This window comes from Acinetobacter sp. YH12072 (assembly GCF_013419565.1).
Taxonomy (GTDB): Bacteria; Pseudomonadota; Gammaproteobacteria; order Pseudomonadales; family Moraxellaceae; genus Acinetobacter.
This window is the reverse complement of record NZ_VOZV01000029.1, coordinates 1-43,094: the sequence shown is the minus strand read 5'-3', so window position 1 is coordinate 43,094 and position 43,094 is coordinate 1. Positions and strand designations below refer to the sequence as shown.

The following is a 43,094-nucleotide window of genomic DNA, read 5'->3' as shown; positions in this document are numbered from 1 at the left end:
TAGAGGAATAGCTACTCGATATGACAAGCTCAAAAGAAATTATCAAAGTTCTGTTGCCTTAGCCTGTATATTTTTATGGCTACCGTTATAGGGTTAATTATGAACAGTAAGTGTCAACAGACCCTAAATAAAAATTAATAAAAAACCCCGGCATCCTGCCGGGGTTTTTCGTATTGGTTAGCTCGGTATAACTCCTGTCGTACCTTACAATCCTTGTGCTTATCTATTGTCATTGTTATATGGAACTTCCTGTTCCTGATGTAAGTATCATAGGAAAATTCCACTATTTGGGATAGCCGTAAAGAACCGGAATCGATGTAAGTCAATGCGTACAAGTCTGACTGAAAATTATCCGTATTTTTCTGTAGAAGTGAGAATTTATTCTGAATCATGCGCTTCGATAAATTAGCCGATTATGGCTATTTTGCTTGTTTTTAAGACAATTTTTTTATTTTAATGCAGTTAGAATATGTTGATCGATGAGGGGATAAAAAATGAAATCTATTGCAGTCTTTTGTGGTTCAGCTATGGGGAATAGCGAAAATTTTAAAGAGCAGGCCCAAGCTTTGGGTGAGTCTATTGCGAAACGGGGAATCACGCTGGTTTATGGTGGCGGCCGAGCTGGACTGATGGGTGTTGTGGCTGATAGTGCATTACATGCTGGTGGAACAGTCATTGGAGTAATTCCACAAAATCTGGTCGATGCAGAATTGGCCCATCCGCTGTTAACAGAGCTGCATGTGGTGAAAAATATGCATGAACGTAAGACAAAAATGTCTGATCTGGCGGATGCATTTATTGCTTTGCCGGGCGGGGTGGGGACTTTAGAAGAAATTTTTGAGCAGTTGACCTGGGGGCAATTGGGTCTTCATCAGAAACCTTGTGCATTTTTAAATATCCATGGATTTTATGATGAATTGCTGAATTTCTTGATGAAAACGACTGAGGCTGGATTTACCCAGTCACGTTTTACCGATGCCTTGATCTCCTCAAGTTCAATTGAGGAAGTATTGGATGCTGTGGAGCATTATCATGCACCAGAACCGAAATGGAATAAAAGTGTAAAGGCAGTAGAATCGGTATGAGTAATAAAGTGATTACGATTGCTGCGGCTATCATTCTGAATGAACAGAATCAGATTTTGTTGGTTCGTAAAAAAGATACCGATTTCTTTATGCATGTGGGCGGAAAGCTGGAACCCAATGAATTGCCTGAAGCTGCACTTTCTAGGGAAGTTCTGGAAGAGACAGGCTGTGAGATGGAAATACTGTCTTATATTGGCAAATATGAAACCGTGGCTGCGAACGAATTGAATCATTCGCTGGTCAGTTATTTGTATCAGGTTAAATTAAAAAGTCAGCCTCAGGTTCAGGCTGAACTTGCGGAAATGCAATGGGTTGATCTTAATCATCCAGACCTGCCTTTAGCCCCTTTAACTCGGGATATTTCAATTCCGTGGTGTAAGCAGCTATTAGGAATCTAATGAGATCTCAAAAAATTTTAATCTATAGATATGAAATTTAACCAGATTGTCATATTAGAGCGTTAATATTGATGTTTACAAAAGCCCATTTCCCCTCAAATGGGCTTTTTTTATGGTTTTTTATCATTAATTGCTTGGATGAATTAGATGCTTAAACCTGTATGAAGTGCAATCCTTTTAGCAGGAGTTCCCTAAAAAGATAAATCGAACCAGAGTTCTAGAGATTCAAGATTTAAAGAAAATTTTCTTAATTTGAGAAAAAAGCAGGGTTAGGCAGAATATTTAGTCATTGAGAACGACAATAAAAAAAGCCCCAATCTTTCGATCAGGGCTTTTTGAATCTGGAGCGGGAAACGAGACTCGAACTCGCGACCCCAACCTTGGCAAGAGTCACCGACATAAAATACACTAAATTACATAATTGGTATGTTAATAAACTCTATATATAACAGTTATATAGAGTTTTAATTTTGTGTGACGTAATTTAAGGTGGGGTAGGGTACTTTGATTTTTGGTCACTAATTTATTGTGATAATCAACAATAATAACCAACATTCATATGCTTAATCTAAGAGTGTTTTACTGACTGGTATAATTTTATGATGAGAGGGGTGTTGCCTGAGGCTACGGTTTCTGTTTGGCCTTTTGGCGTAAGACGTACAAATATAAGCTTTCTACTTTTTCACGTGTCCATGGTGTGGTACGCAAGAATCGTAATGATGATTTAACACTTGGGTCTATGCAAAAACTGAACCGTACCGGGTTTGTCGGAGACTTTTTTATTTAAGTTAGGCCACCTGACCTAACGGGTTAATCTTATAATCGTACATTGCTTCAAGCTCAAAAGACGATACATAACTCAGCGCATCAAGCACCATATCTGTATTCTTACGTGTTGATACTTTCCAGCCAACAATTGCACATGAAAAAACATCAATAATAAATGTGGTTTAGACCCAATCTGAATGAGTTTTAATATATGTGAAGTCAGCGACCTGAGATACCGTCTTGGTAGTCAATCAGGTTTTGAGATTATTCGGCTAATAAATAATCTCTTTGATAGGCAGTCTGATGTTTTAAAACGCTATAACACAGATCTCTGTACACGACAAATTTCATAGGATCCTTGTCCTATCAGGCTTTTTCTTTCTTAAAATTGCTAGCACTTTCTTAAATTCTTCTTTTTTTCCAAAACCAATCAAACGTAGAATAGCCATTTGAACATAGTCCAAACCGTAGCGAAATAAACTTACTGAAAGTCGTCCATGCTTCTTTATTTTTATCGCTTTTTTCCGATCATGTTGCCATTCACCTGTTAAATAGCACCAACAGAAACCGATAGCTAGCACTGCTATCAATTTCTTGACTCGTCTAGGGTCTGTTAAACGAGTATTTTCAAGATTGAATCCACGTCCTTTGAGACAACTAAATAACGTTTCGATTTCCCAGCGTAATGCATAATCACGAATAGCAGAAGCATTAAACATAGGAGAAACAACAAGTAAAAGTTCTCCATCTTCTAATCGTAGCGCACTAATATACAGTTTCACTCGACCAACCCAAATACGTCGTTTACGACATTCAGTTTGACCAACTTGAAGATGACGAAATAAATCACTAATTTTATGATTCTTGGCTAAGTGATTGGTCACAATAAAGTTTTTTTAACACGTATACAGAAGTTAATGTCATTTTCAATTAACCATGTAAACCATTTCTCACCGATAAATTCTCTGTCTGCAAACACATTCACAATACGATCTTTACCAAAAATGGAGATAAAGCGTTGAATCAAAGCAATACGCTCTTTTGTATCTGAATTTCCACGTTTATTGAGCAATGTCCAAACAATAGGTATCGCTATTCCACGATAGACGATGGCTAACATCAAGATATTAATATCTCGTTTTCCCCATTTCCAATTAGTTCTATCCAAAGTTAATTGGACTTTATCGAATGAAAATATATTGAAAATTAACTGAGAAATTTGACGATAATCGAAATACTGATCTGCAAAGAAGCGTTGTTGTATACGTCGATAAAATGATTGTGGTAAGCACTTGATGGGTAAGGCTTTAGATGCAGAAGAAAGATTACATGTCTGTTTTACAATTAATGCAAGCATAATCAGTGTAAAACATTTTGCATGTGACTTGTTCCACTTTAGATATTTGTTTAAGATGAGATGTAACTCATTGAAATGTGTCATCATATTCGTCGTCAGAAAACAAGTATTATGCCATTATTTCAATGAGTTATCTTTTTTTGTCGTGTACAAAGATATTTTTTAATGATAAATAAAAAGCCTATTTTTAAAGAAATTTAGCATACGGCATAGTGAAAACAACAATAGAGCAATTACTCAACAATAAACATTAACATCAATTATTTAGATCATATTCAATTTTAATAAAAAGACAAATGTGTATTAAAAATAGCCATCATACGTCTATTTTTGATTACAAAATATAATGAGGGGATTGCTTCCCATTTCATACATTTTTCATATATAAAAAGACATACTATTTTTAAGGTTTTTCTAAACCAATTTTTTTACTTCATAATTTTTAACATCATAATTAAAGGTGAACCATGCAAAATAAGAAGCGCACCCCATTAGACGCGCAACAGTCCCATCTTTGGATTATTGGTGGTGGTATCGCAGGTATGGCTGCTGCTGCATTTGCAATCCGTGATGCCAAAGTCCCTGCCAAAAATATCCATATTTTAGAAGAACTCGATATTTCAGGTGGTTCGATGGATGGTGGACATACACCGCATGCCGCGCAAGCTTGGGTAACACGTGGTGGGCGAATGCTGACCGATGAAACTTATTTGTGCCTATGGGACTTATTTTCCAGTATTCCATCTTTGGAAAATCCAGACATTTCGGTGCGTGAAGAATGTCGTGAGTTTAATGAAAAAGTGAAAACCCACGCCAATGCACGGTTGATTGATGCCGAACATGTCATTGCGGATGCAGCAAAGCTTGGTCTGAATACGCTACATCGTGCACAGATGCTGCGCCTATTAGCTTCAAAAGAAGAAAAAATTGGCAGTCGCCGCATTGATGAGTTTTTTGATGAAACCTTTTTTGAAACCAATTTCTGGCGCATGTGGCGCACGACTTTCGCTTTTCAAAAATGGCACAGTGCAGCAGAGTTAAGACGCTATTTCTTGCGTTTTATTCAAGAATTGCCACGCATTCATACCTTAGCGGGTGTGAAACGTACCAAGTACAACCAATATGACTCGATGATTCTGCCCCTACAGCGTTGGTTAGTCGCACAAGGCGTCGATGTGCGTTTTGGACACTATGTCACAGATGCAGACTTCATTACCAATGCTGAAACTCAAGAACGCTACGCTTCACGCCTATATGTACAATTGCCTGAAGGCTCAGAGCAAATTAATCTGAAAGCCAATGATTTAGCTATTTTCACTTTAGGCTCTATTACAGCAGACTCACGTTATGGCGGTAATCATGACGTGCCTGCCCTTATTCGTCATCGAGAAGATCATGGCTGGACGCTTTGGGAAACGCTGGCACAAAAAGCCCCAGACTTTGGCCGTCCAATGACTTTTTATGGCAATGTCGATGAACATAAGTGGGAGTCTTTCACTCTGACCATGAAAGATGACGTGCTACTTAAACGTATTATTGACTATACAGGCAATGAACCAGGCACAGGCGCACTCATGACTTGGTATGAGTCGGGTTGGCATTTATCCATCGTGGTTCCTGCACAGCCACACTTTGCCGACTTACCTGAAGGTTTATATACCTTATGGGGCTACGGTTTCCAAATTGACCATATAGGCGATTACATCAAAAAACCAATGTCCGAAGCCACGGGGCAAGAAATCCTAACAGAACTGATTAAACAGCTCGGTTTTGACGACATTTTAGATCATGTTTTGGCAACGACTGATGTTACTACCGCCATGATGCCATACGCCTCTGCCCTATTCGCCTGCCGTAAACCGGGGGATCGTCCACAGGTAATTCCACAAGGCTCACAAAACTTTGCTTTCCTTGGACAGTTTGTGGAAATTGAAGATGACGTGGTCTTTACTGTGGAATATTCAGTTCGTGGGGCGATGCTTGCCATTTATGAATTTTTTGGGGTGGAACGTGAAATCCCTGAAATTTACAACGGTCTACTTGATCCCAAAGTGGGTTTAAAAGCTTTAGAAACAGTGTTCCACTAAGTTTTTAATATATAGCGATAAGAGCACCTTTATGTCGCCACTATTACATAGTTTAATTTAAGCAACGTTTGGATACACGAGTGTGGCAGGGATGCCACACGTTATCCATCATAATAGGGATGTTATGTATGGGTAACAAAGGCTTTTGCTTTCTTTTGGCTTATCAAAAGTAAGGGTATTGTCTACACAAACACCTTTTATACTTTATTGAAAGTTGAGGCCGTGTACGCACCTAATTTTAAATTGGATAAAAAGAAAAATTAGATAAAACTTTATACCTCATTCGTAAATAAATTGACTAATCAACATAGGAAAAACATCTCCACGTTTTAAATACTCCGAAACTGACTAAGTGCTTTTCTATCTTTTTCTCATGATTTTAGATTTCATAAAAATTACCTCTGTACACGACAAATTTCATAGGATCCTTGTCCTATCAGGCTTTTTCTTTCTTAAAATTGCTAGCACTTTCTTAAATTCTTCTTTTTTTCCAAAACCAATCAAACGTAGAATAGCCATTTGAACATAGTCCAAACCGTAGCGAAGGCTCTAGACTAGCAAAATGATTATGTTAGTCTAGAATCATGATAGAAAACAGTAAATTAAGTCACTACAAGATTAAAAAAATTATTCAATGCTTTTGTGTTGATATTCCTGCTTCCAAAACAGCCTTATTACTCAATTTAAATCGTAATACGATTAACTATTGGTACATGCTTTTTAGAGAAACTATCTATGATCATCAAACAGATTTAAGAGCTAAGTTTGTTGGTTCAATAGAAGTAGATGAAAGCTATTTTGGAGCGAAAAGGCAACGTGGGTTTCATGGAAAGTTAAAGCGTGGTCGTGGGACTCTAAAACAGCCAGTATTTGGAATATTCGAACGTAATGGGCGCGTCTATACTGAAATCGTACCTGACTGTAAAATGAAGACTTTACAAGAGGTTATCATTGGTAAAGTTTCACTTGAGAGTGTGATTTGTGATGGATGGCGTGGCTATAATGGTCTTGTTGATGTGGGTTATTCAAAGCATTTTAGGGTAAATCACGGAGCAAATGAGTTTGCTAGAGGAGAATGTCATATAAATGGAATAGAATCATTTTGGAGCTTTTGTAAAAGAAGGCTAGCAAAGTTTAACGGCATATCAAAAGAGTACTTTGATTATCATCTTAAAGAAACTGAATGGCGTTGGATGAGGGAACCTAATGAGTTAGCAACTGAGCTGTGGAACCTCATTAGGTAAAATTAAGTGTAAATCTGCTAGTCTAGAGCCATGAATATTATGCTCAATCCTATTTTGGATCAGTTGGAGAGTCTCTGCTTGAATTTGTCCAGGTAATAGGTCATGAGCGATATTGCTGAATCAGATTGTAACCTTACAAATCGAGCCAATAATTTCATCAACTTCTTGGACACAAAGTTCCGCTTCCTGAGTACCAAGTTTCACAAGAGCTTGTCGAGGAATATTCAGTGCCTCACCCATGATATCCATTTGATGTGGAGGAAAGTTCTAAACCTTTACTGATCGCTTCTGCACTGTATTCAAAGGCGATTAATGGCCGACCTGTGATTGCGGTTGAGGAGACCAATGTACCCCAAAGCCAATATTCACCCCATCCATTGTAGTAAACATTAAGTTTTTGAGCATGGATTTATTTCCTTTTGATACGTTGGCGAGCAGTACTGTTCTGAAATGACAGCTTTGTCCGTTATAATTGTATAAACATTTTTGGTTTCTGGTAATTATGTCCTCATTGATCAATTTTCTATCTCGCTTTAGTACTGCAACTCTTCAGCGCAGTCTGAGCTATGCTAAACACATTGATAGGGAAACGATTGAGTTCTTTGAGGAAAAAGACGGGGTTACGATGTATGCCCAAATTGAAGGAACAGATTATTACGATACCGCAATTACCTATAATCCCCAAAAAGACCGTTTAATCGATGACGACTGCACTTGTCCGGTTGGATATAACTGTAAACATGCTGCTGCTTTAGCGCGGTTATTCTTTCAGGAATATCGCCAGGAATTTCAGCAGCGTTATGCTGACTCTCAATCCCCGCAGGGAATCACAAAACGCCAACGGGGGGATGATCAGGCGCAGCGCTGGTTGAATGATTTTAAACGGTATTTACAACAGACTGAACCAGAGCAATCTGTCAAAACAAACAATTATTTAATTTACCTGCTAGATCAGTCTGTCAGCTTAAAGAAATTGACAGTTGATGTTCAGAAAGCCAGACGCAATAAAAACGGCTCAATTGCGGGGGAAAGTTATTATACCCAATATGAAAATATCACCAGAAAGCATCTGACTTTACCTGAACAAAAACGACAATTATTTAACCAGATTTATTATTATGCCAAAATAAACAGTGACGAACGCTTTTATCAAAGCAATCTTGATATCTCTAGAATTTTATTGGAGCATTTCAAATCTTTTATTCAAAGTGGCGATGTTTATTGGAAAAAAAAGAGCCATGCTGCACTTCAATGGTCAGAACAAGGCTACAACATCGAATTTAGATGGGAACAAGGGGCTAAACAACAGACTGAGCATTTAAATATTGAATTGGTCAATGGTGATATTCGACTCGATTTGAAATCAAATCCACATATTCAGATTCTCGCGAGCCATCCACCATGTTATGTGAATATTCAACAGAACACGGTGGGCCAGTTATATGGTGAATATACGGCAAATCTTCTGTACCATTTTTTACAGATGCCTGATCTTCCATCTATGCTCTTGCCAGAGTTTGAGCAACTGACTCATCAATATTCAGACGTGAAAAATCTGCCTCGGCCCGAGTCTATTCAGCATATTGATGTCCTTGAGGGTAGTCCCCAGCCAATTTTACGCTTCGGTGTTTTAGATAAATTTGATTGGAAATGGGAAGAGTCTGTTTGTGCTGAAATTGAATTTTCCTATGCTGGTGGGCGAATAAAAGCAGGTACATCAGGTGACAGTTTTATTGGTGAGCAGCATGGGAAAATGGTGCGACAGCTTCGGGATTTAGTTCAGGAACAACAGTCAATCCAGCGTTTACAGCTGTTGGTCGAATCACTGAAGTGGGTGAAAGATCTTAATTATTACCAGCAATTAAAACTGGATAAACAACGTCTTGATTCTATGGTTTTTGCGTTCTATGGAGACTGGATCAAACAGCTGATGCCCATCAATCAAATTGAATTGATTGGATGGCAGATAGAGCATCTGGAACACAGCCCATTTAAGCTGCAATATGTTGAAAATTTAAATATTTCCATCACTGAATCTGAAAGCCAACAAGACTGGTTCAATATCGGGGCGACCGTTCAGGACAGTGCAGGCAATAGCTATGATTTACTCGATGCACTTGTGGCTTTGGTGAAAGAACAGCCTGATTTACTTGATCCACGGATTTTTGGTCATCTGAATGACAGTCACATTTTCACCCTGAAAACTGCAGTTGATCAACCTGATTTGGCGCTATCCGCTAGGGATATTAAGCCGGTATTGTTGCATCTGCAGAGCATTTTACAGCAAGAAGAGCGCAGTATTGATCGCTATGATGCGAGTCAATTATTAGAATTGCAGCATAATCTTGGGATGACATGGCAGGTCAGTGATCGCCTGCAGCAATTTGTACAGAAATTCAAACAAGGCTATCAGCAACAACTGCCGACACCACAAGGTTTTCAGGGAGAGTTGCGTCCATACCAGCAGCAGGGCTTAGGCTGGTTGCAGTTTTTAAGGGAAACCCAGCATGGCGGGATTCTGGCAGATGATATGGGCTTGGGGAAAACAGCACAAACTTTAGCCCATTTACTCATGGAAAAGCAGGCTGGATATTTGCAGGACAGTCCCGCCTTAATTGTTGCACCCACATCGCTGATGCATAACTGGTTCAAAGAAGCGGAGAAATTTACCCCTGAGCTCAAGGTATTGCTGCTACAGGGGCCCGATCGCCATCAGTATTTTGAGCAGATTCCGCACTATGATATTGTGTTAACCACCTATCCGCTTCTGGCGAGAGATGAAGAGCAACTAAAGCAATATGAATATCATCAACTCATTTTGGATGAGGCGCAGAATATCAAAAATCCGCGTGCCAAAGCTGCACAGGTAGTAAGGCAATTAAAAGCACGACATCGTTTGTGTCTAACAGGTACCCCGATGGAAAATCATTTGGGTGAGCTGTGGGCACTATTTTATTTCCTGATGCCAGGATTCTTATATTCACAAGAAATTTTTAATAAAAAATACCGTCATCCGATTGAAAAACGCGGTGATCAGCAGTTAAGACAAAAGCTGGTCAACCGCATTAAACCATTTATTTTACGTCGCTTGAAAACTGACGTAGCCAAAGAGTTGCCAGAAAAAACCACGATTGAAGTCAATATTGACATGAATGAGCAGCAATCCAAGCTATATGAGGCTGTTCGCGCCACGATGCAGGCAAATATTCAGAAAATTGTGGCAGAAAAAGGCTTTAAGCGTAGTCAAATCCAAATTTTAGATGCCTTGCTGAAGCTGCGTCAGGTCTGTTGTCATCCTAGCTTGCTGAAACTGGATTCAGTTAAAACCGGGCAGGCGTATTCTGCCAAACTTGAACAGTTGATGGATATGGTTGTTCCAATGGTGGAAGAGGGACGAAAAATTCTTATTTTCTCTCAGTTTACCTCAATGTTGGAACTGATTGAACAACAGCTCTATCACGCAGAAATTGGCTATGTGAAGCTGACTGGAAAGACCAAAAAGCGAGATGAAGTCATTACAGCATTTCAGTCTGGACAAGTGCCGGTATTTTTAATCAGTCTGAAAGCAGGAGGGGTCGGTCTGAATCTAACTGCCGCAGATACGGTCATTCACTATGATCCATGGTGGAACCCTGCTGCTGAAGATCAAGCTTCAGATCGTGCATGGCGGATTGGACAGGACAAGCCGGTATTTGTGTATAAGCTGATTACCAATAAAAGCATAGAAGAAAAAATTATTGCCTTGCAGCAGAATAAAGCAGAACTGGCACAGTCTATTCTAAGCACAGATCATGAGGGAGAAGCGAAACTGACGGAAAATGACGTGATGAACTTGTTTGAGAAATTTTAGTTTGGTTTCAGGTTTCCTCTAATCATCTGTAAGTATCTGAAAGTCTGGATGCAATTTTTTCCAATGTTCTCTTAATTTTTCTTTATGAACAGAAATCATAGGTAAGTCTAGTAATAGCGCTGGCCATACTGACCGTGCTTTATCGATGATCTCACGAAGTTGTTTTTCTATAACACGCCATGGAACACCGACTTTTTCCGCCCATTGTTTAAAGTGTTTCATCTCAGCTAAATACCAATCTTTATTTTTGGCAAGATTCAATGCGAAATGACGCTCATTTTCAATATATACACTTGTCATCAATATATCGTATGCAGGGGATAATCTTGGCGTTGTTTTATCGTGATAAATCATACTCCAGTTCTTTAAGTGTGCATCTCCATTGGCGAGCAAAATGTTGACAAGTAAGCGGCTGGCAAATTGCTGAATATCAAGAATTTTGTTATCTGAAAATTGATAAATGATCTTTCCTATCTGCTCATAATTTGTGGTGCTGTATTTCTGCTGTGGATATGCACCGAAGATCTGAGCAAAGTCTTCGATGTGAATAAGCTCTGTAGTATCAGCAGTACTCTGTCTATCAAATCTTTTTATTGCAAAAGCATATTGCTCTTGGGGTAAATTTAATGGTGGAAGGTTTTGTAAGAGTGCCATATCTACCAAGCGAATCTCAGGGACATCTATTCCGACCATTTTGGCAAGGCTCATCATAGAATATTCATTTAGCGGAACAAAGGCATGTCTGGAAGAAGGAGTTTTGACAATCCAGTCCCCGAGTAGAGTCGTTTCCGTTGCCTGTGCTAATGTAAAACGCCCATCTTTGGCTTTCATGGAAAACTTCATTTGGACGCCGGCCAAGGAAAACTTATTATTTGTCCGAATCTCTTGCTTTAAGATCTGATCTGGATTCGAGATCTGAAGCTTAAATTTTATTCCATCTGGGATTTCTTCTGGATCTACTGGGGTTGCAATTAGTGCCCCAGGTAAATCATGACCTAAAGCTGCCAATAACTGAAATTCATTGTCTATATGTACTTTGAGGCTTTGTGCAATCAGTTCGCGTAATGCACCTTCTGGTAGCAAGTTTGATAGCAAGGGATGTAAACGCTGATGTGTAACATAGGTCTTTTCTAAAATCTTATCCACTTGAGGATACAAGGGGGAAGTCAGCAGGCTCAAGGTCGGGCGTTGCTGATCAGAGCGGAAAGAATCTGTAAAAACCAGAATATTTTTTCCGCTCTGAAATCCTGCCAAGTATCCAACGATACCGTGATGTAATGTTAATTTCAGGACGGCAACAGTATTCATGGTTCCTCTCCTCCGAGAAGACCCTTCCATGGGTTAGTCATTAAGTCATCCTGATCTTCAATAGTGACTTTAATTTCATCATTCAATAATTGTCTAATCAAATGAACCTTATCATCAGGGATGAGCATCAGTTGAGCATTTAATCCTGCCGCTATAATTTCTAAGGTCTCTAATCGAGGGTTGCCCTGACTTTCCAGTTTTTGGTACTGCTGTCTTGAAATGCCTGTACGGGATTGCATATCAACTTGCTTTAAGCCCAATTGGGTTCGTCTTTTTTTGATTTGCTGTAGTAAAGACTTATTTAGTGTAGACATATTTATTGCTTTTGGTGGTATAAGAAGCATATTAGTTGCTTTTTTATTAAGAAGCAATGACAGAAATTATTAACAGGCTCCGCGGCATCAATATTTAGGATCTAGGCAAGCTGATCTTGTTTAACATAAGCCACTTAGTAGTAGCTAATACTATCTTTTGTTTTGGAGTTTTTTTTATCTTGTATGATTGATACTCTGGAGCATCATCTACACGGTTTTTTGTTCACAGTTTTGAAAGAGCACTTTTGTAAACTTACTTTTTTAAGTATAAAAATTTCTTATGAAGTAAAATATTGAATAAAACAACAATAAAAAAGCCCCAGTCATTCAACTGAGGCTTTTAGAATCTGGAGCGGGAAACGAGACTCGAACTCGCGACCCCAACCTTGGCAAGGTTGTGCTCTACCAACTGAGCTATTCCCGCAGGGTCGATCAATTTTTTACTTTAAAAAATGAACAAAAAAGAATTTGGAGCGGGAAACGAGACTCGAACTCGCGACCCCAACCTTGGCAAGGTTGTGCTCTACCAACTGAGCTATTCCCGCATGCCGTGTATAATACAGCATGCAAAAACAGGGTCAATAACTTTATGAAAAATCTTGTGTCGATTGCATAAAATAAAAGCAATATTCTCTGTGCTTCCAGACAATTAGACAAAATTTATGCAAAATTTAATGAAATCTCGGCACAATCAAATAATTGCAGACATTTCTTGCACCGAAATAGCGGATAGAACAGGGTATACTGGACCCATATCTTGAATCGGAGTCAGGCCATGAGCTTAGAACAACAACTGAAAGACCGTTTGGCACAATTGTCACCTATCTATCTGGAAGTCGTGAATGAATCTTCGGGTCATGGTGGATATTTTCCGGGTAAGGAATCGCATTTTAAGGCGGTGATTGTCAGTGAAGCTTTTGCCGGTTTACGTGCGGTGCAACGCCATCAAAAGGTCTATGCTGCGGCAGGTGATTTGCTGTCTAAAGATAAAATTCATGCCTTGGCAATTCATGCTTTCTTGCCTGAAGAGTGGACAGGACAGGACACGTCTAGTCCGGAATGTGCACATGCACCGAAAAACTAAGAGGACTTTATGGATACCCAGCTTTTAGTCAAAATTATTCATATGTCTGCGGCAGGACTGGCCATTGTGGCCATTCTTGCGCGTGCTATTACCCTGTTTATGGGTACACAGGGCAATCAACCGAATCCAAAAGCGCGTGTATTTCTGGTCGCTTTGCAGCACCTGGTCATTAGCGTGATTGCCTTAACTGGGATTATTGCCCTGTTTTTAAAGAATTTTGATGTACAGCCTTGGTTTTATGCCAAAATCATTTTATTCCTGGTGCTGATTTCATCCTTGGGCAAAGCCTATAAAAAAGATGATTCAATCCTGCTGGTACAACGCCGTGCTGGCTTATTTATTGCTGTGGTTTCACTTATTGCGATTATAGTATTGGTCATGATCAAGCCGAATTTTGGCTAAATTATTCATCAGTCAATGAACTAAAACATACTGATCATTAGAAAAATAAAGAGGGGTGTTTATGCATACTCGTGTGGTATTTAACCAGAAAGGTGGGGTGGGGAAGTCAAGTATTGCAGTCAATCTGGCTGCAATCAGTGCACATCAAGGGTTTAAAACCCTGTTAATCGATCTTGATCCGCAGGCAAACTCCAGCCAGTATTTACTAGGGGATGATGCAACCTATTCCAGTGACAAGCCGGCGCTGGAGCCGAATATTGAAAACTATTTTGAAGATGTATTGGGGAATCAGCAGAGCAAAAGCTTAATTGGTAATGCGATTGGCTCCATTCTCAAGACCCGGGCCAAAGGGCTGGAAAGTTATCTGCATCAATCACCTTTTAAAAATCTGGATGTCATTCCGGCAAGTCCGAGTTTGGGCACATTAGCCCATGCACTGGAATCCAAGCATAAGATTTATAAGCTGCGCGATGCCTTGCAACCACTTGCTGAGCATTATGACCGGGTATTTATCGATACTCCGCCGGCATTTAATTTCTTTACGCTTTCAGCACTGATTGCTGCAGACCGTGTTCTGATTCCATTTGACTGTGATGTGTTTTCTAAACGGGCCTTACAAACCTTGATTGAGAATGTCATCGAAACTCAGGATGATCATAATGAACGTCTGGAAATTGAAGGCATCGTGGTCAACCAGTTTCAGGCTCAGGCAAAACTGCCACGCGAAGTGGTACAGCAACTGATAGATGAAGGTCTTCCGGTGCTGAACAGCATGTTGCCGCCCTCGGTGCTGATGAAAGAGTCGCATCAAAAAAATCAGCCATTAATTCACTTGGCAACTGATCATAAATTGACTCAGGCCTATCAATCATTGTTCAATGAGATAGAGCAGCATTAAGATCGAGTTAACTATGAAACTTGTGAAAATAAGCCTGGCGATCAGCATACTTAGCTTGCTGAGTGCCTGTGCAACGACGGTCAAACCGACCTATGTTTCACCGACCCATTATCAGACCCTCAACTGTCAGCAGCTTCAGGGTGAATACAACCGTATTCAGCAGTATCTTGATAATGGTGTTGAGCCGCCTAAACGTACAGGTGTCGGCGTAGGGGTAGGCGTCGGTGGTGGCTGGGGCAGCCGCGGCGGCTGGGGCATTGGTCCGAGTGTATCAGTGAATATGGGGCAGTCTTCCAATACCAAACGCACTGAAACGGCACGTCTACTGGGTGAACAGGAAGCTATTGTACAAGCTGCAAAATTTAAAGCTTGCCCAATTGTTGTCCGTCAAAACACCAATAAATAGCCCTCTAAACATCAAAAAAATGCTGACTTTAGGTCGGCATTTTTTCTATCTTAAAAGTGATTGGTCAAGTGACAGAGTTCACAGTATTTGCCAGAAAAAATGACCGATGCGCATAAAATTTTGAAAGATCTCGTCTTGTGATCAGAACACGAGATTGGTTAAGGTAATCACCTTGTCTGATATGTTTAACCACCATGATTGAAAACTGGCTCTTTGTTTTTGCAACAATAGCAGTGCTGATGATCCCTGGACCTGCCAATGCATTGGTGGCCAGTTCTGCCTATCAGCAGGGAACAGCCAAAACCAGTCTGTATATTCCCGTCATTCTGGTAGGGTATTTATATGCGATCAATGGGTGGGCTCTGCTGGTTCATCTGTTTTCACCAATCTGGCCGAGTTTTCAGGAACTGGTGCATGTGCTGAGTGCAATTGGTGTCGGCTGGATGACCTTCCATTTATTCAAGGCGCGGCAACTGGAACAATATAATCAGAGTCATCCTCAAATCCGTCCCTGGCAGATGTTTAAGGGAACCTTGAAAAATCCCAAAGCAGCGCTTCTGGCAACCGGAATCTTACCGCTCTCTACTTGGGAAAGTCCGAGTAACTTTGTTCTGATCTTTGCCATTTTTACTGGGATTGCCTTACTTGTTGCGTTGTTCTGGATGATCTTCGGACAGGCGATTCTGGCGGGAGAGTCGGCAAAAAGAAAAGCCGACCTGATTTATAAAGGGTCGGCTCTGTTTTTACTGCTTTGTCTGGTGCCCTTGCTGATTAATTGGCTGGAGTAAATGTTCACTCAACAGCGCTAGGCTTCTAGGCAATTTTATTTTTCTTGAGTTTCTGCTGAATAAAGCCAATCACCCCTGGCATGACACTTAAAATAATGATGCCGAAAATCAGATGAGTGAAGTTGTCTTTGACGATTGGCATATTGCCGAATAGATAACCCAAGATCACAAACGAACTGATCCAGAGAAAGCCACCGATCATATTGTAAGTCAGGAAATATTTGTAATTCATACTTCCCGCACCGGCAACAAAAGGTGCAAAGGTACGTGCGAAAGGAATGAAACGGGCAAAAATAATGGTTTTACCGCCGTGTTTCACAAAGAACTGCTGGGTAGCAAGCAAATGCTTTTTATTAATAAAACGTGATTCAATCTCAAATACACGTGGCCCAATATATTTACCAATATGATAATTCAGGGTGTCGCCCAGCACTGCCGCAGTGAACAGTAGCGGAATCAGTACCCATGGATCCATAGCACCCGTTGAAGCCGCAAGCGCACCTGAAGCAAATAGCAGACTGTCTCCCGGCAGGAACGGCATCACCACCAGTCCCGTTTCAACAAAAATAATCAGGAAAAGAATGCCATAAATCCAGATGCCGTAATTGGTAATGAATTCGAGCAGGTGATCATCAACGTGGAGGATAAAATCAAGCAGTTCCATAGGGAAAAAACAAGCGAAAAGGTGATCAAATCCTAACAGTCTGGGGCATGAAAGTCAGTACCGAACAGGAAAATAATTGCCCGCTCATCCCTGATGGGTGAATTAAAAATTTATCTTACAAATTGGCGGTGAATTCCTGCGAAAACAGGCTTAGCATGAAAACGTCATTAAAATAAAAATCAAAAGGTGGCTCCCATTTTCAATCCTAAACGCTATCAAATGAAGACAGTGATAGAGATAGATGAAATAAACTTTCAATAGCCACTTAACTGGCCGATCCTAAAATATTCAAATCCAAATAGCGTAAATACGCTGAATTCCGTGGAGAGAAGGGAAAGCTCTCTTGCTGAATCGAAAGCTTAATTCTATTTAAAGAAATAAACTGCTTAATTATTATGCTGATGGGAATAGTGTGCTTAAGCCTAATAAAAATGCTAGAATACGGCGCTTATCTTTCGTTTGCCTTTCATAGTTGTTTGTCATGACTACCAATACTCAAATTACTGAAGATCGTATCCTGATTCTGGATTTCGGTTCTCAATATAGTCAGCTCATCGCACGTCGTGTCCGTGAAGCTGGTGTATATTCTGAAATGTATGCCTATGACATGTCTGAAGAAGACATTCGCGCATTTAATCCAAACGGTATCATCTTGTCTGGTGGACCTGAAAGTGTTCACCTGGAAGGCAGCCCGCGTGCGCCGCAAGTGGTATTTGAGTTAGGTGTACCTGTACTGGGTATCTGTTATGGCTTGCAAACCATGTGTGAACAGCTTGGCGGTAAAGTTGAGCCAGGTACTGTACATGAGTTCGGTTATGCAGAAGTGGATATCGTGGTACGTGACCAGCTGATTGGTCAGCTGCAAGACCGTGAAAACCAGCTGCATGTCTGGATGAGTCATGGTGACAAGGTTGCACGCATTCCAGAAGGCTTCCAGGTGACTGCAAGCACATCAAGCTGCCCGATTGCCATGGTGTCTGATGAAGCTCGCCGTTTCTATGGGATCCAGTTCCACCCTGAAGTAACACATACTTCGAAAGGTGCAGAATTACTGTCTAACTTCGTACACCAGATTTGTGGGTGTCGTGGTCTGTGGACACCAGAACATATTATTGACCTGCGTGTAGAACAGCTTCGTGCACAGATTGGCAATGAAAAAGTATTGTTAGGTCTTTCAGGTGGTGTCGATTCATCGGTTGTAGCGGCACTTCTACACAAAGCAATTGGCGATCAGTTGACTTGTGTATTTGTAGACAACGGTCTGCTTCGTTTGAACGAAGGCGATCAAGTGATGCAGATGTTTGCAGACAACATGGGGATCCGCGTGATCCGTGCTGATGCTGAAGATCGTTTCCTTTCTGCATTGGCTGGAGAAGTTGATCCAGAGAAAAAACGTAAAATCATCGGTCGTGAATTCATCGAAGTCTTCGCTGAAGAAGCACGCAAGCTCGATGGCGTAACCTTCCTTGCACAAGGTACGATTTATCCAGACGTGATTGAATCTGCTGCTAGCAAACAAGGTAAGGCACATGTCATCAAGTCGCATCACAACGTAGGTGGCTTGCCAGAAGATTTGGCATTTGACCTGGTTGAACCATTGCGTGACCTGTTTAAAGATGAAGTACGTAAATTGGGTACCACTCTAGGCTTGCCACATAGCATGATCTACCGTCATCCGTTCCCAGGTCCAGGCCTTGGTGTTCGTATTCTGGGTGAAGTGAAAAAAGAATATGCTGATATTCTTCGCCTTGCTGATGACATCTTCATGCAAGAACTTCGCGCAAGCGGCTGGTACGACAAAACTGCTCAAGCCTTTGCCGTATTCCAACCAGTGAAATCTGTAGGTGTAGTCGGTGATGGCCGTCGTTATGCATGGGTAATTGCACTTCGTGCAGTTGAAACCATTGACTTCATGACAGCTCGTTTTGCACATCTGCCATATGACTTGGTTGACCGTATTTCTACACGCATCATGAACGAAATTGCTGAAGTTTCTCGTGTGGTGTATGACGTTTCATCTAAGCCACCAGCAACAATTGAATGGGAGTAATTTTCTAACGAAAATTACCTATAAAAAAGAGCGCTTAGGCGCTCTTTTTTTCATTTATACTCAAGAAAAATTAATTCTTAAGCTAAAAAATATATGTCATTACCTACTTATGATCAGTTAATGCTGCCTTTGATGAAATTATTATCAGAAATAGAAGGGCCAATTAAAATTTCAGATGCCGCCAATATCCTAGCTGAGCGTTCTGGCTTACCTGAAGAAGATCTAAATAAGGTACTACCAAGTGGTAAAAATATATTTAAAGATCGAGTTGCTTGGGCAAAGACATACTTAGTCAAAGCAGGTTTAATTCATCAACCAAAACGAGCATATTGTGAAATTAGCGATTTAGGAAGAAAAATTGATTTAAAAAACTTAGAAGCAATAACTAATGAATTTTTAGCACAGTTTGATGGATTTATAGATTTTAAATTTGGAAAGAAAAACGAAGAGGGATTAGAGGTCGAAATTTTAAAAAATTTTGAAAACTCAAATAAATTACAAGAAACACAAACACCTGAAGAAACAATTCAGACTACGACTGAATTATTAAGGTTCAATTTGAAAAGTGATTTACTTCAAATGGTAAAGGAAAAGTCTCCTTCATTTTTTGAGAGACTTGTTGTAGATCTGCTTGTTGCTATGGGCTACGGTGGTTCACATCAAGATGCAGCCCAAGCAATTGGTAAAACCAACGATGGTGGAATTGATGGAGTCATCAGTGAAGACCGATTAGGGTTAGATAAAATTTATATTCAAGCAAAACGTTGGGAAAATACAGTAGGACGTCCTGATATTCAGCAGTTTAAAGGGGCTTTAGCGGATCAGGTTGCCAAGAAAGGCGTATTTATTACTACTTCTAATTTTAGTAAAGAGGCAATTGAATCCGCAAAGAAGTCGGGAATTGTATTAATTGATGGTGATAAGTTAACGTCTTTAATGATTGAATTTGGTTTAGGCGTACAAATAGAACGCAGTTTTCATATCTATAAAATTGATCAAGATCGTTTTGATGAAGATAATTTTTAACTCATAAAAAGAGCGCTTCGGCGCTCTTTTTTTATTATCTTTCAAATGAATTTAAGCCGGTTTAACCTGCCAGTTTTGAAGCTCTCCAAGCAAGCTCTGATCCAGTTCAGGGTCATAACATTCCACTCTGTTCCGACCATTGGCTTTAGCCTGATACAGGGCAATATCAGCCTGTTTAATCAGCGCCATTAAATCCGTTTCACTGCTTTCCAGAATGGCCGCACCAATTAAAACGGTGAAATCAAGACGATGCCCATGTTCCAGATTGACCACAATATTTTCGATTTTGTGTCTTAAACGCTCGGCAATTTTTAACGCATCATCTAGTGAAGTTTCAGGCAGGCATGCGATAAATTCTTCACCCCCATACCGTGCCAGCACATCATGGCGTTGCATTTCATTGCGTGTAGTCTGTGCAATCATCTGCAGTACCTGATCTCCAACATCATGTCCATAACGGTCATTAATCTGCTTGAAATGATCGACATCAAAGACCAGCAAACTGATTGGAGCAGGCTGTTTTAAGATTGTTTTGGATCAGCTGTTGTACCAGATATTCAAAACAGCGTCTATTATTCAGGCCTGTCAGCGAGTCAGTATGGGCGAGATTTTCAAAGGTCTGACGATGATATTCATTCAGGGTATGTTGCAGGAATACCAAACGGGATTTTAGTGTAGAGCTCCAACTGATATATAAACTGAAGGTCAATACCGGCATATAGATCAAGGAAAACAAGAACATCTGATACAGATCAGCTTGGGTATTGAAATACACACCAATATAAATCACCAGTGTAATCAGACCGGAATTAATCAGGCTAGGCCAGAAGCGAATCTGTACACATAGATTGGCCAGGACAATAAAGACCAGCGAAGCATATTGATAAATGAGCGTATGCGGACTTTCAGACTGATTCAGATTAAAAAACCAGATTGCACTTGCTCCGATAATCGAGGTCGGCAACAGCAGGTCAAATACAGGCAAATTCCGGTAAAAATGATACATCCAGATGGTTATCAGCACGATCACCAAGGTATAGCCTAGCTTGGTCAGAATGAGCAAATTCATAATGTTATTCAGCACCAGAATATCGGCAAGGGTGTAGGAGGCATATGCCACCTGTGCGAATAGGTTCACCTGCAACAGGTATTTTAAAGTGAGCTGTTTCTGATGGCTAAAGTAGGCAGGTTTTAAAGACCCAGGAATACGAACAAGAGGATCTTGAAGGGCATCCTGAAACAGGAGGCGAGCTTCTTCTTCATATTTATCTGGCATATCGCCTTCCCACATTAAATCCAAAGAAATGAATAAGATGAATATTTATATTTGTATGAAAATATTCTATTCTTTTAGGAATTATTTGAAAAGCATCACAAACAAATTTAGGCCTAATTCTTAAATTCTTGTCTAATAATCTTGATTTTGCTATCAGGTTACAAAGCAGACCAAGACTGTTTCGCTTTATGATGAGCGCCAGACTGCTCCTGTTTATTCAAAGGTTTAAATACATTCCAGGGATTTGGAGAGAGCGGTTTAGTCGGTTGCAGCATATTAGGATGATAGACCCGAATCCGGTTTCTTCCCGCTTTCTTAGCTTCATAAAGCGCAATATCTGCATGCTTAATCAGGTCTTCAAGCTCCTGTTGCGGAGATTCAAGTTCAGCAATACCGATAGAAATCGTGAACTGGATTTTCTGGTCAGAATTGATGTGCATCACCTGCTTTTGAATCGAACAGCGAATCCGTTCTGCAATCATCAGGCAGTCCTGTAGCTGGGTATCTTCCAGCAAGGCAATAAATTCTTCTCCACCAAAACGTGCCAGTACATCGCTAGAGCGCATTTCTTTACGGGTAATTTCAGCAATCAGTTGTAGCACCCGGTCACCCACATCATGGCCATAATTGTCATTGATTCTCTTGAAATAATCGACATCAAACATCAAAAGACAGGTGCTGGCAGGCTTTGGCCATTGATGGATTGAACGTTCCGCCATATCCACAAAATGACGACGATTAAATAACTGCGTCAGATCATCAGTATGAGCAAGATTTTTTAAGGTTTGATAGTTCCATTCATCCAGCAAAGTGCGTAAAAAAGAGCGCCGTATGTTGATGATATTATTCCAGTTGATATAAATACTAAACGCCCAGAGAGGCGTGAAAACAACGGCGAAAATAAAGGCCTGCGATAGACTCATGAGATGGGTTACCCCAATCATGATAAACAGGGCGATAAAAATAGAACAATACAGCGCACCCTTAAACTCGGTCTGTACACAGAGATTGGTAATTAAAACAAAGATCGCAGAGGCATAGATATAAGTTGACACATGCGGGCTACTCGACAGCAGGAGCAGGCTAATCCAGGTCGCTGCAGCCACAGTCGTGCCCACAGGCAAAATCATGTCCAGAACCCGGATATTCTTTTGATGCTTAAACAGGTAATAGCAGCAAAACATGACAGCAATGACTAGTGATACCCGGATCAGGCCAGACAGGAAAAACATGTCAGGAATAATAAAAATATCGGCAAAGAAATACAGCAAAAAGGCGATCTGCGCCATGTAATTAATCTGGCGAAGATTTTGATGACGATGTACATAAAGATAGTTATAAAAGTACTGCTGGAATTGCGCAGGAATAGGTGCAGCGCGATGTACAAGCGCATCTTCAATTAACTGGCGATTTTGCAGATCACATTCGGCCAACTTTAATGATCTATCTGTGGTCGAGTTTTGAAAAGACATATTCGCCGTTGAATATATATTTTCATTCGAGGATGACATGTCCTGATCCAATCTTATTTTTATTGGGTCCTATTATGGACCAAATGAATAAAAAAAAATCTCCCTAGAATCAGGGGGTAGTAAGAATTTTAAAAAGAAAACGTAACAAAATTTTTGTTTTGTAAACATAAAGCTAGACGGATCACATTTTTATAGATTTCTGATTTTAAAAGTTTATATAAATAAAAATGAGCGTTTCACGTGAAACATGAGCATGATGAATAAGTTGATTTAAACGAACTGATGTAAGGTGCTTGAATGATTATATGATTCATCACCAAGATCTTGATTATAGGATTTGGAAGAATGAAGCCTTTAAGCATTTGAACTGTTCTGATGAGTAGCACATTTTATACGTATCGAAATATTTCTAAAGATAGATTTTGTGGGTAGACGCGGTACATTGTTCTATGAGGTAGACATCTTGTGATGATCAGGGAAAGATGTCTTGATGCAGCATACAGCCAGAATGAACTTGCCGAGGTCAGCTCAACCATGTCGAATAATAATGATATTGAACTGTCAAATTCAGATGATTGTGAAAAGTATATCAATCAGTTCATACAGGAAGTTCCTTTACGGCGTGCGGAAATCGGGCAGGGAACAGTCATTAAAAGGGCCTTGCCGAGTCGGCATAAACGCATGATTGGCGCCTGGTGTTTTCTGGATCATGCCGGTCCCACTCAGTTTCCTCAGGGAGATGGTCTGGATATCGGACCGCATCCGCATATTGGCCTGCAAACTTTTACCTGGATGATTGAAGGCACCATGATGCACAGCGACAGTCTGGGTAACCGGCAATTGATCCGGCCGAAACAGGTTAATCTGATGACTTCAGGCTATGGCATTTCGCATACAGAGGTTTCACCGGAAACTGAAACCAAAATGCATGCAGCACAGCTCTGGATCGCCCTGCCTGATGACAAGATCAATATGGCTCCCGCGTTTGATCATTATCCGCAATTACCTGTGATCGAAGAACAAGGCATTCAATGTACGGTCCTGGTCGGGGAATTCCTGGATACACTATCACCAGTTAAAGTGCATACTGAGCTTTTGGGGGTGGATCTATTTGCTGCTGAAAGTACCCGTGCCCATTTGAGTTTAGATCCAAGATTTGAATATGGCTTTATGGCCCTTGAGGGTCTGGCAAGTATTAATGGGCATGAACTGACTGAAGATAATATGGTGATTCTTGAGCCGGGATTACAGTATGTAGATGTCGAAATTCATGCGGGTGGGCGAATCTTGCTGATTGGTGGAGAGCCATTTGAAAGCCCTATTTTATTGTGGTGGAATCTGGTTGGTCGTGATGTGGAAGAACTGAAGCTGGCCCGTGAACAGTGGATGATGGGGCACCCGCGTTTTGGCACCATTCCAAGCTATGATGGGCCGCGTATGGAAGCACCAGTATTTCCGGAACATATGCGTGCTTCTCGATAAATCTTTCATATAACTATAAGAACAAAGGATCAATATGGCCCGTATCGCACTTGCCAAAATACAGAGCTTAACCATACCGTGGCAGGGAGAAATCAGTCATGGTCAGCATCATTATCTAACCGATAAACCGGAATCCTTCGGTGGGCAGGATGCAGGTCCTGCACCTTATGATCTGCTTTTAGGCAGTCTGATCTCTTGCACCATGATTACTTTGCGCATGTATGCCAAACATAAGGACATTGAACTGGGCGACTTTCAGGTTGAAGCAGAATTCTTTGCCAATAAAGAAGGACAGGAATGGATTGAACGACGCTTAAATTTTGATATTACTCATGATTCGGCTTTGCAGCAGAAAATTCTGGAGATTTGTGCCAAAACCCCGGTGACCAAAACCCTGTTACGCAGTCTGGAGATCCGCACTAGCCTGATTTAAGCTAAAAGAGGGTACGCTATATCCGGTAGGGAAAATGTAAGTAGACTGATAAACTCTTTAGTTAGAGCCAGATTTTTTGCTATGCTCACGCAGTAATAACAATAAAATCATGAGTCTAATATGCGTGTTTTACATCATCTCGAACAATCAAGATCATTTCGAATCATGTGGGCCTTGGAAGAGCTGGAACTTGATTATGAGATCAAGTATTACAAACGCCTGCCTAACTATTCTGCTCCGCCTGCTTTGAAACAGGTTCATCCTCTGGGTAAAGCCCCGATTCTGGAAGATCAGAATCTGGTACTGGCTGAGTCTGCCGCCATTCTGGAGTATCTCCAAGAAACCTATGATTCGACCCATCAGTTTCAGCCGATCAGTGCCGAGAACAAGGCGCAATACCGCTACTGGATGCATTATGCAGAAGGGTCTTTGATGCCTTTGCTGGTCATGCAACTGGTGATGACCAAAGTTCCTGAGCAAGTGCCATTTCTGGTTCGTCCCGTGGCTAAAACAATTTGTGAAGGGGTAAAAAAGCAGTTTGTACAAAGCCGTCTAAAAGACCATATCCAGTTTCTGGAAGATCATTTAAGCCAGCATGAATATTTTGCCGGTCGTTTCAGTTTTGCGGATATCCAGATGAGCTTCCCACTTGAAGCCATGCAAAGCCGTACCGGTAAAAGCTATCCGGCGATTCAAGCCTATCTGGAACGGATCTCGCATCGTGCGGCTTATTTCCGGGCCTTATCCAAGGAGCAGGCATTAAAGTCTTAAAGCCTTCGCTAAAAAAGAAAAGGTGCGATTTGCACCTTTTTTTATTTTTGAATCAGTCTGGGAAACTGAGACGTTCTTTAGGGAAAATCACCTTAAAGGTGGATCCCTGATTTTCATGGGAATCAATTTCGAGCTGAGCCTGATGTTGCATCAGTACATGCTTCACAATCGCCAGACCCAGTCCTGTGCCACCAGTACGGCGGCTACGGTCAGAATCTACCCGGTAGAAACGTTCAGTCAAGCGAGGCAAGTGTTTAGGATCAATCCCAATTCCGGTATCTTCTACGACAAAATAGGCCGATTCACCATCATCATGCCAGCCCATGGTGACAGTTCCACCTTTAGGCGTGTACTTGATAGCATTGGTAATCAGGTTACTGAAGGCACTGGCAATTTCCATATCTGAGCCGATCAGGTCACAGTGACTGTCAATATCCAGATTTAGGGTATGGCCATAATCCACGTTATAGGCTTGCGCATCATCAAACAGCTGGTTCATCAGATTCGGCATATCAATAATCTGGTTCTTGGCAATATTCTTGTCATTTTCCAGACGGGATAGCAGCAACAGGTCATTCACTAGTGCATTCATGCGACGAGTCTGGGACTGCATCTGGTCAAAGGCGCGTTTCCAGCGCGGGCTAATATCTTCCTGATCGGTAAAGGTTTCGATATAACCGCTGAGCACAGTCAAAGGGGTACGCAGTTCATGCGAAATATTATCGACAAAGTCCTTACGCATCTGTTCCAGATTATGCATGCGGGTCACATCATAGGCGACCAGTAGGCGACTTTCACCACCAAAGCGGGTCATTTTGATTTGTACATAATGATCTTCAAATATCGAAGACTTCATTTTAAGGCCATCAGGTGCATCATCAATATGATGATAGTAATCAATGAAATTTGGCTGACGTAACAAACTCAGGATATTGCGGCCGCGATCTTCCTGACCAATCCCCAGTAACCGTTCTGCCGCCGGATTCCACCATTCAATCTGCTGATTTTCATCAATCAGTACCACAGCCTCTTGTAGGGCGATTAGCGAGGATTGAGCACGGTCAATCAGCTCGACCATCTCCGCCTGAACGACACGTTCCTGACGCTGGGCCCGATAGACATTGAACAGTAAAGCCCCCCAGATCCCATTGATATTTGGTGGTACATCATAGGGACGGTTCGAGATCCATTCATTGACCAGGTAGAGTGAACGCAACTGTGTGCCAAAGAAGGCAACAAAGGCCAGAACGATACAGATCCAGAAATAACCGATGCCTAGACCAATACAACTGGCAATCACCAGGAAGAGAAGAAGGAGACGTAAATCTTGCTTGGCAAAATCCCATAGGCTGCTGTAACGGAGTCTTTTGTGCTCGTGCGACAGTTCGGGAACAGGATAGGGCTCATACATAAAACAAGATTTACCTAAAAATAATTAACCCAGTGCAACATCGGTACGGGTCGAGAAACGGTAACCGGTGCCACGCACAGTTTGTACATAACGGTCAGCGCCATAAGGTTCAAGTACCTTACGCAGGCGACGGATATGCACATCAATAGTCCGGTCTTCAATATAGACGTTGCCACCCCAAACCTGATCCAGCAATTGCGCACGGGTATAAGCACGTTCCGGATGGGTCATGAAAAATGCCAAGAGACGATATTCAGTGGGTCCCATGTCCAGTATAGTACTGCCAAAATTCACGCGCTGACTGACTGGGTCTAATACCAGTCCGTTAGCATCAATGGATTTTTCACCGCTGAGGGCATTAGAGCGACGCAAAACAGCTTTAATACGTGAAACCAGCTCACGGGTCGAAAATGGCTTGGTCATATAGTCATCGGCACCGGCGTCCAGTCCCTGAACTTTATGATCTTCTTCACCACGTGCAGTTAGCATGATGACTGGAATTTCGGACAGATTTTCATCGCGTTTCAGACGACGACAGAGATCGACACCACTGACGCCACCCGGCATCATCCAGTCCAGCAAAATCAATGCTGGACGCTGGTCCACAATCATTTGATGAGCCTGCTTGGCATCTTCTGCCTGTAAACATTGAAAGCCCGCCATATCCAGAGCAGTATGGATCATTTCACGAATCGGCAGTTCATCATCAACAATTAGAATGTAGTCATCTTTCACAGCGCAATACCCTATTTCATGCAAACGGTGGACCGTTTTATATTTATGACAGGCTTATTACAAAGATTAATTATGACAGTATCATTGCAGAATAGGTAGTTCCGGGGCCTTTCGCAAAGATTTGTCACAATTTAAGCTGTTATTTTATAAGAGGGTCTTAATTCAAAATCTTGTAGATCACTGAGAGCTAGATCTACGTAGACCTTATCCTGATTTAAAAATTATCTAACCGGATCCGCCAGTTTTTCTGTACCCAAAGTATCTAGTAAAGCAAAGAATACCAGACTACAGGAAGACAGAATTTCTTCCAGTGACTGTTTAAAGCCGCTCATGACCCAGCGAATCGCAATCTGGGTGACATAACCATTGAGTCCGGTCGAGACCAGGGAAATCTCTCGTTCAGAACGATTCAGGTTCGGCATCATCAGCATGACAAAGGCCTGAATCATACGGTCGAAACGGCCCATGGTTTCATGAATCGTGGCCTGATTATGCAGTTCCTGAACCAGCATCGCATCGATATAAATAATTCGTGCCATACCCGGATTGTCACGTAAGGTCGTCAGCAAGGCGGTCAGACCGGCTTCGATCATTTTCTTTGGATCAGAAGAAGCCTGCATCATGGCTTGCATGACATTCTGCTGTAACTGGTCAATCAGCTTGAGGAAAATAGTCTGGAACAGATGTTCGCTTTTCTTAAAGGATTCATAAAAATAACGTTCAGTCAGTTTGGCTTCGTTACAGATATCCTTCACTGTGACTGAAAAGAAACCATGACGACCATACGCCTCGATCCCGGCCTCAATCAGCTTTTCACGACGCGCCTGCTGACGCTCAGCCATGGAAAGTCCTTTAAACTGGCGTTCCTTACTTTTACTTGCTAGTTTTTGTCTTGAATTTACTGCATCCGTCATAAAGACCATAGACTCATGTGCTTGAGATTTTAAGTATCTTATCAATAAATCCGGCTTTGACCTATGCTGAAATTCAAGCCTGAAAATTGGCCCGTAGAGACATGCTGGAATTATTGACAATAGGGATTGTCAAAACTATATTGAAACGGTGTGCTGTATCCCTATGCGACAGAAAAAACAGGCTGTCATGGAAGGGCAGTGTTTTAATCAAGGAAATTCAATGAAAAATTTTAATAATAAGGTCGCGGCCATTACTGGCGCAGGTTCAGGTATCGGCCAGCAACTTGCAGTGCTTTTAGCAAAGCAGGGCTGTCATTTAGCACTCAGTGATGTGAATGAACAGGGTCTAGCTAAAACTGTTGAGCTGCTACAAGGTACTGATGTTCGTGTCACAACCAAAAAGGTCAATGTGGCTAATCTGGAAGAAATGCACGCTTGGGCCGCTGAGGTCGAGAAAGATCATGGCAGCGTGAATATGATCTTTAACAATGCTGGTGTGGCACTCGGTTCTACCGTAGAAGGCGCCAGCTATGAAGAGCTGGAATGGATCGTCGGCATTAACTTCTGGGGCGTGGTCTATGGCACCAAAGAGTTCCTGCCTTTAATCAAGAAAACCGGTGATGGTCATGTCATCAATATTTCCAGCCTGTTCGGTTTAACTGCCCAGCCAACCCAGTCTGCTTATAATGCCACTAAATTTGCCGTGCGTGGTTTTACCGAATCCTTGCGTCAGGAACTGGATATGGAAAACTGCGGCGTAAGCGCACTCTGTGTACACCCAGGCGGAATCCGTACCAATATCGCCATTGCAGCAAAAATGAATGACAGTATCCGTAGTCTGGGAATGCATCCGGAAAAATCTGCACAGAATTTCAATAAGCTGCTGCGTTGCCCACCGGAAGAAGCAGCCCGTCAAATTCTGGAAGCGGTACAAAAAGATAAACGCCGTCTGCTGATTGGAAATGATGCCAAAGCGATTGATTTAATTCAGCGCCTTATGCCAACTGGCTATCAGAAAGTCACGGCTTTAGCTACCCGCCTCGGCAAGCAGAAGAAAAAGTCAGCTTAAAACACCCTGATCAAAGCCCGCGTAAGCGGGTTTTTTTATGCCCGAAAACTTAAGCAGCTAAAGTATTTTATAAATCAAAAATGGTGCATAAGAATGTCAATAAATTGACAGCGTTAGATAAGCCGATTCGGCATGATGATTTTACAGACCGAAGGTCGACATAATTATAGATAGAGGAAATGATCATGGCTTATGAATATAAACACATCCAGGTACAACCAATTGGTGGCCGTATTGGCGCTGAAATCCAGGGCGTAAAACTGTCAGCAGATTTGGCTGATGAAGTGGTGAATGAAATCAATCAGGCATTATTGCAGCATAAAGCGATCTTCTTTAAAGATCAGCAACATCTGGATGATGTCGCCCAAGAAGCCTTTGCAGCACGTTTAGGCACGCCGTTAAATCACCCGACTGTGCCGGTAAAAGATGGCTCTGCACATATTCTGGAAATTGATTCACGTGGTGCACGTGCAGACAGCTGGCATACGGACATCAGCTTTATTGATGCTTATCCAAAAGCTTCTATTCTTCGTAGCGTGGTTGCACCCGCAGTGGGTGGTAATACCGTATGGGCAAATACAACCGCTGCCTACAATGATTTACCTGAAGAATTAAAAACACTGGCAGATAGCTTGCGTGCGATTCACAGCAACAACTTTGACTATGCAGCAAAAGTCAGTGTTCCAAAAGAAGCTTTGGAAAAATATAAAAATTATTTCAATTCAACTGAATATGAAACTGAACATCCATTGGTACGCGTTCATCCTGAAACAGGTGAAAAAACCTTGTTATTGGGCCATTTCTTTAAGAGCTTCGTCGGTTATAGCTCAAGTGAATCACGCCGTTTATTCGACCTGTTCCAAAGTTATGTAGAGAAGCTGGAAAATATTGTCAGCTGGCGCTGGAGTGCAGGTGATGTGGCGATCTGGGATAACCGTGCAACGCAACACCGTGCGATTAATGATTATGGTGACCAGCACCGTGTAGTACGCCGTGTAACTTTAGAGGGTGATGTGCCAGTCGGTGTGGATGACCGTCCAAGCCGTGAACTGCGTAAAGATGTCAAGCAGGACATTAGCAACTTCCGCTATAACAGCGAAGACGGTATTTATGAAAAAGTTTCATAAGTAATTCTTATTCAATTGGAAACTTTGCATATAAATAGCTAAAGAATCAAGAATAAATGATTCGCCAGTCATTAATGATCCATCTAATATTTAAATAAAATATAGGGTGGATCATTTTATGCAAGTTCATACTGCAAAAAATAATGTAAATTACGACATATTAAAAAATATATTTAAAAATATCTCTGAGGATAAGCTGGATTATATTTTAAAATATTCAACGATTCGAAAATATCAAAAAGGTGATTTAATATTAAATAAAGAAAATTGCCATACTGCTTTATATATATTGCTTGATGGGATTATCCAGATTGGATATTTAAGCCCATCGGGTCGTTTTCATGCCTTTAATTATTTCTCGGAAAAGCATCTGATTAACCTGCTTCCATGCCTGAATACACAGGTGATTGATTATGATTATTATGCTTTTAATCAGGTCAAGGTCCTGCAAATTCCACAGCATATATTTATAGAAGAAATAAATGATAACAATCACTTAAAGCAGGATGCTTTAAATATTCTCAGCCATCGGATGCAATATCTGATCCAGCAGGTCAAATTCCTGCAAGTCGCTAATTTACATCAAAAAGTATGCAAGGTTTTGCATGACCTTTCGATTCAGTATGGTCGATCTCATCCTCTGGGAACTGAAATTAAACTCAAGATCTCCCAGCATGATTTAGCAGATTTACTCTCTGCCTCACGCCAAACCATTAATAAAGAGATAAAGAATCTGGCGAGTCAAAATATTCTGGATTGGCAATATGAAAATATCGTGATTAAAGACAAAGAATATTTAAATTATCAGATTAAATGGATTTAAAATAATATTTTTAGATTTTATAAAATAATATATCAAAATCTATTTATATTATTTTTCTGCATATTAAAAATCATGCATATTAATTCCAACCAAAACAACAGGAATTAATAATGACAATTCAATCTATTAATGTGCGTAACCAGTTAAAAGGTACTATTCAGGAAATTGTAAAAGGTGATGTGGTTTCTGAAGTCGATGTGGTGACTGCTTCGGGTATTTTCACTTCGGTAATTACGACACGTTCTGTAGAAGAGCTGGATTTGCAGGTAGGAAGTCAGGTGATTGTGCTGATCAAATCGACTGATGTTTCACTGGCAAAACTGTAGGTGTGTCGATTGTATGAAGCAATATTTTAAACAAGGGGCAACGGTACTGACTCTGCTGAGCGCGAGTATTGGCTTAACGCATGCAGATGCGGAGGTAGGTCAGTTACAACAACAGGTCAGTCAACTCGAGCAGTCATTAAAACAATTAAAAACCCAGTTAGCGCAGATTCAGAATCAGAACGAAGCCGTTACAGAAGCCACTACTGCTGATGAGGCTGAACTATCTGCTGATGCAGAAACTGAATCTGATGATGACCAAAGCTTTGTGACACGTGCCGAGTTGCAAGGTCTGCAAAGCGATCTGGAAAACTATAAATATCAGGTACAACGTGACCGCGATACCAAAACGGCATTATCAACACGTCAACTGCTGATTAATGGAGTCGTGCAGGCCAAAGCTTCTTATATCGATGAAGCACAGCGCACTCCACCTACGGGTACCAATACCGGGATGGCAGTTCAAGACCGCCACTCTTCGTTTGATTTAGGTGCAGTCCAAATTGGTTTTATTGGCAATCTGTACAAAGACTATGAAGAAGGCAAAAACCTGGATTTCAATCTGCGTTTTGGTACTTCTCCACAGACAGGAACCAATAACAGTTATCTGAACTTATTGGATGCGCAACTGACTTATCACGTATTGCCAACCTTAAGTGCCGACACGGGGCGCTTGAGCGTTACTTTAGGTCAGCAACTGTTACCATTTGGCCAGGAAGTTCAGGCCACTGAAGACCTAAAACCTACCATTAACAATGCCTTGTTCAGTTTGCCGGGCCTAGGTTATGGACTGGCACTGCGTGAAGTCGGCTTGATTGTACGTGGGGATGCCTTACCAACCGTGGACTATGGATATAACTATCGCTCGCCAATGATCAGCTATGCCTTTGGCTTGGTGAATGGTAATGGAGCCAATAAATCGGATGATAATGATGACAAAAACTTTATTGGACGTTTGCGTTATACCTTGCCTGCTGAATATAACTCATGGCTGCGTGAACTGAGTTTTGGTCTGTCCTGGTATCAAGGCAAGAGCAATCTATTTGAAATTGATGGAACTAGTGCGGCCTTTGCTGGTAAAGGCGATGTGCTGCGTAAAGGCTTCGATATTTACTATAACCACCATCCATTCGGTGTGACCTATGAATATGTACAAGGTGAAGATGACACCTACATTTCACAAACTGCACAGACCTATAAGCGTGAAAGTGAGTCGCACACAGGTACCTTATTCTGGAACTTTGGTGAGCAGTTTGTCAAAGGATTCCGTAATCAGGGCCGTTATGACGACTGGTGGCCAAAGTCTTACCAGGCCTTCTATCGCTACGACACCATTGATCGTGACAAGAATTTAGCCGATCAAACGGTTGATATTCACAGTCTGGGCCTGAATGCATTCTTTGCGGAAACCACCAAGTTTCAGATCAACCTGAACCATGTCAACAACGACATTACAAACAAGAGCTATAACGAACTGGTCGCACAATTCCAGTACGGATTCTAATTTTATATTTTGAGGAATTTTCACATGTTTAAATGGTCAAAAGTATTATTTGCTGGCCTTCTCTCTACAGCAACACTGCTGCCAGCGATTCAGACCTCTGCCGCAGAGGCGAAACCCAGCGTGATCCGTTTTGCTTCGCCGATGGTCGGTACAGGTAATCGCCCTGTAGGTTATGGTAATTACTATGCGACTGCACAGACCTTGGGTTTATTTGAAAAAGAATTCCAGAAAGATGGCATCAAAGTACAATGGAATAACTTTAAAGGAGCGGGTCCTGCGATTAATGAATCTTATGCGAATGGTCTGGTCGATATTACCTGGATTGGTGATTTGCCTGGACTGATTGGCAAAGCCAGTCGTCTGGACACTAAACTGGTCGCCATGGCTGGCTCACAGGATAATACTTATCTGGTGGTAGCACCGGGTTCTCCGGCTAAATCGATTGCTGATTTAAAAGGGAAACGAATAGGCTTCTTTAAAGGAACCAATCTGCATTTATCGATTATTAATGTGGTCAAAAAATACGGATTCAGTGAGAAAGACTTCCGTTTTGTCAACATGGATGGCCCAGTGGCGTATTCCGCTTTAGCCAGTGGTGATATTGATGCAATCTGGAGCAGTAGCTATATTTTTCCTGTAGTCGATCGCGGTATTGCCAAGATTATTTATAGTACCAAAAATGAACCTGATCTCTATAAAACCTCAGGCTATGTACTGGTGAATTCCAAGTTTGAGCAAAAATATCCTGAAGTGGTTCAGCGTGTAGTGAATGTTTTGGTCAAACAAGCGGCTTGGGAAAGCAAGCCCGCTAATAAAGATGCCCTGTTTAAACTCTGGGCAAAATCTGGAATATCGTATAGCAACATCAATAAAGCCCATATTGGGGTAGATCTGAAACGTCATAGTGCCCCGATTTTTGATGCCTATAACGTGTCACTCATTAAGCAGAAGCTTAAAGCGGGTCAAGATTTGAAACTGATTCGCGGTAATGTCGATGTGGATAAATGGATTGAGCCGAAGTATGTCAATAATGCTCTAAAAACACTGAATTTACAGAATTATTGGAAACCTCTCAATGCCAATGGGCAATAACCATCATGCCCTTGAGGAGGTTGAGTGATGTTACAGGAAATCGAGCTTGAAACAGCCAAGACACCGACACAGGACAATGCTGCATCCAGATTGAACCGAAAAAGTATTCTGAATTTTTTTAAACAGAATCAGGTGTTCATATGGGGAATCGGAGCAATTTTCCCCATCGCGTTGCTCTATCTGTGGTATGTGTCGGTAGAACGGAACTGGGTGAATCCTTTATTGCTTCCTGCACCTGAACTGGTCTGGGTGGCCCTGAAAGATCTGTATCAAACTGGCGAACTGTGGAGCAATTTGAGTGTCAGTCTGAGCCGAATTGGCTATGGGTTCAGTGCCGGCATTGTACTGGCACTGGTCTTAGGTCTGACCATGGGACTATCGCGTCGAGCAGAAGCCTATATCTGGCCCACATTCAAAGCCATTAATCTGGTACCTGTGATTGGCTGGATTCCACTGTTAATTTTACTGGTCGGGATTGATGAAGCCCTCAAGATTATTCTGATTGCTAAAGCCGCGCTGGTACCGATGACCATCAATGTATTTAAAGGCGTGCGCAATATTTCACAGCAATTGACCGAAGTCGCGGAAGTTTATCAGTTGAGCACCTGGTCCAGATTTAAAAATGTGGTTCTGCCGGGTGCTTTTATCAGTTTTATCGGTGGTCTGCGTTTATCTCTGGCAAGTTCATGGGGCGCTCTGGTTGCAGTAGAACTGCTAGCTTCGAGTGAAGGGATCGGCTATGTGATGGTCTATGGCCGTCAGATTTTCCAGCTCGATGTGGTGATGGCAACTGTAGTGGTGATTGGACTGGTGGGATTTGGCTTTGACGTCATTATCCGCCTCATACAAAAACAGTTCCGTGGTTGGGATCAGGCTAGATAGGGAAAATGTCATGAAAAAAATAGATTATCGCGGCTGGGTCATTCCTTCGGTTCTGTGGGTTGCCTGGTTGATCGTGACCGCAAAACAATGGGTTGATCCTGCTTTGCTGGCACCGCCAGCTGCTGTATGGCAAGCCTTTGTAGAAAGCTGGCAGGCAGGCGAGGTGACAGAAAACATTATCGCCAGCCTACTTCGCAACACGGCAGGGTTTATTGCCGGTGGAGTGATGGGTGCAGTGCTGGGTTTGGCCCTGGGTCTAAATGTCTGGCTGGATCGAATCTTTTCTCCAACACTGAATGCCATTAAACACGTGGCTGTATTTGCCTGGATTCCACTGATGATCATGTGGTTTGGACACGGTGAAGTTTCAAAAGTGATTTTTATTGCCTTAGTGGTGTTCTATCCGGTGTTCTTTAATACCTATGACGGGGTCAAGAATGTGCCGGTCAAAATTAAAGAAGTGGCGCAGATCTTCCAGCTCAGTCCGGTACGTACTTTTTTTAAAGTGATTTTACCCGCAGCAGCCCCAAGTATTTTTGCCGGTTTGAATATTGCGCTGGTATTTTCATGGGTGGCGACTGTGGGCGCGGAGTATTTTTTTGTGTCCTCGGTTGGCGTGGTCAATCCAATCATGGACGGACAGAACCTGTTCCAGATGGAAGTGGTGCTATATGGCATGGCCATTATTGCGATTGTCGGGCTGTTATTTTCCAAGGCAGCACAATTCTTTGAAAACTATAACTTACGCTGGCGTCAGGCGGCCAATAAATAAAAGATGTGAGATAACAACATGAATCAACAGGTGAATATTAAGGGTCATGTCGAGATCCAGAAACTCGACAAGTTCTTCCCTAAAGATGGGGAAGAGTTGCAGGTATTAGATCAGATTAATTTGAATATCCAGCCAGGCGAGTTCATTAGTATTGTCGGTAATAGTGGCTGTGGTAAATCAACCTTATTGCGGCTTTTGGTGGGCCTTGATGCCGAGTTTCAAGGCAGTATTTTGATTGATGGCAAACCGATTCAGGGCACCAGTCTGGATCGCGGTATTGTGTTTCAGGATCACCGTTTGTTCCCTTGGCTGAGTGTCGAGCAGAATGTGGCTTTAGCGCTGGAAAAATCAGGCCTGAGCAAAGCCGAAAAGCAGGAACTCATTGATTATCATCTGGAACTGGTGCAATTGAGCCAGTTTAAAACTGCCTATCCAAGTCAGCTGTCTGGGGGGATGAGCCAGCGTGTGGCAATTGCGCGTAGTCTGGTGAATCGTCCACAAATTTTATTACTGGATGAACCTTTTGGTGCCTTGGATGCCTTGACTCGGGCCAACTTGCAACAGGAATTACAGCGGATCTGGCAGTCGGAAAAGATCACCTCTATTCTGGTCACCCATGATGTAGAAGAGGCGGTATTGTTAGGTGATCGCGTAGTGGTAATGCAACCCCATCCGGGACGAATCAAACGTATTGTGAAAGTGGATCTGGAACGTCCGCGTAAACGTGAAGACTACCGTCTGGCGGCCATTAAAAATGACATCTTGCTTGACTTCCAGGATCAGGTCGAGCTTGTGCCGCATGAACTGGAACAGTATAAATTGGCCTGGTAAGCAGAGCCATTTGAATACCCGCATTCGCGGGTTTTTTATTGCCCTAAGCATTGTTGCGATTTGGTTGTTCGGAATATTTTAAATAACGTTTTCTAGAAGAAAAAAATTTTAAGTTATTGAAATATATAATTTTATATCTAACTATTAAAATCTATACATGCTTTTGATAACCAAATAAAAAATCAAGATAACTCCTTACCCTAAACTCTTTTATAGTCAAAAGAGTCCTATTTTCAGCAGATCTAAAAGAGACAGAAATTTATCCAAGTTCATAAACAGGATAGATCCAGTCTAGAACAATCATTAAATATGTATTGCAGCAAAAGGTGAGGAAAAATGACGGAGCAATCTCAATGTAGAATCACGATTCAAAATTTATATAAAAGTTATAGCACCGCACCAGATCAGCAGACCCAAGTCCTCGAAGATATTAATCTAGATATTCATGCAGGTGATTTTGTCAGTGTGGTAGGGTATGCTGGCTGCGGTAAATCCACATTGTTACGCTTACTGATGGGCTTGGAACAGCATCAGCAGGGCCAGATTCTGATTCAGGGGAAACAGCCAGCTGAACATCTTCCAAATCTCAGTATTGTCTATCAGGATCATCGACTGTTTAACTGGCTCAGTGTGACGGAAAATATCCGCATGGCCTTACATCAAATCCCTTTAAGCAAAGAAGAGGAAAACCGAAGAATTCAGGAACAGCTGGAATTGCTGCAACTGACACCATTTAAGGATGCTTATCCATCGCACTTGTCTGCTGGCATGAATCTGAAAGTGGCCATTGCCAAAAGCCTGGTTACTCAACCGGATATATTATTATTAGATGATCCTTTTGCTGGACTGGACGCGCTGATGCGTCATCATCTGCATGAAGAATTACAGCGAATCTGGAAAACCAAAAAAATTACCGTGATTTTAGCAACCCAAGATATTGCTGAGCAATTCAGTAGTCTTGATGCAGGCTAATCCTGGGCGAATCGAACAGGTTTTAAAAGTACCCTTATCTTATCCACGTAAGCGCCAGAATACGCGACTACAGCAGTTGAAAAAAGAAATTCTAAAAGCATTAAATTTTTCAATCGTGAAGGATCAACAGCCGCTACTCACAGGCTCTGGTCAGTTTTGCTGGTAGGCTAGGGGCTTCATTCGTTTCAAGTTATACAGAGATCAACAGCAATAAACCTCGCCCATATTTGTCATTTCCACTAGCACCAATTACCCCAGTGCTTAACTTAAAGAAATAAAAAATGCCCTATCGGGCATTTTTTATAATGGATGGTTTAAGAGGCAACTGCAGTATTTTGTTGCGCAATCACATACTGATTTTCTGGATGTTTCAATCCTAAGTTTTCACGTAGAGTTGTGCCTTCATATTCGGTCCGGAACAGGCCACGGCGTTGTAGCTCGGGTACGATGAAATCGACAAAGTCATTCAGACCGGCAGGTGTCGTTGGTGGCAAGACATTAAAACCATCAGCCGCTTCATTTTCGAACCATTCCTGTAGCTGGTCGACTACCTGTTCAGGTGTCCCGATCAGCGTCCAGTGACCACGAGCAGAGGCAATATATTCATATAGCTGGCGAATGCTGAAGTGATGCTTCGCTGCAATTTCAAACATCATTTGCTGACGGCTAGACTTGATCTCAATATCTTCGAGAGGAAATGGAGCATCCAAATCATAGTTTGAAAGATCAATATCCCCTGCCAGACCAGACAGTAAGCCCAAACCGACATCTGGATGAATCAGACTGTTCAGTAATTCATATTTTTCTTTGGCTTCCTGTTCTGTTTTAGCTACAAAGACAGAGACCCCCGGCATTACTTTTAAATCATCCGGATGACGGCCATATTTAGCCAGACGACTTTTGACATCACGATAGAAGGCTTGGGCATCAGACAGGCTTTGCTGGGCAGTAAAAATCACTTCGGCATATTTGGCGGCCAGCTCACGTCCATCTTCAGACTGACCTGCCTGGACAATCACTGGATAGCCTTGTGGCGGACGAGAGACATTCAGTGCACCCTGGACATTAAAATATTTGCCGCTATGTAGCGGTTCGTGCTGTTTAGATGCCTCAAAGAAATGACCGCTTTCTTTGTCATAGAGGAATGCATCATTTTCCCATGAATCCCAGAGCTTCTGTACAACTTCAATAAATTCATCCGCGCGCTCATAACGGACTTTGGCATCCGGATGTGCACTAAAACCAAAGTTCCGCGCGGTTTCAGCAGATATGGTGGTGACAACATTCCAGGCGGCACGACCCTTACTGATATGGTCTAAAGAGGCATATTTTCGTGCCAACAGATACGGTTCTTCATAGGTGGTAGAAGCAGTGGCAATAAAACCAATATTTTGGGTGACGGCTGAAATCGCTGCGAATAAGGTGACTGGTTCAAAGCCCACGACTTTATCGCTATAACCGACATTCTTATTATGTTTGGAAGCGCCATGACTCCAGTTGACTGCCAGACCATCTGCAAGGAAATAGGCATCAAACAGGCCGCGTTCAGCAGTTTTTGCTAATTCAATCGCATAATCAATGCTTAAATGATCCTGAGGACGAGATTCAGGATGGCGCCAACCTGCCGCATGTTGCGAAGTCGTTGGAATAAAAGCACCCAGTTTAATTTGTCGTTTAGCCATGAGAAGACCTTGTGTTTTTATACAATACACTGCTTATAACAAGGATCTTCATGCCTGAAAAATATAATAAAAATGAATCCATATAAAAAATATGGATTAAGCAGGAAATACGCTCTTTAGAGGTGGTTTACTAAGGTTTATCCAGTAGTTCAGGCCGGAAGATTAAACCAGTGCCTCGATGGTCTTTTTCTTCCAGATAAACTGGTAATACAAGCCTTGCATAATACAAAGACAGACAAAGGCAAGGGCATAGCCATACCAGATCCCTTGTAAACCCCACCAGCGGCTGAACATATAGGCAGCCGGTACTTCAATTCCAATAATGGCAATGATATTGATCAACATAGGGATTGTTACTGTGCCACTGGCCCGCATGATCGAAGCAAAAATTGCACTAGCACCAAAGAACAAAATCGACCATAGGACAATGAAGAGAAGTTGCTGACCCAATACCACGACCTGCGGATCAGTGATAAATAGTGCCATCAGATATTTAGAAAACAGATAAGCCAGAATCACCAGACTACCTGTGAACAAGATATTCATACTTAAGGCAGTTCGGGTCACTTTATTGAGCAAATCATTTTTACCAGCACCAATGGCCTGTGCCCCAAAGACGGAAGCCGCAATGGCAATAGAAAGGGCAGGGAACTGAATATAATTCAGCACCTGATTCACGGCACCATAGGCCGCCGTCGCTTCTGCACCATAACGGTTGACCAGACTTACAATGACCAGACCAGCGACTGAAGTTGTGACCATTTGAACCCCGGTTGGAATACCTAAGCGCAGGATAATCTTGCTGAGCTGGGGCTGATGACGGATATCTTTGATCAACGCCCAGTCTGGTCTTAGAGGATGACGCTTATAATTTAAATAGAGAATGAGAAATAACAGAACAGCCAAGTTGCCCAGAATGGTTGCAATTGCTGGAGAGATGACCCCCATCTTAGGAAAACCAAAATAACCCGCGATCAGGACCGGTGTCACTACCAAGCCCACACCAATCGTTAGGGCAGAGGCAAACAGTGGCGTAGTACTGTCTCCAACCCCGCGTAAAATTGAAGTATAAATAATATAAATAAAAATCAGAGGACTACCGGCCAGCATCCATTGCACATAAGGCAAAGACAGGTGCATCACATCCGGATCTGTACTCAAGAGTTGCAGGATATTTTCAGCAAAAAATACACCCAATAGGGCAATCAGGCTGCCACCAATCAGTGTCATAAACAGGGTAGAGCCAACTACACAGCGCACTTTTTCCAGGTTTCTGGCACCCCAAGCTTGTCCTACCAGAACCGTAGAACCTGCAGAGAGACCAATCACAAAAGCCATCAGACAGAACAGAATCGGGAAAAATACTGCCACAGCGGCAATTGCTTGCACGCCGAGCATTTGCCCGACAAAAACAGTATTAATCGTACCGGACAGGCTTTGCAGGATGTTGGTAACGACCAGCGGTAACAGGAAAATAAAAAATGTTTTCCATAAATTCTGCTGGTGAACCAATGCTTGCTGTGCCATATGACATCCTGTTCTTGATTTTTCATATATTTATCAGGACTAAATTATCCATGATCCGCATCAAGAACGCCTTAGCTTTTCAGTAACCAATAAGTCTATTTTTTTAAACTTTGGAAAGAATCTGTGCCGCTTCTATCAAGGTTTCATCTTTTTTGGCAAAGCAGAAGCGTAATAAGTGTAAATCTTTAGGCGGCTCCTGATAAAACGCTGATACCGGAATCGCCACAACACCGTGTTGTTTCGCCAGATAATGGCACATCGACAGTGCATCCAGATCAGGACGAATTTCACTGTAATCCAGATTCTGGAAATAGGTGCCTTGTGATGGCGTCCAGTGAAAACGGGAGTCTGTCAGTGCATGATTAAACAAATCCCGTTTGGCCTGATAAAAACCGGACAGCTCATGGATATGTTCAGAATGTAGCTGCATATATTCAGTCAAAGCCACCTGAATTGGCGTTACACCACAGAAGCTGACAAACTGGTAAATCTGTCTGAACATCTGCATTAAGGCTGGCGGTGCAACACAGAAACCAGTTTTCCAGCCGGTCACATGAAAGGTTTTACCAAAAGAACCAATCACAAAACTGCGTTCACGGAGTTCCGGAAATGATGCTGCAGAATGATGACGAACTTCATCAAATACCAGATGTTCATAAACTTCATCAGACAGAACTACAATATTGCGATCACGAATCAGTTCAATCAGCTGTTGCCAGTCTTGCTCTGTCCATACCGTTCCGGTGGGATTATGCGGTGTATTCACTACAATCATGCGGGTACGGTCATTGATTGCATCTTTGACCTGATTCCAGTCCACAGAAAAACCAGGATATGCCAGAGCGATATGTACCGGTTTGGCACCGACCAGCTTCACGCTTGGCGCATAGCTGTCATAACTGGGATCAAAAATAATGACTTCTTCACCTGTTCGTACCGTTGCCTGAATTGCACAGAAGATTGCAATCGTTGCGCCAGGAGTAATGGTGATTTCATCTACCGGGTCTAGAATGAGCTGGTCACGATGCTGATAAAGATCAGCGACCAGCCCACGTAATACTGGTAAACCATCACCCGGTGCATATTGATTAAAACCATTTTCAGCCGCCCGACTGAGGGCTTCAATCAATTGCGGTGGAGCAGGAAAATCTGGAAAACCTTGTGACAGGTTAATTGCTCCGAGTTTTTGTGCCAAGGCCGACATAGTACTAAAAATAGTAACGCCCAGATTGGGAAGTTTAGAATGTAACTCAAGCATGTCCTTGGCCTCTGGCTTATCCTGTAATCGAGGATGATGTAGGAGATATAAAGTATTCGGCTTTCAGTGTAGCAGTAAGTGAATCGGCAAATAATCAGAAAAATTGAAAAGGTTGAAACAGAATACATCTTCTATTTCATAAGCATAGAGGATATAAGGTCAGGTTAAGGCTATTCGTGGTTAATTCATGTGAAATAAATACCAAGATGGATTGTTCTAAGCTTATTCCCTAAAATCAGTGCGATAAAAATAACCTCAAATAATAATTATAAAATGCTACAGAGTATTTATACGGAGCTTGAAGGCTTGGGTCTAAGCTCACAGAAGCGTGCACTTCATCTCCGATTTTCCAATGAAATTTTAAATTCTCAGGTTCTGATTCAGCGTATTGAAGGCAGGCACTGGATCAATGAGGGGCTACATGCTGAATTACTTTGTCTATCCACTCATCCCTATATTGCTTTAAAACAGTTTATTGGCTGTCAGGTTGCTGTTGATCAGGTCACTGATCAAGGTGAGCTTTTCCGGACTACAGGTATCATTACCGCAGCTAAACAGGGGCATAGCGATGGTGCTTTAAGTGTCTATCAGCTGACTCTCGAAGATGCGACTTCACTTTGGCATAAACGCCGTAATAGTCGTGTGTTTTTGAATAAAAGTGTCAAAGAAATCAGTGAAATTTTGTTTGCTGAATGGCAAAAGCGAAGTGGCTTATTTGCGCAAAGTTTAAGTTTGGATCTTTCCGGACTAAATCGTGAATATGATGTACGGCCATTGGTCATACAGTCCAATGAAAGTGATTATGACTTTCTGACCCGCCTATGGCGTAGTGAGGGTATTAACTGGCTGATTGATGAAAAGGAATTAATCATTTCAATATCAGGTGGTGTTTCAAAAAGTATGCTGACATTAAATGAAGCCATTATTGATGTAAAAAAAGGTTAAGTCGAAAGCTTTAAAATGGTTTTCAATCTTTTTTGAAAAATTACAACTCCTTCTAAAACCGCGC

At 41.8% G+C, this 43,094-nt stretch carries 37 protein-coding genes, 2 tRNA genes and 8 pseudogenes; 28 read left to right on the top strand and 19 right to left on the bottom strand.

The annotated features are described in order from the left end of the window. The 3 genes and pseudogenes from FTU19_RS12400 to FTU19_RS12390 all read left to right on the top strand — a co-directional run. Window positions 1-91: pseudogene (locus FTU19_RS12400) on the top strand (IS5/IS1182 family transposase); the annotation flags it as partial. 403 nt (window positions 92-494) lie between these two features. Further along, a complete protein-coding gene (locus FTU19_RS12395) occupies window positions 495-1,085 on the top strand; it encodes a TIGR00730 family Rossman fold protein (protein ID WP_180131447.1) in 591 nt (196 codons plus the stop codon). Beyond that, window positions 1,082-1,483, top strand: a complete 402-nt coding sequence (locus tag FTU19_RS12390) for an NUDIX domain-containing protein (RefSeq protein WP_034170792.1) — start codon at window positions 1,082-1,084, stop codon at window positions 1,481-1,483. Before FTU19_RS12395 ends, FTU19_RS12390 begins: the two co-directional genes overlap by 4 nt. Before the next feature lie 624 nt (window positions 1,484-2,107). Here the strand turns inward: FTU19_RS12390 and FTU19_RS12385 are convergent. The 3 genes and pseudogenes from FTU19_RS12385 to FTU19_RS12375 all read right to left on the bottom strand — a co-directional run. After that, a pseudogene (locus FTU19_RS12385) lies at window positions 2,108-2,230 on the bottom strand (VF530 family DNA-binding protein); the annotation flags it as partial. Between the two features lie 113 nt (window positions 2,231-2,343). Further along, window positions 2,344-2,478: pseudogene (locus tag FTU19_RS12380) on the bottom strand (IS3 family transposase); the annotation flags it as partial. 120 nt (window positions 2,479-2,598) lie between these two features. Beyond that, window positions 2,599-3,692, bottom strand: a protein-coding gene (locus tag FTU19_RS12375; protein ID WP_180017856.1) for an IS4-like element ISAba33 family transposase whose coding sequence is annotated in 2 segments (ribosomal slippage) — window positions 2,599-3,149 and window positions 3,149-3,692 — 1,095 coding nt in all. Because the reading frame shifts where the segments join, the coding sequence is not laid out codon by codon here. Window positions 3,693-4,075: 383 nt separating this feature from the next. On the opposite strand from FTU19_RS12375, the gene FTU19_RS12370 reads away from it, so the two are divergent. Continuing rightward, on the top strand, window positions 4,076-5,695 hold the full coding sequence (locus FTU19_RS12370; RefSeq protein WP_004883953.1) for an oleate hydratase: 1,620 nt from the start codon (window positions 4,076-4,078) through the stop codon (window positions 5,693-5,695). 417 nt (window positions 5,696-6,112) lie between these two features. Here FTU19_RS12370 and FTU19_RS12365 read toward each other — a convergent pair. Beyond that, window positions 6,113-6,238 (bottom strand): annotated as a pseudogene (locus FTU19_RS12365) (IS4 family transposase); the annotation flags it as partial. A 41-nt stretch (window positions 6,239-6,279) separates the two neighbouring features. Here FTU19_RS12365 and FTU19_RS12360 point away from each other — a divergent pair. Beyond that, complete coding sequence (locus FTU19_RS12360; RefSeq protein WP_180131444.1) at window positions 6,280-6,939, top strand: IS1595-like element ISAcra1 family transposase; 660 nt, start codon at window positions 6,280-6,282, stop codon at window positions 6,937-6,939. On the opposite strand, the pseudogene FTU19_RS12355 reads toward FTU19_RS12360, so the two are convergent. Beyond that, window positions 6,907-7,194: pseudogene (locus FTU19_RS12355) on the bottom strand (hypothetical protein); the annotation flags it as partial. The gene FTU19_RS12360 and the pseudogene FTU19_RS12355 sit on opposite strands and share 33 nt — an antisense overlap. 247 nt (window positions 7,195-7,441) lie before the next feature. Between FTU19_RS12355 and FTU19_RS12350 the strand changes: the two are divergent. Then, on the top strand, window positions 7,442-10,789 hold the full coding sequence (locus FTU19_RS12350; RefSeq protein WP_180131441.1) for a DEAD/DEAH box helicase: 3,348 nt from the start codon (window positions 7,442-7,444) through the stop codon (window positions 10,787-10,789). 18 nt (window positions 10,790-10,807) lie between these two features. Here the strand turns inward: FTU19_RS12350 and FTU19_RS12345 are convergent, their stop codons facing one another. From FTU19_RS12345 to FTU19_RS12330, 4 genes are all read right to left on the bottom strand, one after another. After that, window positions 10,808-12,097, bottom strand: coding sequence for a type II toxin-antitoxin system HipA family toxin (locus FTU19_RS12345; protein WP_166139332.1), 1,290 nt, complete (start codon window positions 12,095-12,097; stop codon window positions 10,808-10,810). After that, a complete protein-coding gene (locus FTU19_RS12340; RefSeq protein ID WP_180002657.1) occupies window positions 12,094-12,411 on the bottom strand; it encodes a helix-turn-helix domain-containing protein in 318 nt (105 codons plus the stop codon). Before FTU19_RS12340 ends, FTU19_RS12345 begins: the two co-directional genes overlap by 4 nt. A 348-nt stretch (window positions 12,412-12,759) precedes the next feature. Continuing rightward, a tRNA-Gly gene (locus FTU19_RS12335) sits at window positions 12,760-12,835 on the bottom strand. A gap of 45 nt (window positions 12,836-12,880) precedes the next feature. Beyond that, window positions 12,881-12,956: transfer RNA gene (locus tag FTU19_RS12330), tRNA-Gly, on the bottom strand. 230 nt (window positions 12,957-13,186) lie between these two features. Here FTU19_RS12330 and FTU19_RS12325 point away from each other — a divergent pair. From FTU19_RS12325 to FTU19_RS12305, 5 genes are all read left to right on the top strand, one after another. Continuing rightward, a complete protein-coding gene (locus tag FTU19_RS12325) occupies window positions 13,187-13,495 on the top strand; it encodes a BolA family transcriptional regulator (protein WP_166134734.1) in 309 nt (102 codons plus the stop codon). A 9-nt stretch (window positions 13,496-13,504) separates the two neighbouring features. Next, on the top strand, window positions 13,505-13,897 hold the full coding sequence (locus FTU19_RS12320) for a SirB2 family protein (protein ID WP_180131438.1): 393 nt from the start codon (window positions 13,505-13,507) through the stop codon (window positions 13,895-13,897). A gap of 61 nt (window positions 13,898-13,958) precedes the next feature. Continuing rightward, a complete protein-coding gene (locus FTU19_RS12315; RefSeq protein ID WP_180131435.1) occupies window positions 13,959-14,795 on the top strand; it encodes a ParA family protein in 837 nt (278 codons plus the stop codon). 13 nt (window positions 14,796-14,808) lie between these two features. Continuing rightward, complete coding sequence (locus FTU19_RS12310; protein WP_004780647.1) at window positions 14,809-15,201, top strand: hypothetical protein; 393 nt, start codon at window positions 14,809-14,811, stop codon at window positions 15,199-15,201. Between the two features lie 194 nt (window positions 15,202-15,395). After that, window positions 15,396-15,989 carry a threonine transporter RhtB gene (locus FTU19_RS12305; RefSeq protein WP_166134737.1) on the top strand — a complete coding sequence of 198 codons (594 nt, stop codon included), beginning with the start codon at window positions 15,396-15,398 and terminating at the stop codon, window positions 15,987-15,989. A 25-nt stretch (window positions 15,990-16,014) separates the two neighbouring features. Here FTU19_RS12305 and FTU19_RS12300 read toward each other — a convergent pair whose 3' ends face one another. Next, window positions 16,015-16,653 carry a DedA family protein gene (locus FTU19_RS12300; RefSeq protein ID WP_034704672.1) on the bottom strand — a complete coding sequence of 213 codons (639 nt, stop codon included), beginning with the start codon at window positions 16,651-16,653 and terminating at the stop codon, window positions 16,015-16,017. A 481-nt stretch (window positions 16,654-17,134) separates the two neighbouring features. Between FTU19_RS12300 and guaA the strand changes: the two genes are divergently transcribed. Both guaA and FTU19_RS12290 read left to right on the top strand, forming a co-directional pair. Beyond that, window positions 17,135-18,703, top strand: a complete 1,569-nt coding sequence (gene guaA, locus FTU19_RS12295) for a glutamine-hydrolyzing GMP synthase (RefSeq protein ID WP_180131432.1) — start codon at window positions 17,135-17,137, stop codon at window positions 18,701-18,703. Window positions 18,704-18,796: 93 nt separating this feature from the next. Then, a complete protein-coding gene (locus tag FTU19_RS12290) occupies window positions 18,797-19,729 on the top strand; it encodes a restriction endonuclease (RefSeq protein ID WP_004780654.1) in 933 nt (310 codons plus the stop codon). 51 nt (window positions 19,730-19,780) lie between these two features. Here the strand turns inward: FTU19_RS12290 and FTU19_RS16440 are convergent. After that, a pseudogene (locus FTU19_RS16440) lies at window positions 19,781-21,005 on the bottom strand (GGDEF domain-containing protein). 158 nt (window positions 21,006-21,163) lie between these two features. Continuing rightward, complete coding sequence (locus FTU19_RS12280) at window positions 21,164-22,516, bottom strand: GGDEF domain-containing protein (RefSeq protein ID WP_166138987.1); 1,353 nt, start codon at window positions 22,514-22,516, stop codon at window positions 21,164-21,166. Between the two features lie 495 nt (window positions 22,517-23,011). Between FTU19_RS12280 and FTU19_RS12275 the strand changes: the two genes are divergently transcribed. From FTU19_RS12275 to FTU19_RS12265, 3 genes are all read left to right on the top strand, one after another. Further along, a complete protein-coding gene (locus FTU19_RS12275) occupies window positions 23,012-23,959 on the top strand; it encodes a pirin family protein (RefSeq protein ID WP_180131454.1) in 948 nt (315 codons plus the stop codon). Between the two features lie 34 nt (window positions 23,960-23,993). After that, the gene (locus FTU19_RS12270; protein WP_180002663.1) at window positions 23,994-24,392 is read left to right on the top strand and encodes an OsmC family protein; all 399 of its coding nucleotides are present in this window, start codon (window positions 23,994-23,996) and stop codon (window positions 24,390-24,392) included. Window positions 24,393-24,512: 120 nt separating this feature from the next. Then, on the top strand, window positions 24,513-25,163 hold the full coding sequence (locus tag FTU19_RS12265) for a glutathione S-transferase (protein ID WP_179992735.1): 651 nt from the start codon (window positions 24,513-24,515) through the stop codon (window positions 25,161-25,163). A gap of 52 nt (window positions 25,164-25,215) precedes the next feature. Here FTU19_RS12265 and phoR read toward each other — a convergent pair whose 3' ends face one another. From phoR to FTU19_RS12250, 3 genes are all read right to left on the bottom strand, one after another. Next, the gene (gene phoR / locus FTU19_RS12260; RefSeq protein WP_180131430.1) at window positions 25,216-26,574 is read right to left on the bottom strand and encodes a phosphate regulon sensor histidine kinase PhoR; all 1,359 of its coding nucleotides are present in this window, start codon (window positions 26,572-26,574) and stop codon (window positions 25,216-25,218) included. Between the two features lie 24 nt (window positions 26,575-26,598). Continuing rightward, a complete protein-coding gene (gene phoB / locus FTU19_RS12255) occupies window positions 26,599-27,309 on the bottom strand; it encodes a phosphate regulon transcriptional regulator PhoB (RefSeq protein WP_166138973.1) in 711 nt (236 codons plus the stop codon). A 221-nt stretch (window positions 27,310-27,530) separates the two neighbouring features. Continuing rightward, the gene (locus FTU19_RS12250; RefSeq protein ID WP_180131427.1) at window positions 27,531-28,223 is read right to left on the bottom strand and encodes a TetR/AcrR family transcriptional regulator; all 693 of its coding nucleotides are present in this window, start codon (window positions 28,221-28,223) and stop codon (window positions 27,531-27,533) included. Between the two features lie 220 nt (window positions 28,224-28,443). On the opposite strand from FTU19_RS12250, the gene FTU19_RS12245 reads away from it, so the two are divergent. The 11 genes from FTU19_RS12245 (at window position 28,444) to FTU19_RS16350 (ending at window position 37,784) form a co-directional block, all read left to right on the top strand. Next, window positions 28,444-29,292 (top strand): SDR family oxidoreductase, encoded by an 849-nt coding sequence (locus FTU19_RS12245; RefSeq protein ID WP_180025413.1) that lies wholly within the window; start codon window positions 28,444-28,446, stop codon window positions 29,290-29,292. A gap of 185 nt (window positions 29,293-29,477) precedes the next feature. After that, window positions 29,478-30,419 (top strand): TauD/TfdA family dioxygenase, encoded by a 942-nt coding sequence (locus FTU19_RS12240; RefSeq protein ID WP_180131424.1) that lies wholly within the window; start codon window positions 29,478-29,480, stop codon window positions 30,417-30,419. A 118-nt stretch (window positions 30,420-30,537) separates the two neighbouring features. Continuing rightward, window positions 30,538-31,242 carry a Crp/Fnr family transcriptional regulator gene (locus FTU19_RS12235; RefSeq protein ID WP_180025415.1) on the top strand — a complete coding sequence of 235 codons (705 nt, stop codon included), beginning with the start codon at window positions 30,538-30,540 and terminating at the stop codon, window positions 31,240-31,242. Window positions 31,243-31,352: 110 nt separating this feature from the next. Next, on the top strand, window positions 31,353-31,568 hold the full coding sequence (locus FTU19_RS12230) for a molybdopterin-binding protein (RefSeq protein WP_179992729.1): 216 nt from the start codon (window positions 31,353-31,355) through the stop codon (window positions 31,566-31,568). Between the two features lie 13 nt (window positions 31,569-31,581). Continuing rightward, window positions 31,582-33,069, top strand: coding sequence for a hypothetical protein (locus tag FTU19_RS12225; RefSeq protein ID WP_180011601.1), 1,488 nt, complete (start codon window positions 31,582-31,584; stop codon window positions 33,067-33,069). Window positions 33,070-33,093: 24 nt separating this feature from the next. Further along, the gene (locus FTU19_RS12220; protein ID WP_180053786.1) at window positions 33,094-34,161 is read left to right on the top strand and encodes an ABC transporter substrate-binding protein; all 1,068 of its coding nucleotides are present in this window, start codon (window positions 33,094-33,096) and stop codon (window positions 34,159-34,161) included. Window positions 34,162-34,188: 27 nt separating this feature from the next. Next, the gene (locus tag FTU19_RS12215) at window positions 34,189-35,043 is read left to right on the top strand and encodes an ABC transporter permease (RefSeq protein ID WP_180131450.1); all 855 of its coding nucleotides are present in this window, start codon (window positions 34,189-34,191) and stop codon (window positions 35,041-35,043) included. Window positions 35,044-35,053: 10 nt separating this feature from the next. Further along, the gene (locus tag FTU19_RS12210) at window positions 35,054-35,815 is read left to right on the top strand and encodes an ABC transporter permease (RefSeq protein ID WP_159124133.1); all 762 of its coding nucleotides are present in this window, start codon (window positions 35,054-35,056) and stop codon (window positions 35,813-35,815) included. An 18-nt stretch (window positions 35,816-35,833) separates the two neighbouring features. Further along, window positions 35,834-36,646 carry an ABC transporter ATP-binding protein gene (locus FTU19_RS12205; protein ID WP_166138948.1) on the top strand — a complete coding sequence of 271 codons (813 nt, stop codon included), beginning with the start codon at window positions 35,834-35,836 and terminating at the stop codon, window positions 36,644-36,646. A gap of 336 nt (window positions 36,647-36,982) precedes the next feature. Continuing rightward, on the top strand, window positions 36,983-37,618 hold the full coding sequence (locus tag FTU19_RS12200; protein WP_257225461.1) for an ABC transporter ATP-binding protein: 636 nt from the start codon (window positions 36,983-36,985) through the stop codon (window positions 37,616-37,618). After that, window positions 37,608-37,784: a hypothetical protein gene (locus FTU19_RS16350; RefSeq protein ID WP_257218502.1), complete on the top strand. Its 177-nt coding sequence runs from the start codon at window positions 37,608-37,610 to the stop codon at window positions 37,782-37,784. Before FTU19_RS12200 ends, FTU19_RS16350 begins: the two co-directional genes overlap by 11 nt. 148 nt (window positions 37,785-37,932) lie before the next feature. Here FTU19_RS16350 and FTU19_RS12195 read toward each other — a convergent pair whose 3' ends face one another. The 3 genes from FTU19_RS12195 to FTU19_RS12185 all read right to left on the bottom strand — a co-directional run bounded on the left by FTU19_RS12195 (window position 37,933) and on the right by FTU19_RS12185 (window position 42,085). Continuing rightward, entirely contained in the window at window positions 37,933-39,300 is a 1,368-nt protein-coding gene (locus tag FTU19_RS12195; RefSeq protein ID WP_180131421.1) for an LLM class flavin-dependent oxidoreductase, read from the bottom strand. 162 nt (window positions 39,301-39,462) lie between these two features. Continuing rightward, window positions 39,463-40,827 (bottom strand): MATE family efflux transporter, encoded by a 1,365-nt coding sequence (locus FTU19_RS12190; protein ID WP_180131419.1) that lies wholly within the window; start codon window positions 40,825-40,827, stop codon window positions 39,463-39,465. Between the two features lie 103 nt (window positions 40,828-40,930). Next, the gene (locus FTU19_RS12185; protein WP_180131416.1) at window positions 40,931-42,085 is read right to left on the bottom strand and encodes a methionine aminotransferase; all 1,155 of its coding nucleotides are present in this window, start codon (window positions 42,083-42,085) and stop codon (window positions 40,931-40,933) included. A gap of 273 nt (window positions 42,086-42,358) precedes the next feature. Here FTU19_RS12185 and FTU19_RS12180 point away from each other — a divergent pair. After that, a pseudogene (locus FTU19_RS12180) lies at window positions 42,359-42,967 on the top strand (phage late control D family protein); the annotation flags it as partial. 27 nt (window positions 42,968-42,994) lie between these two features. On the opposite strand, the pseudogene FTU19_RS12175 reads toward FTU19_RS12180, so the two are convergent. After that, window positions 42,995-43,094, bottom strand: a pseudogene (locus FTU19_RS12175) (IS1 family transposase); the annotation flags it as partial.

Coding starts and splice junctions, on each gene's coding strand:
- FTU19_RS12200 (WP_257225461.1), top strand. CDS start 36,983: ATGACGGAGCAATCTCAATGTAGAATCACGATTCAAAATTTATATAAA.
- FTU19_RS12210 (WP_159124133.1), top strand. CDS start 35,054: ATGAAAAAAATAGATTATCGCGGCTGGGTCATTCCTTCGGTTCTGTGG.
- FTU19_RS12205 (WP_166138948.1), top strand. CDS start 35,834: ATGAATCAACAGGTGAATATTAAGGGTCATGTCGAGATCCAGAAACTC.
- FTU19_RS12395 (WP_180131447.1), top strand. CDS start 495: ATGAAATCTATTGCAGTCTTTTGTGGTTCAGCTATGGGGAATAGCGAA.
- guaA (WP_180131432.1), top strand. CDS start 17,135: ATGACTACCAATACTCAAATTACTGAAGATCGTATCCTGATTCTGGAT.
- FTU19_RS12390 (WP_034170792.1), top strand. CDS start 1,082: ATGAGTAATAAAGTGATTACGATTGCTGCGGCTATCATTCTGAATGAA.
- FTU19_RS12195 (WP_180131421.1), bottom strand. CDS start 39,300: ATGGCTAAACGACAAATTAAACTGGGTGCTTTTATTCCAACGACTTCG.
- FTU19_RS12250 (WP_180131427.1), bottom strand. CDS start 28,223: ATGACGGATGCAGTAAATTCAAGACAAAAACTAGCAAGTAAAAGTAAG.
- FTU19_RS12320 (WP_180131438.1), top strand. CDS start 13,505: ATGGATACCCAGCTTTTAGTCAAAATTATTCATATGTCTGCGGCAGGA.
- FTU19_RS12280 (WP_166138987.1), bottom strand. CDS start 22,516: ATGTCATCCTCGAATGAAAATATATATTCAACGGCGAATATGTCTTTT.
- FTU19_RS12350 (WP_180131441.1), top strand. CDS start 7,442: ATGTCCTCATTGATCAATTTTCTATCTCGCTTTAGTACTGCAACTCTT.
- FTU19_RS12275 (WP_180131454.1), top strand. CDS start 23,012: ATGTCGAATAATAATGATATTGAACTGTCAAATTCAGATGATTGTGAA.
- FTU19_RS12245 (WP_180025413.1), top strand. CDS start 28,444: ATGAAAAATTTTAATAATAAGGTCGCGGCCATTACTGGCGCAGGTTCA.
- FTU19_RS12215 (WP_180131450.1), top strand. CDS start 34,189: ATGTTACAGGAAATCGAGCTTGAAACAGCCAAGACACCGACACAGGAC.
- FTU19_RS12360 (WP_180131444.1), top strand. CDS start 6,280: ATGATAGAAAACAGTAAATTAAGTCACTACAAGATTAAAAAAATTATT.
- FTU19_RS12305 (WP_166134737.1), top strand. CDS start 15,396: ATGATTGAAAACTGGCTCTTTGTTTTTGCAACAATAGCAGTGCTGATG.
- FTU19_RS12240 (WP_180131424.1), top strand. CDS start 29,478: ATGGCTTATGAATATAAACACATCCAGGTACAACCAATTGGTGGCCGT.
- FTU19_RS12340 (WP_180002657.1), bottom strand. CDS start 12,411: ATGTCTACACTAAATAAGTCTTTACTACAGCAAATCAAAAAAAGACGA.
- FTU19_RS12290 (WP_004780654.1), top strand. CDS start 18,797: ATGTCATTACCTACTTATGATCAGTTAATGCTGCCTTTGATGAAATTA.
- FTU19_RS12235 (WP_180025415.1), top strand. CDS start 30,538: ATGCAAGTTCATACTGCAAAAAATAATGTAAATTACGACATATTAAAA.
- FTU19_RS12325 (WP_166134734.1), top strand. CDS start 13,187: ATGAGCTTAGAACAACAACTGAAAGACCGTTTGGCACAATTGTCACCT.
- phoR (WP_180131430.1), bottom strand. CDS start 26,574: ATGTATGAGCCCTATCCTGTTCCCGAACTGTCGCACGAGCACAAAAGA.
- FTU19_RS12315 (WP_180131435.1), top strand. CDS start 13,959: ATGCATACTCGTGTGGTATTTAACCAGAAAGGTGGGGTGGGGAAGTCA.
- FTU19_RS12300 (WP_034704672.1), bottom strand. CDS start 16,653: ATGGAACTGCTTGATTTTATCCTCCACGTTGATGATCACCTGCTCGAA.
- FTU19_RS12265 (WP_179992735.1), top strand. CDS start 24,513: ATGCGTGTTTTACATCATCTCGAACAATCAAGATCATTTCGAATCATG.
- FTU19_RS12185 (WP_180131416.1), bottom strand. CDS start 42,085: ATGCTTGAGTTACATTCTAAACTTCCCAATCTGGGCGTTACTATTTTT.
- FTU19_RS12225 (WP_180011601.1), top strand. CDS start 31,582: ATGAAGCAATATTTTAAACAAGGGGCAACGGTACTGACTCTGCTGAGC.
- FTU19_RS16350 (WP_257218502.1), top strand. CDS start 37,608: ATGCAGGCTAATCCTGGGCGAATCGAACAGGTTTTAAAAGTACCCTTA.
- FTU19_RS12230 (WP_179992729.1), top strand. CDS start 31,353: ATGACAATTCAATCTATTAATGTGCGTAACCAGTTAAAAGGTACTATT.
- FTU19_RS12190 (WP_180131419.1), bottom strand. CDS start 40,827: ATGGCACAGCAAGCATTGGTTCACCAGCAGAATTTATGGAAAACATTT.
- FTU19_RS12310 (WP_004780647.1), top strand. CDS start 14,809: ATGAAACTTGTGAAAATAAGCCTGGCGATCAGCATACTTAGCTTGCTG.
- FTU19_RS12345 (WP_166139332.1), bottom strand. CDS start 12,097: ATGAATACTGTTGCCGTCCTGAAATTAACATTACATCACGGTATCGTT.
- FTU19_RS12220 (WP_180053786.1), top strand. CDS start 33,094: ATGTTTAAATGGTCAAAAGTATTATTTGCTGGCCTTCTCTCTACAGCA.
- FTU19_RS12270 (WP_180002663.1), top strand. CDS start 23,994: ATGGCCCGTATCGCACTTGCCAAAATACAGAGCTTAACCATACCGTGG.
- FTU19_RS12370 (WP_004883953.1), top strand. CDS start 4,076: ATGCAAAATAAGAAGCGCACCCCATTAGACGCGCAACAGTCCCATCTT.